Here is a 42,759-nt window from a genome sequence, read left to right as displayed (position 1 = left end):
TGCATGGGGATACCATGCTCCCTGGCGGTTGTCTCGATGATGCGGTTGAGCTGTTCGCTGGCAATCGCCCCCACCGACATGGTGAAGCCCTTGCCCATCTCCAACGGCTGCATGCGTCGGTCGCCGATACCGGGTGCGGCCACGTAGTCGTGATTGACGTCTACGCCGATGATGACGTCGGGCTCGAGCGCCCCTGCCAGCACGCGGCTGCCGAAGCGGCCGATCTCTTCATAGCTGGCGATGGCGAACAGCACGCGCACCTTCTCGGTACCGCCGGCCTCGGCGATCAGGCGTGCCACTTCAGCGGTGACGAAGCAGCCCAGGCCGTTGTCCAGATAGGCGCCATAGAAGGTATTGGGGCTGAAGCCGTGGCGAATGGGACGGTCGAAGACGATCGAGTCACCGGGGCGAACGCCCAGGTTGAGCACCTGCTGTTTCTTGTTCTCGCCGTGAATCTGCAGGTCGAGGTAGATCTGCTCTTTCTTGATGCCCTTGCGCCCTTCACGCTGGGCCGGGTCGGAGAAGTGAATGGCGCCAAGCGCCTCCACGGTACCGCCCTGGATGATGCGATAACGGCCAGGCTGCTCCGGATCCTCGCTGAACAGCTTGACCTCATGGCCGATCAACACATTGGGCAGGAAGGCGTCGGTATTGATCCAGATCTTGCCGTCGTCGCCGATGCTGCGCACCTGCATGCGGATCTTGTCGGCGTGGCCGATGATCATCACCTTGAACATGTCGTCACGACCGGGGTGGGTATCCCACACCACACCGGCGTGCCCTTTGTACTGGTGAAGATGCCACTCTTTCGGCGCGAAGCTCTCGAAGTGAGGCTTGAGCACGCCGTAGGTCATGGCACCTTCCAGACCCACCGGGCTGGGTGCATCGAGGATACGCTGCATCAAGCTGAATTGATCTTCGGGCATGGGCTCGCCCCAGGGCTTTACGCTTGTGCTCATGTGGCTTCCTTTCATGGCTAACGGGTTCATCTTCAGCGTAGTCTGCCAGAAGCGCCACGAATAAAAAGGCAAGGTCCGTGGACCTTGCCTCTCTTTATATTCCTACGGTAGCGCCAGGATCAGCGGTCGAACGATGCCGCCAACGGCTCAGTGACCCCAGGCATCGCCCAGTGTCATGTCATCGTCCACTTCACTGTAGCGGTCTTCGTCATACTCCTGGGCGGACTCCTCGAGCTGGTCCTCGTCGTAGGATTCACGAGTGACCAGTTGGTCGTCCCGTAACTCCATTTCCGCCAAGGGCAGAGTAATGTCGGTGCCGCCCATGCCCCACAGGCCACCCACGGTCACGACGACGTGCAGGTCGCCGGTATCGTTGTCGCGCACCACGTTCTGCACGTCTCCGATATCCTCGTCATCCATGTTGACCACGGTCATGCCTTCGATTTCGCTGACCTGCATGTCACGCAGCGAGGCATCCAGCTGATCGTCGGCCCCCATGGGATCGAGGTCGTCACCTTGGGCGGTATCGAGTTCTCCTTCACCGGTATCCATTTCGTCCGGCTCGTCCATATCCGGCTCGTCCATGTCCGGGCCATCGGCAAGACCATCGTCGTCATGGGTATCCACGGTGGTCTGCTCTTCACCCACCGCAGCCTCGCCGTTCAGGGCGTTCTCTTCATCCGCGTTGTCCTGGGCCAGGGCGCCGCCCGCCAGACCAGCGGAAATGGCACCGATTGCAATGGCCAGTAAGGTCCTTTTCATGACACTCCCTCCTAGAGTCGACACAGGTAACCACCCCTTGAACATAGACCGCTACCATGACTACGCAAAGATATCGTTGGAAAAGAATGGATACCAAAGGTTGCCGCTTCGTTTCGCTCAGCTTGCGAATAACGAATGGATGGTCAGCGCCGAAAAAAAGCAAGGCCGAAGCGGCCTTGCTTAGCTATTGCTGCCCTCTGTCGAGTGTCTTGACGAGGGTGGCGCTCAACGTCCCATGGCATCCGACAGCACGGTGTCGTCTTCCACTTCGCTGTAGCGGTCCTCATCGTAGTCGGTGGCCAGCTCGTCGAGTTCATCTTGGCCAATGATGTCCTGAAGCACCAGCTGATCGCCTTCGAGACGCATGTCGGCCAGCGGCAGGGTGACGTCGGAGCCGCCAAAGATCCAGAAGCCACCCACCGACACCACGGCATGCAGATCGCCGGCATCGTTGTGACGCAACACGTTCTCCACCTGCCCAAGTGTCTCGCCTTCGATATTGACGATAGTCATGCCTTCCACTTCACCGGCTTGCAGCGAGGCGATGGCGGGATCGAGATCGGCGTCCGTCGGGCCCATCTCTTCGAAGCCTGCTTCAGGCTCTTGCTGAGCGGCCTGGCCGGCCTGCGGTGTATGCTCGCCTTGAGGCGCCTGCTCGGCTTCTGCCGCGGCGGGCTCAGCGGTGGTGGCCTGGTCGCCGGGGTCGGCCTGCGTTTCGTCGTCCTCGACATTCAACTCGAGGTCGTCATCTTGATCGGTGGCGGCTTCGTCGCCGTTGGCGTCGTCCGCACCATCGATCTCCTGGCCGTTATCCTCGTCGGTGTCATCGTCACGCAGCTCCTCATAGTCCTCGGCATCGTCACCTTCGTCAGGGAGCTCGTCTTCGTCTACCGAGACATCGGCCTCGGTGTCGCCGGCATTCTGGTCGTCGTCAGCCTGGGAATCCTGGTAGTCACCCTGGGTCGCGTCGCTCTGCTCCTCGCCCACGGTGCCGTTTTCCTCAAGCTCGACATCGTTTTCCTGCGCCAATGCACCTCCGGCAAGACCGGCAGAAATGGCACCGATAGCGATCGCCAATAAAGTCCTTTTCATCACTCTTCTCCTAGGTGGGGCCCTGTACCGTCAAGATAGGCGGTAAGGACCGCACGGCTCCAGAAACGCAGCGAAACGAAACGTCAGTATTCGGCAACCTGCGTTGGGTTTAAGCAATTAGACGAGAGGAAATCGTCTCGTCTGCTCGGACTACTCCATGATCTCGAATCGATACCCACCTGCCGACTCCGTGCCGCTTCCCGCCGTGCCGCGCCAGACGATGCGATACTCGCCAGGTACCATGCGCCCTTCGGGAACGGCACTATGCTCCTCTTCCAAGGTGCCGATGGTGGTCTCCGCGAGTGGCACCATGCCTTCGGGACCCGACACCTCGAACAGGGTGAGGCGCAGCGGTGCATCCAGCCGAATGCCAAGCGTCTCGGGCGCCTGCTCGACATGACTGCCATCGGCGGGTGTGGATTCCACCATTTCGGCTTGTGCCCAGAGCGGTGATGCCAGCGCCAGCGCCGTCAGGGCGGCGAGGCAGCCGCCGGCAATGCGCACTGCCCGGGCGTTGGGCAAGCCGTTCATGTGTGGGGATGCACGTAGCCGCTCCATCCCTGGCCGGTGCCAAGGTGCGTTGCCACCCCAACCACTTCCGGCCGATGCGTCGAAGCGACATTTCGCCCCTGCTGAGTCCCCATGTGGGTCGCCACCATGCGCTGGGGCGCTTCCTGCCGAGCCGGGATGATCGACGGCATTCGGCCCTGGGCATGCTGCCGGGAGCCGGAACGCAGCTGGGACATGACCAGCCAGCCCAGGCCGACGCCGGTGACCAGCACCGGCAAGGGGTTTTCACGAATCGAACGGCTCAGATTGTCGATGAAGTTCGTACCGACTCCACCGCTCCTGGGCAGGTATTCCTTGACGCTTCGCTTCAGCTGAGCCGGCGATAGTCGGCTTTCCAGCTCATGCAGGGTCTCGTCGAGATGGGCACGGGAGTGGCGAATTTCGTCTTCCAACTCCTCGGCCCGGCGATGGTTACGCTTCATGTTGCCTCCTTGGCTTCACCGCGTTGAACTTCCCTTCTCCTCAAGCTGGTATCGAAGCGGGCCGACGTCAAGTCGTGCAGGCCTGCGCCAGAGTCGCCTCGATGGCGGCATCGCTGGTGGGACGCACCAGCCGGGCCACCTCCTCGCCCTCTTGCAGCACGATCAGCGTTGGCCACAGCTTGACACGAAAGAAGCGCCCCAATCGCCGACCCCGGCCATCCTCGATCTTCAAATGCCGAACGGTATGGCGCTGTGCCAGGACCCGTTCAAGGGCGGGCTGGACGACCTGACAGTATCCGCACCAAGGCGTGCCGAACTCGATCACGGTAAGGCCATCGAGCTGGCGCACTTGCTCGGGACTTGGCGCGTTGCCGCTGTACTCGCGCTGCATGGGCATGCTGCTCCTCCTTGGCTCGGCTCGATCCTCGCCGTGCCTTTGCCGGAATGCCTACCATAAGCCTAGAAGCCCAGTCGCGCTGCGCTCAATGTGCACTTCCTATCGAGATCCCTGCCCCTTTTCGCCGTTCTCGTTGCGTCGCAACCCCAGGTAGAGCCCGGCGCACATCAGCAGCAGGATCACTGCGAAAGGCAGCCCTGAAATGGTAGCGACCGCCTGCAGTGCCTCCAGGCCTCCGGCCGTCAACAGTACGGCGGCAACGACCCCTTCCATGGTGGCCCAGAACACCCGCGTGGCCTTGGGGGGATGGGGATCCCCGCCCGAAGTGATGATGTCGATGATCAGCGAGCCGGAGTCCGACGAGGTGATGAAGAAGATCGCCACCGTGGCAATCATCAGGGTCATGCTGGTCGTGACGACCCATTCGGGCATCTGGAAATGATCCAGGAACAGGAAGAAGGCCAGCTCCGGTTCGTCCTCGACGATGTCGACCAGTCCGGCCGCTTCGAACAGCTCTCTGTAGAGCGCCGACCCGCCCATGACAGTAAGCCACAGCACCGACGTGAGCGTGGGGACTAAGAGCACGCCGAGCAGGTATTGGCGCAGGGTGCGGCCACGTGAAACGCGGGCGATGAAAAGCCCGACGAAGGGTGACCAGGAGATCCACCAGGCGAAGTAGAACAGAGTCCAGTCGTTCTGCCAGCTCTCCTCGTCGGGGGAATTGAAGGCCTCGGTGAAGGTCCCGCGGCTGGGTATTTCATTGATGTAATTGCCCAGGCTCTGCAGCATCGAATTGAAGATGAACTGGGTCGGGCCGAACAGGAGCACATAGACCACCAGGGCAGCACCGATCAGCAGCGCCAGCTTCGACAGCCGCTGAATGCCCTTGGCCAGGCCGGAGAGCACCGAAACCAACGCCACTGCGGTAATGCCGGCAATCAGCGCGATTTGCACGCCGATATTGTCCGGTATGCCGTAGGCGTGCTCGAGCCCGGTATTGATCTGACGCACCCCCAGCCCCAGCGACACGGCAACACCGATAAGGGTGCCGGCCGCCGCCATGGCATCGATGCCGTTGCCGATCGGCCCCTCCACTCGCTTGCTGCCCAGCAGCGGCGTGAACGCCGAGCGAATGGTCAACGGCAGCCCTCGATTGAAGCAGAAGTAACACAGCGACAGCCCCACCAGGCCGTACATGGACCACCCATGCAGGCCCCAGTGGAAGTAGCTGTGTACCAGTGCGTCGCTTGCCGCCTGCTCGGTTTCGGCCTCACCGAAGGGTGGGTCGGCGAAAAACGAGACGGGTTCGGCCACGCCGTAAAACAGCAGGCCGACCCCGGTGCCCGCGGCGAACAGCATCGAGAACCAGCCCCAGGTCGAGAATTCAGGGCGCTCGTCCTCGCCTCCCAGCCTGACATCGCCGTAGCGGCTGAAAATGAGATAGATCGCCAGCACCAGAAAGGCGTTCATCGCCAGCAGATAGAACCAGCCGAGGTTATCCGCGATGGCTTCCTGTACCGCCTCGCCCCCTGCCTGTAGCCGTTCGGGCATGACGACACCGAAGACGACGAGAGTCAGAATGACAGTGGCCGAGGTAAGGAAGACGGCGCGATGGACGGGCACGCCAAAAAGATTATGCCGTGTGGTACTGCCGTAGCGGTCGGAATCGGAACGAGTCGGCATCTCCCTTGCCTCCTGAAGAGTGCGCATCAACGCGCGGGTAGGGCATCCTTGCATTACCCTGTGCTTGGCTTGGCTTTGCTATAAGTGAACGATAGCAGTCATGAGCAACAGGAATGTTGCGAAATGCAACCTGCGAGAGCTGACATGTCCAACCCCAACTCTCACCGTCCTAAGCATGGCGGTCGGTGGCCGAACTACATTGCCGGGTTCAGCGTGCTGTTGCTTCTACTAGCAGTATTGCTGATGGCCGGAGCCGGGCCGGCGTATCGGCTGAACCTGCTGCCGCTGGGCGGTGCCTTCGACATGCTGCGCCGTGGTGTATACGTGTCTGCCGGCGCTGCAAGCGCTGGCTTGCTGGCCTTGATCGCCGCCACCTTCTGCCGGCGCCTGAGGCCGGCGCTGATCGGTGGCTTGGTCGTGATGGCAACCGCGGCCATGCTCGCCGTCCCTTGGCTTCACTGGCAGCGCGCCCAGTCGGCGCCGCCGATTCACGACATCACCACCGATACCGAAAATCCGCCTGCCTTCGAGGCGCTTGCGGCGGCCCGAGAGGCGGCCCCCAATGCGGTGGAATACCCCGGTGGGGAAGTGGCGCAACAGCAGCGCGAGGCCTACCCCGACATCCAGCCGGTGATCGTCGATGCATCGCTCAATCTGGCCCGGGACGTTGCCGAAGCCGCCGCGCTGGACATGGGCTGGCAGATCGCCCACAACTCGCTGACCCACATCGAGGCAACCGATACCACCACCTGGTTCGGCTTCAAGGACGACATCGCCATCCGTCTGAGCCAGACCGACGAAGGCGTACGTATCGATGTACGCTCGGCTTCGAGGCTGGGGCGTAGCGATGTAGGCACCAATGCGGCACGCATTCGTGCCTACTTCGACGCCGTAGAGCGCCGCCTGGAGCGGACCTGAAAGCACCACCCCGCGATGAGGCCGGGGTGGCGTCTTGCTCTCAGCTCTCGGGCGGCAGCGCCTCAATGGTGCGCAACGCCGCATTGACGATGTCTTGTCGCTTGGGCAGGTCGCCCATGCGGTTGGGGGTATCCATGTTCAGGGCGAAGAACACCGGACCGCTAGGCCGTTCCACCCAACCTACCCACCAGCCAAGCTGGCCGCTCCAACCGGTTTTGCCGCGCAGGATCCAGTCGCTGCCGGCGGCCACGACCATCAGGTCCTTGACCAGGCGCTGATCGGCTTCGCCGAAGGGCAGCTCATTGCGGTAGAGCCGCTCGAGAAAGGCGATCTGTTCCTCGGCAGAGATCTCCAGCATGTCCTCCTCGAGCCAGAAGTTTTCGAGGTCGTCGCCGATGTCGGCATTGCCGTAGCCGACCGCCTCCAGGTAAGCAAGCTCTCTCTCTGCACCGAGTTCACGGGCGAACTGCTGGTAGAGCCATACCGCCGAGAGGCGCATGCCCGAACGCAAGTCCTGGTCCGCATTCCAGGCCGGAATGCTGCGCTCGACCCCATCCCAGGGAAAGACCTGGAATTCATCCTCTACGACATCGGCATCCAGGACGAAAAGGGTGTGGGGTATTTTGAAGGTCGAGGCCGGCACGAAGCGCTGGCGTGCACGCTCGCCGTCGTGCACCAGCGTCGTTGCAGCACCGTCGCGCTTGTCGACGACCAGCAGCGTGCCGCTGGCGTCGTTGACGCGAAAAATCTCGCTCCAATCGCTACGCGGCTGCCAGGCATCTGCCACGGCATTGACCGGCACCAGCGCAAGGAGCAGCGCACTTGCCATTATCGTTTTGAGGGCTTTTTTCTTGGTACTCATGATTCCATCGCTTGTCGTAGGGGTGGGAAGGACAAAGGACGACGCGTCGGGGTCAAGAATATCGGCACGTAAAAGACCTTCACAAACCATGATATCTTGCATGAGCCATGAATTGGATTAGGGCTTATGTCGAGACCTTACCTGCCGCTGAATGCGCTGCGTGCCTTCGAGGCGGCCGCACGCCACCTTAGTTTCACTCACGCTGCCGAGGAGCTGAACGTGACCCAGGCGGCGGTAAGTCATCAGGTCAAGCTGCTGGAAGAGCGCCTGGGAACGGCACTGTTCAAGCGCCTGCCCCGTGGGCTGATGATCACTGCCGAGGGCGAGGCGTTACTGCCGGTGATGCGAGACTCGTTCGACCGCATGGCAGACATGCTGGAGCGACTCGAGGGCGGCCGGGTACGCGACATTCTCAACGTGGGCGCGGTAGGCACCTTTGCGGTGGGCTGGCTGCTGCCTCGATTGGCGCGCTTTCAGGCCGACCATCCGCTTATCGAGATCCGGCTTTCCACACACAACAATCGTGTCGAAATGAGCAGTGAAGGGTTGGATTTCGCCATTCGCTTTGGCGAAGGCGCCTGGCACGGACTCGAGGCACAGCGGCTCTTCGATGCCCCGCTATCCCCGCTCTGCGTGCCGCGCATTGCACAAGCCATCTCGACACCGGCCGACCTGGCGCGGCAAATTCTGCTGCGCTCCTACCGTGAAAGTGAATGGAGCCACTGGTTCGCGGCGGCTGGCCTCACTCGCCCACCCGCGCGCACTCATGGCGTTACCTTCGATTCATCCCTGGCGATGATGGAGGCCGCAGTACAGGGCGTGGGAGTGGCGCTGGCCCCGCCGCGCATGTTCACGCGACAATTGAATAGCGGCCAGATCGTACAGCCTTTCGCTGTACATGCCGCCCTGGGTAGCTATTGGCTGACGCACCTCAAGTCGCGCAAGCCCAGCTCGGCCATGCAGACTTTCGCTCACTGGTTGCTCGAAGAGATACGCCTGGCTTACGGTAGCGAGGCCTAACCCAGCGACTCGACGAGCGTCGTCTCCATCGGCAGCGCATAGCACCACGCCTGTAGCGTGGCCTTATGCTAGCCTGTTGCTCTCCCCATATCACTCGATGAACGGACCCGCGATGCTGCGCATATCCAATAACGTGGAGCTGGCCGACCATGAGGTCGAGATCAGTCAGATACGTGCCCAGGGCGCAGGCGGCCAGAACGTCAACAAGGTGGCGTCGGCGGTACACCTGCGCTTCGACATTACCGCTTCGAGCCTGCCGCCCTTCTACAAGGAACGGCTGCTGGCGCTTTCCGACAGCCGTATCAGCAAGGAAGGCGTCGTGGTGATCAAGGCACAGAGTTTTCGCACCTTGGAACTGAACCGAGAGGATGCGCTGGAACGGCTCAAGGCGCTGATCCAGGAGGCAGTGAAAACTCGCAAGGCCCGCCGTCCCACCAAGCCTAGCAAGTCGGCACGCCGCAAGCGCACGGACCGCAAGACGCAGAAGGGGCAGACCAAGGCGCTGCGTGGCAAGGTAAAGCTGTAGCTGAGCAATGACTGCTAGGCTTAACGCCAACGTTACGCACCGCAAGCCAAGGAGTCCCCATGCCATCGAGAAGAGTCTCGCGCCCGCTGAGCCCAGGGCTGGAGCGGCTGCATCTGGTCTGGGACGTGCTGATCATCGTGCTGGTGGTGGCCAACCTGACGCTGCTGCTGATCGATGGCCTGTTTCTGCTCGACCCCCTGAACGATGCCTTCGCTGCCGTAGCCCCCGGCCTGCATCGTGCCTACGACACCCATGTGCATACCAATTTCGTTCAGATCGATCTGGTGTTCGTCGCCATCTTCGTGCTCGACGTGCTGTTCGGTTGGGCCGTTGCCATTGCGGAACGACGCTATCACCGCTGGTTCTTCTACCCCTTCGTGCACTGGTATGACGTGCTGGGCTGCATTCCGGTGGGCGGTTTTCGCCTGCTGCGCATTCTGCGTGTCATCTCGCTGCTGCACAGGCTGCAGCGCCTGGGCCTGATCGACGTGCGCGGCTGGCAGCTCTATGGCGTCTACACCAAGTATTACGACATCTTCTTCGAAGAGCTTTCCGATCGCGTGGCGATCCGCCTGCTGGGCAATATGCAGGAGCAGATTCGCTCCAGCGATTCGCTGTCGACACGGATCGTCGATCAGGTGGTGATGCCGCGCAAGCAGCAGCTGATCCATGAGCTTTCACGGCGACTCGAGGAGATGACGGGTAACGCCTACGCCCGCAACCGCCAGGCGACGATGTACTATGTCAGTTCACTGGTGGGCCGCACCGTGGCCGAGAGCCAGGAGATGAAGCGCCTGCGACGCCTGCCGATGGGTGACTCGCTCGCTCGCAGCATGGAGTCGAGCCTGCGTGACCTGGCCTGCCGCCTGGTGGACGAAGCGATGGCGGGGCTACGTTCACCGGAGTTCACCGCTTTGGTGGAGCGCCTGGCTGACAGCGGTTTCGACACCTGGCTGCAAGTCGACGAGCACACCGACCGGGTAACCGAACAGGTGATGGTCGACATGCTCGAACTGCTCAAGGAGCAGATTGCCGTCAAGCAGTGGCGGCGACGCTACGACTGATGCCGACTGGCCAGGATATGATGCAACCCGCCGCACTCCACCATCGGGTCGTCGCAGTTCACGACGATTTCCGAGCGCGCCAGAACATAGCTCTTGCCGGTGATGGTGTTCTCCACCACCTGGTGCTTGCCGCCGGCCTCACGCGCTTCGATGAACTGGCCGATGAAGCCGGTTTCACGCAGGGAAACGGTCTCCAACCGGTCGCCGGGCTTGATGGTGCCTTCATAGTGCATCAGCGCCAGGCGCGCCGAAGTCCCGGTACCCGTGGTGCTGCGGCAAATCACGCCAGGGTGGACGTAGGTCGTCGAACGCGAGCGATAGAAGTCGTCGGCAATCTGCTCCACCGGCCCCATGAAGTGCAGGAACGGTAGCGGCCCCACGTCGCCCAGGGTGTAATGGGAAAAGCCGCTGCGCGCCTGGATCGCTTCGACGATGCGATGCGCGCACTCGGCCAGCGCCCGCTCCTCCTCTCGCTTGAGCGAGAACCCCAGCGCCTCGGCATCCACCAGCGCGTAGAAGCCACCGCTATAGGCAATGCTGTAGGTCACGTCGCCGATACCCGGCACATGCAGGCTCGCTCGGTGTGTGTCGATATAGCTTGGCAGGCCTCCACAGGTGATCGCCTCGACCACGCCGTTCTCGACCCGCGCCTGGATATGCACCAGCCCGGCCGGGGATTCCAGCGTGAAGCGCTGGATACCTTCACGCTTGGGGATCAGCCCCGTCTCGAGCAGCGCCGTGGCCGTACAGATGGTGTTGGAGCCGGAATAGATCGGATAGCCCATCACCTCCATGATGATATAGCCCATCTGCGCCTGGGGATCGGTGGCCGGCACGATCAGGTCCACCGACATCTCGGGGATACCGTAGGGTTCGCCAAGCAGCAGCTTGCGCAGGCCGTCGGCATCGTTCTCCAGATACTCCATCTGCTGACGCACGGTGTCACCGGGCAGCGGATCGATGCCGCCGATCACGATGCGGCTGACATCGCCCCCGGCATGGGTGTCGAGCAGTTGAAGAGTGAGTTCGTGGCTCATGCGTCGTCCTTGTAAGCGGTGCCCTTGGAAACGTTACCCTCGAGCGCGAAGGGAGCGCCGTGTTCGGCCCATTGAGAATCGGGAACGACGACGATCTTGCCCAGGTAGTTGCTGCCGCGGTTGACGAAATAGCGCTCCGCCTCGTGCAGCTCCGAGAGTTTGAAAGCCGCGTGCAGCACCGGCTTGAGCTGGCCGCTGCGAATCCATTCGACGAGCTGTTCGGCCTCCTCGCGGGTGCCGTGGGAGACGCCGAAGATCTGCACCTGATAGAGATAGATGCGGGTCCACATGATTTCGCTGAGGTTGCCGCCGCTGGCCCCGGCGATGGAGAGCCGGGGGTAGGTGGTGCGCGCCTTCATGTCGCCGATCATGGTGTCGATGAACAGATCGGTCATCTCGCCGCCGACCAGATCCATGACGGCATCGATGGGCGCGCCGCCGGTGGCCTCCAGCACACGATCGACGAAAGTAGGCAGATCGCCGCGATCGATGACCGCTTCGGCGCCCAGCGCCAGCAGCGCATCGGCCTTGTCGGGCTGGCTTACCGCATAGGGGATGGCCCCGACGATGCGGCACATCTGAATCAGCGCGGCACCCACGCCACCGCTGGCGCCGCTGACCAGCACCCGCTCACCTGCGGCCACAGCGGCCGAGGTCATCATGTGGTAGCCGGTCTGGTAGGAGCACATGCCCATCGCCGCCAGCTCGGCATCGGCGAGTTCGGGATTGGCCACGTGGTGGAACTGGTCCGACGGCACGGCGATGTACTCGGCATAGCCGCCATCGGCGCCGTGCCCGTAGTAGTCGGGGGTCAGGTTGATGTCGCGTCGCTCGTCGGCGTAGAGATTGAAGTCGAGCAGGCCGCGTTCGCCGATACGCGAGGCATCGATGCCCTCGCCCACCGCCACCACGCGCCCGGCCACGTCCGCGCCCTGGATGCGCGGGAAGGTCAGGGTCGGCTCGCCACCCATGGCAAAGGAGGTCACCTCGCCCTTGTCCTTGGTGGGATAGAGCCCTTCTCGGGCCTTGCGGTCGGTGTTGTTCTTGGCAGTGGCGGTGACCTGTACCAAGACCTCACCCGGGCCGGGGCGAGGTGTAGCGACATCGCTTCGATACACCAGCTTGTCGATGTCCCCATGGCCGGTCAGAACCATGGCGTTCATGGTGGCCGGAATCGACGGCACGTTCTCGTTGGGCATGGCAGACCTCCTGCTGAGTCTTGAGTGGCAGCACTAACCACACTGGCCACCAAAAGGGGCAACGCTTTCCCGGCTCGAACGACTCAACCTTTCCAGACAACGAGATGCCGACAGGCCTGCGCTGATTGCGCCGGCCGGGCGTCGTCGTGAAACGGGGAAAACGATTGAGGTGCGACAGCCGGCAAGGCGTGTCGACATGGGCAAATTGAATCATGCCCTGCCCCCTTCTTCATACCGTCGAGCATATGGATTTCTTTCTGTTTTCGCGGCTAACGAGTGGGTGTTCTTTCTTGTCGAACCAGAAGCGCAGCGGAGCGACTCGGCCTGAGTTAAGGCGCAACGAAGGATAGCTCGCTATCCTGTTAAGCAGGAGAGAGCGAGGTGAAGGAGACACCGATGAAGTTTTGGTTGATCGTCAACAAGGCGGCGGGAGATGGCAGCCACAGCGAATCGTATTGGCGGGGCTATCTCCAGGCAGCTGGCATCCCGGAGCTGCATGTACGGGGGCTCAAAGAAACCGAATGGGAGCAGGAGGTGGCACCCGGAGATCGGGTTCTGGTCGCCGGTGGCGATGGCTCGGTGAACCGGGTCGCATCGGTGTGCGTGGAGCGTGAGGCCACCTTGGGCGTCTTGCCTTCCGGCACGGCGAACGATTTCGCTCGCAATCTGGGCTTGCCTGACGACCCCCTGGAGCTCTGTCGGCTCATGCGTTCGGGGCAGAGTGTCGCGGTGGATGTCGCCTGGCTCAATGGCACCATTTTTCTCAACGTCGCCCATATCGGACTCGGCACACTGCCGGCCAGGGAGGCTTCCCAGGAGCAAAAGCAGCGCTTGGGCCGGTTCAGCTATTTGCTGACATTGTTGCAGCGTATGCGCATGCAGCGGGGTATCCGTGGGCGCATCGAGTGCGATGACCAGATAGTCGAAGGGCCATGGCTGACCATTGCCATCGCGTCGGGGACCTATTTCGGCGGCGGCCACGAGATCGCCGAGGCAAGAATCGACGACGGTATGCTGAATGTGGTGGCGGTGAGGCATCACTCCTTGCTGCGTGTGCTGCTGGCCTTCATCTCCACCCGGCTACTGAGGCGTACGCCTCGACCCAACGATACCGTGGTGCACTTTCAATCCCCCCAGTGCCATATACAGCTGCGCCACGCCCATACGGTCACCGCCGATGGCGAAAACCTGGGCCGCATGGCCAACATCTCGGCCTTTACCCGACGCGGCGTCCTCAATGTGATAGGCAGTCGCCTGGTCCTGGGCAGGCCTGAAGCACCACAAGCCGTCCAATACAGCCCCAACGACACACCACCGCTGGAACGCCCCGGGCCTGGCGCGCAACCTTTTTGATGCTTCCGTGGCACAGAGTCGACCAGAGGGCATCCCATGTAATGCCCTCGGCTTCCTTGTGAGTTTCCTTGATGCCCCGACGGCGAGTGCTAGCTTGACTAACGAAGCCCGGCACATCGACACGCCATGAATAACAAGGGGGCCTGATGAACAGAACGGATTCCTACACTTGTCGCTGGCTTGGCGCCTTGTCATTCGCCCTGCTTTGCACTTCACCAAGCCTGGCGCAGGGCCAGACGAATGAGTCCGACCTGCCCCGCCTGGAAAAGGCGGAATGCCCCACCGAAGCGCTAACGGCGCTGGGAGCAAGCTGCCACACCTTTCACGCCCCCGAAAACTGGGAAGCACCAAACGGCAATACGGTGGCCATTCCCGTTGCCGTTCTGGCACCGCAAACCGGAGCAGAGCAAGCGGTAGAGAACGATACCCCACCCGTATTCTTCTTCCCTGGCGGGCCCGGCTACTCTTCTCTCGATAACCGCGATTATCTTGAACAACTGCAGAAGGACATCGGCAACCGGACTCTGGTGACCATGGATCACCGAGGTTTCACACATGCCGAACCGGCACTGGAGTGCCCGAAATATGCGGCGGTCTCGCCCTACCACAACATTCTCCATACCCCGGCCATTACCGCTTCACTGGAACCGATGCATCGGCTTGGCATCATCACCGCGGAGGTGGAGGCCTGCTACCGCAAATTGGTCGAGGAAGGAGTCGATGTCAGTCAGTACAACTCGCACTCCGTTTCTCGCGACGTGGACGAGATACGCCAACTGCTCGGCTACGAGCACATCGACGCCTTCGGCTCCTCCACCGGCAGCGGTACGGTAGCGTCCTTCATTCAGTACCACCCGGAGAGCATTCGCGCCGCCATCTTTGGCTGGCCCTGGTTCAACCACCTGCGCAACCGTCCGCCGGTCGACGAGCTCTACACTGCGAAGCAGACCTTCACCGACACGCTTGCGCTATGCGCCGCGGAAGACGAGGCGTGCCGTGAAATGCTGCCCCACTGGATGCAGGCCTTCGACCGGGCCCGACGCATGCTCGATGCCCGCCCCTATGTGGCTCATGTCGCCACGCCCTACGGCTCTGCCGAGACGCTCTATTTCGACGGCGCCGCCTTCATCGACACGCTCTATCTGATGCTGGCTGCCGATTACGCCGAGCTGCCCAGCCTGGTCGCCGGCATAGAGGTCGGCGATTACTCGCGGCTCGAGACCTTCTTCCGCCTCGACGATTACGATCCCGAGCCCGAGGCCTCCGCCTATGCGCTCGGTTATTTCCTTGCGCATGTGTGCAACGACATGGGCAGCAACCGCCCTAGTCGAGACGATTCCATCGCAGCCGTCCAGCGTGAACCGGCGGTACTCGGCTTCGAGCCGCCTTGGCTTTGTGCCTGGTGGGGCGAGGATGGAGACGTACCGGTCGAGCACAACGATCCACCCGTGAGTGAAACCCCGGCACTGGCGATACATGGGCAGATGGACCCCTGCTGCGGCACACGCTGGAGCCAGCATCTGCAGCTCACCATGCCCAACCTGTAGTACGTCGAAATGCAGGCGCTTGGGCATAACCCGGTCAATGAATGCCGCTCGACGATGATCCAGGCGTTTCTCGATGACCCCCACAGCCCTGTCGACTCCAGCTGCCGCGAGGAAATCGAGCGAGAGCCATGGGTGATCGAGCCCCCCGCCGTGGCCGAAGAGCACGGCTCATGAGCGAAGCGGCAACGCGTCGCGGCTGGATTCTGCTGCGCGGGCTGGTGCGTGAGGCGCGCCACTGGGACGGATTCACCGAACGGCTGGCCATGGCGTTACAACAGCCCGCGCGGGCCGTCGACTTGCCTGGGAACGGTGAGCACTGGCGCGATGCCAGTCCCACGAGCATCGATGCCATGGTCGATGCACTGCGTGATGAGCTGAACGAAGCGAGTATCCTTGGCCCGCATCGCGTGCTGGCCATCTCGCTGGGTGGCATGGTGGCCGTGCGCTGGGCGCAACGCTATCCGGCGGAAGTGAAAAGCTTGGTGCTGATCAATTCTAGCCTGCGTGGCGTTGCCCCCTTTTACCAACGCTTGCGCCCGCGTCAATACCCCCGATTACTGGCGGCCATGCTGCTACCGCTCAGCCATGAGCGGCGCGAGCGCTTGATTCTACGCATGACCACCCGCCAGCAGGACGATCCTGACGCGGTGGCGCAACGTTACGCCCAATGGCAACGCGACGCGCCGATGAGGAAGGCCAACATGGTGCGCCAGCTGCTGGCCGCCATGAGAGGGTTCGACCTGCCACAAGCGCTGCCCGGGTTGCCGGTGTTGGTGCTGGCCTCGAAAGCCGACCGGATGGTGTCCTGGAAGTGCTCAGAGCGCATAGCCCAACGCTGGCACTGGCCGCTGAGATGCCACGCCGATGGCGGCCACGACCTTACCCTGGACGACCCGGAGTGGGTCCTGGCAGCGATACGTCAGTGGCTCGCCGAGGCGGACCTCGCGGGTGAGCGCAGCAGCCAGGAGGCCAGAGCCACCAGTGGCAGACCAATCAGCGACCCCGGATGAGCCCCCAGCCCCAGGCTTATCGCCAGCGCCAGAAACAGCGCCAGCCCGCCCGTGACGATACGCCGGAGGTCGGTGGTAGCGGGCACATCCTGCTTGCGGAAACGCTCGAAGATCACGACGACTGCCAGAACCGGCACCATTATCAGGATGCATAGCCCTATCCACTCGAGGCGACCGATCCAGAACCCTGGTTCCCCCGGCACCCCCGCATCGATCGGCCACCCAAGGCGCTGCCCCAGCCAAGCCGCCGGCAGCTCGGCCAACTTGTGCCACAGGTACAGCTGGAGCCCGAACGCCCCGATCATGGCCATCCAGCGTCCCAGATGCTGGCGCTGAAGAAAACGGCGCAGGGGCTTCTCGAACAACACCACCAGCCCCACCTGAAACCACATGACACCTAACAGGGCCAGCGTCGGGGGAAGCAAGTTGGTATCGCCCCCGGGGTTGCCGTTGACCATCGAAGGCGGATAACCCAGGGCCACGGCAGCCAACAACCAGGTCAGCCCGAAGACCATCAGCACGGCTCCGGTACGTCGCCCAAAGAAGCGTCCGTTCCACCAAGCGATGCCGAGCTGCTGAGGCAGGAGCCAGAAGAAAATCGTGCTGATCCAGGCAAAGTAGTCGTGATCCGAGGTGACCAACCGGCCCAAGCTCGCCCACTCCTCCAGAGCGGTCGGCTGCGAACGCAACAAGTCCACCGCCGCAATGGCCACGATCAGCATCGTTGGCGCCCATAAGCCGAAGCGCCGGTCGGCCCAGACGCTGAGCGGCAGTACCAGTTGGACGCCAAGCAGGATCAGCAGAAACCACAGATGCACGGTGAGAGACTGGTTGAGCGGCCCCAGCACGCCGTCACGAGTGAAAAAGGAGATACCCACGAAACCTGCCAGCACGGCCAGGTAGGTCACGGTCGGCCGGGCCAGCCCCAAAGCGCGGCCCGCCCACCAGTGCGCATGCGGCTCGCCGGACCGATAGCGCTCCTCCACGCCTTCCGAGCTGACAGCGGCAGAGACGAAAATGAACAGCGGGACGACCTGAACGATCCAGGTGAAAAACCCCGCAGGTGGCCAGGCATCGAGAATGTGGCCGGTCTCTACCAGCATGCCCTCTTCGAGCCGTGGCAGCGTGGCAACCCAGTGCCCGAGCACTACGATCAACAGCGCGATGGCGCGCAGCGCATCGGGATAGGGATCGCGCGCGTCGCTCATGCACCCTCCTTCCCTGAATGGCTGACGAAACGCTCGCTTCCGGCCTTAGCCTAGTAAAGGCTGACAGAGGTGGCCAAATTAGAACGCTCTGCATTCGATAGAGCTGATGATCGTTGCTACGTTGGTGAGTCATGACATCGGTAAATGCCGTGACTAAGACAAAGGCATGGCATCGGCTAATGAAAAGGTGTGGCAATGCACGGACTCAGCTATCTTCGAGCGCCGCTCTACACCAGCCTGCGCAGGCTGGCTCTGCTGTCGGTTTTGAGCGGTGTGCTGGCACACTTGCCGACAAGCGCCCTGGCTCAGTCAGGCCAGGTTGGCCTGCCCCGCTTTCCCTCCGTCAGTCCCGACGGCTCCGAGCTCATCTTCAGCTGGCGCGGCGACCTGTGGCGCTCATCGATCGAGGGTGGCGAGGCGATACGCCTGACCCGCCACAATCTGGACGACCTCCATTCCAGCTGGAGCCCGGACGGCGAGTGGATCGTGTTCGCCTCGATGCGCGATGGCTATCTCAACCTATGGCGCATGCGACGCGACGGCAGCCAGCTGTCGCAGCTCACTCATGGCGACCAGCATCTGCGCAACCCATCCTACGGTCTCGATGAAGACGGCGAGCCGGTGATCACCTTCTCGGGCATGCTCGAAGCCGATGTCTATCGCGACCAGCGTCCGTATCTCCTGCCGCCGAATGGCGGTGAATATTCGCGCTTGCACGATGCCTTCGGCTCCGAACCGCAGCTCTCTCCGGACGGCCGGCACGTCGTGTTTACCCGAGGCGGGGCCTATCACGACTGGAATCGACGTCACTATCGCGGCCCGGATGCCATGAACATCTGGCTGCACGAGCTGGGCAGCGATGATTTCGAGCCACTGACCGAGCGCGACGGCGATGACGGCATGGCACGCTGGGTGGACGAAAACACGCTGCTGTTCATGTCCGACCGCGAGGACCAGACGGTCAACCTCTATCGCATGGAGCTCGACGCCGAGCGCACCATAGAACGACTCACCGATTTCACGGATCGTGATCTTCAGCATTTTGACGTATCCCACGATGGCAGTACCGCAGTGCTGCAGATCTGGGACACGCTGCTGGCTCTCGACCTGGAGCAGCCGGATGCCGAGCCCGAGCCTATCGTACTGCGTGCCCCGGACGACGATCGGGACGTCTACAGCCTGCGCCGCGTGGACCGCGACGTCAGCGAAGCGGCGCTGAGCCCGGACGGTCAGACCATGGCCTACATCGCCTATGGCCGTATCTACGTGCGCCATGTCGACGAGCAGAGTCCGACGCTGCTGGTAACGCCGGGCAGCCACGCCCGTCATCACAACCTCGCCTGGTCGCCGGATGGCATGTCGCTCTATTTCGTCAACGACGCCGACGGCACCGAATCGATCTACCAGGCGAACGTGACGCTGACCCGAGACGAAGTACGCCGCAGTCATGAACGTCAGCGCGCACGCGGACGTCCTTCGGCCCGGTATTGGGATGGCGATCCCACGGTTTCGCTCGCCGCTGCCGATGAGGAACCCGACCTGCCGGAGGAGCGCGAGCAGGAAAACGACTTCAACCCGGACCTGGCAGTGCGCGGTGAGGAACCCGAGGACCCTTTTGCCCCACAGGATCCCGGCTTCATTCTCGACCCGATCCTGATACCGCCACCCGGCACCCCCATCGACGTGCCGCCGGTGCAGGAACCGACGGTGGAAGTGGAGAGCATTCCGGAAGAGGAGCTGGAAGACGAACTGCCGGACGACCTGCCAGCGGAGCGCGACCCGACCCGCTGGCATGATGCCATCCAGTTCGAAGTGAGTCCGGTGGTGGCCCACGAAACTCACGACCGTGACGTCTCGCCTTCACCGGACGGTCGCTCGCTGGCATTTCGTCGCGGCCGAGGCGATTTGGTGATATACGACCTTACGAGCGGCGAGGAGCGTACCCTGGTCGAGGGCTGGGACAGCTTCATGCAGTGGCGCTGGTCGCCGGACAGCCGCTATATCGCCTATTCGCAGAACGACCTCGATTTCAGCGCCAATATCTTCGTGGTGCCGGCAGACGGCTCGGCCGAGCCGGTCAACATTACCCGCCACCCACGCAACGACCTCAATCCCCGCTGGTCGGCAGATAGCCGCAAGCTGACCTTTATTTCCAACCGCTCCGGTGAGAATTACGACCTCTACCGGGTCTACCTGGACCGGGAGATCGGGACCTATACCCCGCGTGAGATATCTCACTATTACCGCAGCGCGAGGGAAGAGGCACAGAGCCGTTCGCCGCTGCCGGTCACGAATGATCGTGATGCCGAGGAAACGACACAGGACGCGCCGGAGCTCGAACTGGAAGATGCCTGGCGGCGCATCGAGCGCGTAACCGCCTCGCCGGCCCACAACACCGCCAATGAGATGACCCCCGGCGGCGACCGCTACGTCTTCAACGCCGGCAGCGAAGGGCTGATTGCGATGAATTGGGACGGCAGCCAGCGAACGCGTATCGGGCCGCAGGCCAACGTACAGCAGCTCAACATTACCGGCGAGCAAGTCGTCTACATCACCAACGGCAGGGTGGCCGTGGCCAACCTCTCTGGCAACGGTTCTCCGCGCTACCTGGATATCTCGGACCGGCTGCGCATCGACCTGCGTCGGCAATCGCTGCAGAAGTTTCACGAGGCAGCTCGAATGATCGGTGAGAGCTTCTATCGCACCGACCTGAAGGGCCTGGACTGGCCCGAGGTGGTTTCGGACTATGCCGCCCTGGTGCAACGTGCACGGACCTCGAGCGAGTTCAGCGATATCGCCAACCGCTTGATGGGAGAGCTGGCGGCCTCGCACATGGGGGTTTCCAATCCGGGGCCCGTGTCGTCATTGCGTGAGCCTTCCGGTCGGCTGGGCATCGAGACACGAAGACTCATCTCGCAGCAGACCGGCCGTATCGGCTATCGCATCACCGATGTGCTGGCGGAGGGTCCCGCCAGCCGCGGCCCCATGCCGCTTGCGCCTGGCGATATCATCACTGAAATAGGGCTGATGCCCTTCGAAGAGGGCGACACCCTGCTGCAGCGACTGCGCGGTCTGGTGGACGAGGAAGTCATCATCACCTTCGACCGTCCTGGAGAGGGAGGCTACACCGAGTACCGCACCATGCTTCAGACGGTGGATCTGACGGAGTTGGCACGCCTGAAGTACGACGCCTTCCGCGAGGAGAGCCGCAGTCGCGTAGAGGAACTTTCCGACGGCCGGCTCGGCTACCTGCATATTCAGGCCATGAACCAGACCTCGCTGGAAGGTTTTCAGGGCGATCTGTATGCCGCCGCCATGGGCAAGGACGGCCTTATCATCGATGTGCGCAACAACGGTGGCGGCAACACTACCGACCGCATCCTCACTTCGATCATGGCCGGCGAGCACGCCTATACCATCCCGGCAGGCGCCGACCGTGACGAAACTGGACACTACCCGCAGGATCGTCTGGATGCACCACGCTACACGCTGCCGATCAACATGCTGGCCAATGAAAAGAGCTACTCGAATGCGGAGATTCTCGCCCATGCCTTCACTACGCTAGGGCGCGGCAGGCTGGTAGGCCAGCAGACTTACGGCGGGGTGATTTCCACCAATAGCCATACGCTGATCGACGGCGCTACCGTCCGTCGGCCCTTCCGCGGCTGGTATCTACCCGATGGCACCGACATGGAGCACAACGGCGCCATGCCGGATCTACTGGTGGAGCAAACGCCCGAAGATGAAGTGGCCGACCGCGACCGCCAACTCGAACAGGCCGTGGCCGACCTGCTCGAACGGATCGATGCAGAGGAGTGACGCCAACCGCCCCGGTGGCTCAGCCGCCGGGGCTTGGCTTATCCGTCGCCGAAGCCGTAATCCCGCTCCACCTTGGCGATACGAACCTTGTAGGCGGCATACCACTCGCTGCGGCCGAGACGCTGCGCCTCACGGTGCTCGACCTGCTGTTTCCAGCGCTTGATCGATTCCAGGTCCCGCCAGTAGGAAACCGTCAAGCCGATGGCGTCGCGCGCCGATTCCAAGCCGAGGAAACCCGGCTGCTGGGCGGCCAGTTCGGTCATGCTTTCGGCCATCAAACCATAGCCATTGTCGTCCTCGGTGCGAAGCGAGCTAAAGATGACCGCGTAGTAGGGCGGTTCGGGGGTAGTCGCGATGTAACTCATGAAACCTCACTCGACGTTCTTGTTGAGGAATGGTGGCGCCGCTCTAGTGGCGCTTCACCCGCCAGATGCGCCAGGCCAGAAAACCGATGATCAGCCCACCCAGCGGAGCAAGAACCGCCGCTGCCAAGTGAGGCTGTACCGCCATGCCAAGTGCGCCGAGGCTTTCGAGTCCCAGCTTGAACAGGCTGAAGATGTAATAGCTGATGACGATGATCGAGAGCCCCTCCACCGCCTTCTGAATTTTCAGTTGGCTGCTGGCCCGTTCGTTGAGGCTTTTGAGAATGCTCGAATTCTGCTCCTCGATCTCGACCTGGGCGCGGGTACGCAGCAGGTCGTTGAGCCGAGCGGTACTCTCCGCCAGGCGCTCCTGGCGCTGATGGATGGCGGCACAATAATGCACCGTTGGCCTGAAACGACGCAGAATGAAGGTACCGAGACGCGGGCAGTCGCCGACTCTTTCCTCCCGCAGCTCCTCGATACGTGAAAAGACGATACGGGCATAGGCATCCGTGGCACTGAAGCGTTGGCGCGAACGGCAGCCGCTGCGCTCCAGTCTGGCCGAAAGCCGCGACAAGGCCGTCAGCAAGGGTCGCGGATTGTCATCCTCCTGCTCGGCATTGCGATCGGACAGCTCCCCCAGCTCTAGCTCGTACGCCTGAAGCTCGAGTGCCAGCTCCTTGGCCAGCGGCAGTGAGAGCGAGGCCATCATGCGATAGGTCTCGATCTCGAGCAGACGGCGCACCATACGCCCCAGCCGAAAGGCATTGAGGCCGCTGTTGAGCAGCAAGAAACGATTGTCGCCGTTGGCGTCGAGGTGAAAGTCGCTCCAGACGGTGGCATCCGCACCACCCACCTGGGACCCGGCCGGGTCGATAAAGCCATAGGCCTCGGGGCTTCCCAGCCAGGTATCACTCCCTTCCACCCCTACCTGGGTGGCATTGATCAGGGTGCTACAGCAGGATTCCACCACTTCGTTCAGCCACTCTGGCGGCGCTGGCCATGACTCGCTCTCCTGCCTTTTCGGCACCATCACGGTCAGCGTGGAGAACTCGGTATGCCGCTCCCACTTGAAGACCGTCTGATCGATGGACGATATCTGTTGTACCAGCGCGGTATCGAAGGCCAGGCCGGTGGTCTGGCTCAGTTTCGCCAGCAAGTGCAAATGCTCCTCGGCATCGGCGAGAAAAGCGTAGTGATAGAGGTGGGCCGGCTCCGAGAAATAGATCGACGGGCGGGCGTGCAACTCATTATGCAGGGGTTCGCGCTGGGGGTGCATGCAAGGAGCCTGGCAGGGGGGCGAACCTTGAGACTAAAGTTAGTCAGACCCTTCGCCAACCCCATTTGTGAAGGCTACTGGGCATGACTGGAGAGCGCTTGAGGGTCGACCGCTGCCTTGCCCTCGGCTGCGGCATCCTCGGCCAGGGTTTCGAGAGGCACGGGATCCTGCAGGAAGCGACCCATCCAGGCCATGGCGGTGGGCAGGCTGGCTCGCCAGACGCGCCAGGTGTGTCCGCCATTGAGGACTTCCATGGCCACCAGATCAGGCTGATGCGGGGCCAGGGCTTGGCGCACGACTCGCGCATGATGCTCGGCATTGTAGGGATCGCGGTGCCCGGCGCTAAGGTATAGCGGCACGACTTCCTCGCGCTCCAAATAATTTTCGAGGTAGGCGGTGTAGTTGCTTTGCCGCCATAGCGACTCGTCGAAGCTCCCCGCCGCGTCGAGAAACGCGGGATGTCGCCGTGCCGTGGATCGCCGAGGCGGCAGCGGATGATAGCTGGCCGGACTCATCGCCGCTGCGGCAGCGAACAGCTCGGGGCGTTCGAGAGTGAAATTCAAGGCACCGAAGCCACCCGCGGAGAGCCCGGCAATCGCACGCCATTCCCGCTGTGGTACGACTTGCCAGGTTGCCTCGATGTAGGGCATGAGATCGTCGAGAAAGGCCGTGCGCGCCGCCTCATTGTGACCGTCGATCCACCAGCTCTCGCTGCCAGGCATGACGATCACCATCGGGGGAATGCGCCCTTCTCGAATCAACCAGTCGGCAGTCTCCTTGAGACCGCCGCTCTCGACCCAGTCGCGCTCGCTGCCGAAGGAGCCGTGCAGAAGATAAAGCACAGGGTAAGCTTGATAGGTTTCGTTATAACCGTCGGGCAGATACAGCGCATACGGATAATCCCGCCCCAGCACCTCGGAGGTGAAGCGATGAAAGGTGACCTCGCCGGCCTGAGCCTTGTGCTGCCCCCAGAGCAGGCTCATGCTCAACACGGCGATAACCAGAAACTTGATCATGGCACTCTTCTCCTTGTGCCGGCCTGCTGCCAAAATTGCTAGCCTGTTAATGGAATCTTTGTATCTCGTCATGGTCCGACATGGAGTCGACATATGTTGTTCCTTGCACCACGGAAGGCCAGACACTCATGAGGCAGATCGAAGAAATCTACTGGCTGCGATTCTACGGCTGCCTGGCAGTGTTCTTCTTTCACTTTCTCGACCGCATGAATGTGCACCTCGACAACGTCTACCTCGACCTTGCTCGCATTCCTACCGTGCTCGGCACGCCGATCTTCATCTTCATCTCGATCTTTCTGTTTTCGATGCGCTACGGCAACCGGCCCCCTTCGGGTTTCCTGCTCAAGCGGTTGCAGTACGTGATGGTGCCCTACTTCGTCTACGGGCTGATCTATTCGATGACGAAATACATCAACCTGCGCCGCGAGGGGGAGCCGGTCGGCCTGATCGAGAACCTGACCGAATATCTCGTCTTTGCCGGCTGGCACGGCTATTTCCTGATCATTGCCATGCAATTCTACGCCTTCTACTGGCTTTACTGCCGCTATCGGCTCGAGCGCTGGCTACCGCCTGGCCCATGGCTGGTGATCGGCAGCCTGATCGGTATCGCCTACTGGGGGCTGACCCGTTTCTTCGGCATCGAGCCGCCGGGCTACCTGCTATGGATCGCTCCTCTGGGCTGGATCTACCTGTTCTTCCTGGCCATGCTGGTGGTACGGCACTACCCTCAGCTCGCTCCCGGACGCAGGAGCGAGGTGCCCTGGCTCAAGTGGCTTTCGCGGCCCGAACTCCTTCTCGCCTACATTGCCATGATCGTTCTCTTCACTCTGCAAGGCTGGCTGGAGTACTCCTCCAAGGAGACCTGGGTCATTCCGCTGTTCATCCTGTGCACCCTTTTCGCCGTGACTCGTCTGAGGAATTTCCACGCCACGCCGTTGGTCAAGACCGTGAATCGCTACTCGTTCGGCATCTACCTGGCGCACCCCATGTTCTTCGCCATCGTCGATTTCGCCGGCGAGTTCGTGCATTTTCCCCTACCGGTCTATGCGCTGTTGCTGATTGTAGTGGGCATGGCCGGCTCGATAGCGTTGAACCGGGTTGCCAATGACATACCCTGGGGCGGCATGCTGTTCGGCAAGACGCTCCATGTGCCACGGGAGCAGCAGACGCTCACGACCCAAGTACGCTAGGCTAAGGCTGAATGCACCGTCAGGCGCATCAAAGACATCCTATGACTGGACATCAAGGAAATTCGCATGAGTGAGCCACTTTCGCTCGTAATCGTACCGGTGGACGGCTCGCCTACGGCGGATGCCGCGACGCGTCACGCCTCACTGCTCGCCCATTTGCTTCAGGCCCGTTTGCAGTTGGTACATGTCATGCCGCTCAACCCGGCCGAGCTCAGCGACGTGCCCGCCAATCGACGTGACGAAGTGGACCGCGACCGCTCGCAGCGGCTGGAGGCGGTGAAGGTGGCGTTCTCACACGCCAGGCGGGTCGTCCCCGAGGCACTGGAGGTATCGCTGGAAGAGGTGACGCTCGAAGAGGACGGCTTCGTACGACATCCCGCGCGAACCATCGTCGAATATGCGAACAAGCGAAAAGGCTGCCTGCTGGTCATCGGCGCACGCCACCTGAGCGATTTCAGCAAGTTCATGGAAGGCAGTATCAGCGACGAGGTGGTCCACAAGGCCACTTGTCCGGTCACTATCGTTCACCCCGAGGCTGGCGATGCAAGTGGCGAGCGCATCGGCCGGGTGCTCATGCCGGTCGACGGCTCGCCGCACAGCGACCATGCCGCCACGCTGGCAGGTGAGCTGGCCCGACGTGCCGCGGCACCTGTGGACCTGCTGTTCTGTCGCCCAAAGGGCACGCCGCCCCCTGAAGCGGGCGAACAGGACGAAGCCGAGCGCATTTTTCAACGGGCACGCCAAAGCCTGGGAGAGATACCGGCGGGCATCGCCACGCACATCCTCGAAGGAGATCGCTATGCAGAATCGATCACCGAATTTGCCCATGCACTCAGCGACTCGCCCGTTATCGTCATGGGGCGGCGGGGGCTGGGAACCTGGCGCGAGAAGCTGGTTGGAAGCGTGAGCCACCGCGTCATCGACCTGGCACACTGCCCGGTGACCGTCACGGTGTAACCCGCTGCAGGCAACTGTTTTTTGGCGCTTGCGTCCTCAGGCGCCCTGCCCGCTCTCGTAGGCCGCCTTGAGCCGGTAGAACTCGGCAACGATCGCATCCATGGCGGCCGGGTCGTACTCGCTGAGCCCGCTGACGACCAGCTTCTTCGAGCCGCTGCCCACTACCTCGCCGCGATCGGTGATCCGAAACTCGAGCTTGACGTCGCCGCGCTTCCCAACCACTTCCAGGCTCGACTCGACCAGCTCCAACGAGGGCCCCGTCAGGTCCAAGCGCTCGAGCGAGAACCCCATGCTGTCGTAAATCACCAGCGGACGCTTCGGGTTGAACATGACACCCTGCTCTTCAAGCAGTGGCTTGAGGACATGCGGAAAGTTCTTGCCGGAAAAGGCCACGTAGCAGCGAGTGAAAGCCTCTACCACGGTGGCGTCATGGTTTGTCTCTCCGGAGCGCTCAACTTCCAGATACTGCTTGCCCTCGTCGTCCTTGACTTCGACCTGACCTGGCGCACGTTCCTCCAGGCTCAGCAAAGTGCCATCGCCCACCATGCTGCGAAAGCGGAAGTCCATCTGCGATGAGAGCCCGAACCGACGCAATACCAAAGCGAACAGCAGATCCCCAGGAACGCAGAAGCGCCTGGCATCGGCATCATGAATCGGATTGAAGTCGCCGGCGATGCGCTTGGCAAAATCGCTGGCCTGCTGTGCCGAAATGCTGACTCGCGAACCCACTTGGGTATGGTAAGAATCGAGAAACATGAGAGTTCTGGCCTGTCCTTGGTTGTAATGCCTCAAGGTTGAGATGATGCCATACTTTTTCCTCAGCGAGGCCACTTCCGGCCCGTCCGGGCACAATCGCAGAGGGCCGAGGACAGGGCAAGCCAGGCTCCAACCGGCCGCTTCGCTTCACAAACCCATCGTGTCCCATAAGCCGTTGAATCTCTGTTACTGTGCCAAAAAGGCGCCAATGGCATGATGCTGTCAGACGGCTGACGCAGCCTGCAGCCGTATTGCCTATATTGAGCAACGACGCCAAGCGATAATGTAAGCTACATAATCAACGGGGAGCATGACTTGCCGGGCCGGCACCACCGCTTGGCAAGGGATCGGGGGATTTCAATATCGATACGCTCATGAAGACCTGGCTGACCATCACTAACAATGGGCCAGGCATGAGGGCCGTGTTGTCAGATGGTACCGAGTCGCAGCCAAGCGCATCTCTCGCCATGACGCATCACCAGGGCTTCAGAGTAGGTGGCGCGTGGCTGGGGTGATTCGCTTGCTGCTGTTGCCCTTGGTGCTGGCATTAATGCCTCTTTCGCTTTACGCCGAAGAGCGACGCATCGTGCTCATCGCTAACCACCAGGTCGTCAACACGTCGCTAACCCAGGATACCACCCGGGCCATCTTCGCCATGCGCCAGCGCAACTGGCCGGATGGCCAGGCCGTGCGCGTGTTCGTACTGCCCAACCGCCACCCCGTGCACGCACGCTTTGCCAAGGAGCTGCTTGCCGTGTACCCGCATCAGCTTCAGTTGGCTTGGGACCGTATGGTCTTTTCGGGTACGGGCCAAGCACCAAGCCAGGTCAACAGTCAATCCGAGATGCTGGAACGCGTCGCCACCACACCTGGCGCTCTTGGGTATCTGGAAAGGGAGTATCTGGATGATAGAGTCCAAGTCATTTACATGGATTAGCCGTCGCTCAGGCGCGCTGCTGCTGATGCTGGCGGCGGGCTGGACACCGGCCGCCATGGCTGAAGGCGTCATGGACACCCTTCAGCTGCACGGCTTTCTCAGCCAGGCGGTCGTCATCACCGATCACAACGATTTTTTCGGCCCCAGCAGCAGCGGTGGCAGTCTCAAGTACACCGAAATCGGCGCCAACGCTTCACTCCGGCCCCATCGCGACGTGCTGCTGGCGGCCCAGGTGCTCAGTCGTCGTGCCGGCGGCGAAGGCAGTGACGCCCGGCCGGCTCTCGATTACGGCGTGATCGATTACCAGCCCTTGTCCAATCAGCAGCGAACTCTGGGGGTGCAGGTAGGACGGTTCAAGAATCCTCTCGGTTTTTACAATCAGACCCGAGATGTCGCCTTCACGCGGCCCAGCATCTTGCTACCTCAATCGATCTATTTCGATCGCACTCGCTCGCTCGGCCTTGCTGCGGATGGCATGACCGTGTACCACGAGGAGCGCTTGCCAACCGGGGTGATACGCACCCAGATAGGCGTAGGAGATATACAGGCTGGGGACGACTTGAGACGAACCATGCGGCTCGAAAATACTCCTGGTTCGCTTGAGCCACGACGCTCGGCTATCGGCCAAATACGCTATGAGCATGATGGTGGACGGGTCGTGGCAGCTCTCAGCGCTGCAAATGCTCGCGCTCGCTTCGTCTCCGACACACCGCAGGTCAGCAATGGTACCTTCGACTTCAAGCCTTGGATTTTTTCGCTCCAGTACAACGCCGAGCATTGGAGCCTGACCGGGGAGTATGCACTCAGGCAATCCACCCTTGCAGGCTTCGCCAACCCCTTCCTCAATATCGATGTCACTGGGGAAAGTTGGTACGTACAGTATACGAGGCGCTTTCTCGATAACTGGCAGTGGCTGGTGCGGTTCGACAGCCTGGTGAGCAATAGAGACGATCGCTCCGGGCGTGCATTTGAAGCCATGGGCGGTGGACCGGCACATACCCAGTATGCAGACGACATAACCTTGGGCTTGCAATGGAATGTGACCCCGCGAGTCCTGCTTGCAGCCGAATATCACCACATCGATGGAACCGCCTGGTTACCTCTTCAGGATGAACCCGACCCCAGCGAGACGCGGCGACGCTGGAACATGCTGCTGTTTCAACTCTCACTGCGCTTCTGAGTTGCGTCAACGCAACGTTTCACCGTCAAGCCTGGGACAGCCAGCATGATCTCTTCTTCCTCCCAAGAGCCACAGCTCCGCCTCAGCCTGACCTGGCGGGTACTTGCACTGAGCAGCCTGCTGCTGTTGGTGCTCGCGGGCCTGTTCACCTGGCTCGGTCATGCCAACCTGACCCGCCAGTTCGAGGAGAGCCGCAGCGCGAGCAACGAACGGGAAGCGCGCGAGATTCAACTTGCCCTGCAGCGATCCGAAGTGAGCCTACTGCAGATCGCCGCCCTGGCAGCCGCCTCTCCCGATCTGGGGCCGGCCCTGGCAGCGAGCGATCAGGCTGCATTGATCGACTCTCTTTCCTCCCAATGGCCCACGCTGCAGCTCGAAGCCGGCGTCGACGAGATCCTCATTTTCGATGATATGGGACGCCAACTGGCCGATTGGGGCGAGGGCCAGGTCGACAAGCAGCGCCCTGTTCAGGACTGGGTCGAACAGGTGATGGAAACCGAGTTCCCCCTCTCTGCGCTGCGCTGCGCCAACGACTGCCGGCAGTATGCAGCCGTTCCCATTCTGGTCGCCGGAGAGAGTGTCGGCATGGTGATACTGTCGCGCTCTCTGGCCGACGTGACGCGCCAAGCCCAGCAGGTTTCGGGAAGCGATGTGGCCCTGTTGATCACCGGCTCGCTCGAAACGGAAATCGTGCCCGAGCGACACATGACGGGCTGGAACGGCCAACTGGTGGCCCTGACCAACCCGGAAAGCTATCTTCCCCTGCTGCATCAGGCCTCGCAGAAGGTCATGCTCAGCGACATCCTCGAAACACCGCTGCGGCTGCATCGCCAAGGGCGCGATTACGAGCTCTCCGCCGTGCGCATGGAAGCCGATCAAAACCGACGCAGCAGCGGTTTCTTTCTTCTCGCCGCCGATATCACCCAGCAGATTTCCGCCATCCAGAGCAATACCCGCAACCTCCTGCTGGTCGGGATCGGCGGCTGGTTGGCCGCCGAGCTTCTGTTGCTGGTCATTCTGCTGCGCCCCATGGCCCGGCTGCGACGCCTGGCCGGGGTGCTGCCGGCCCTGGCTCATGGGGGCTTCGCCGAAACCCGGCGGGCCATTCCCCCCCCGAGCACTCACCTGCAGGACGAAATCGACGTGCTCGAGGGGACGACCCTAGCCCTGTCCGACCAGTTGGAAGCTCTCGGACAGGAGGTCACCGCACGCGGGCAACAGCTGGCCGAGCGGGTCGACGAGCTGGCCCGCGAGCGCGATTTCGTTGGCAGCCTGCTGGATACGGCACGCGTATTCATCGTCACTCAGGACGACCAGGAGAGGATTACGCTGGTCAATGAACATGCTCTTTCCACGCTTTCCATGCAGGAGGAGCGCCTGCTGGGCCGGCAGTTCGACGATGTCTTCATGCCCCGCCTGAGCGATGCTCCCAGCGAGGCGGCATCCCAGGAGGAACGCAGCCTGGTGACGGCAGATGGCCGCCAACGGACCATCGCCTGGTATCACGCTCCGCTAACGTTACATGGCGACGACCGTGCGGCACGCATTTCGGTCGGGCTCGATATCACCGAGCGCAAGCTGGCCGAGGCTCGACTTACCTGGCTGGCCGAGCGTGACCCGCTGACCGAACTCTACAACCGCCGCTACTTCCAGGAAGCGCTGGGCAACGTGATGCGCCGGGGCCGCGCCGGAGCCGTACTGCTGCTGGACCTGGACCACTTCAAGGACGTCAACGAACTCAGCGGACACCACACCGGTGACCGCCTTTTACGCATGGTGGCCGACACGCTGTTCCAGGAGTTCGGCCACTGCGGCATCATTGCACGTTTGGGCGGCGATGAATTTGCGCTGTTGTTGGAAGGCGCCGATACCCGAAGAGCCATCAGTATCGCCAAGCAGATCACGCCGCTGCTGGACGGCACCGGCCTGGATGCCGGTGGGCAACGTCACCGGGCCACGGCCAGCCTCGGCATCGCCCTGTTCCCGATCCATGGTGATAACCCCGCTGACCTGATGGCCAACGCCGACCTTGCCATGTACAAGGCCAAGGAGAGCAGCTCGCAGCGCTGGCATCTTCTCTCTACGCTGGAGCGCGCCAAGGATGAGCTGCAAGAGCGCGTTTACTGGGTGGAGCGGATACGCCAGGCGATAGAGGAAGAGGGATTCGAGCTGATGGTGCAGCCGATCATGCGCTTGATTGACGGCGACGTACGCCACTATGAAGTTCTATTGCGTATGCGCGGGCCCAAAGGTGCACTCATCTCCCCTGCCCATTTCATTGGCGTGGCCGAGCGCAGCGGTCAAATCGTGCAGATAGATCGCTGGGTGCTACGACACAGTCTGCGCGCCTTGAGCCAGGTGCAGGAGCAAGGCATCAGCCTCTCCGTCAATTTGTCCGGTCAGACGCTGCACGACCAAGGGCTCAAGCAATTTCTCATGGATGAACTGGCCGCGTGCGGCGCCGACCCCCGCCACCTGATTCTGGAGATTACGGAAACCGCCGCGGTCACCGACTTCTCAAGTGCTCGAGGCGTGCTCCAAGCCCTACGTGACCTGGGCTGTCGCACCGCTCTGGATGATTTCGGAGTCGGCTTCAGCAGTTTCCACTACCTCGGCGAGCTACCCGTCGACTTCATCAAGATCGACGGCGCTTTCATTCGCACCTTGATCACCAGCCAGGATAGCCAAGTCATCGTCAAGGCCATCGCCGACATCGCCGCAGGCTTCGGTAAACGAGCCATTGCCGAGTTCGTCGATCAGGAGGCTCTGATTCCACTACTGACCTCCTACGGCATCGAGTATGGTCAAGGCTATCATCTGGGTAAGCCTGCGCTTCTCAATGATACCTTCGAAGCTTTTCTCAAAAGCTGAGTGTAAGCAACCATTTATCTTCAATGGTTTACTATGACAAGGTCAATGCAAGGAGTGCAAAATGGAACGCAGCAGGCCCCTCGATCAAGGAACGAGCAACCGTAGTGAGCTCTTTCAACAATTGGATGAAGATTTTGTCTTCAAGCTAGCCTCTAGCGAAAAAGACAGACAACGCGTCTATCGATTGCGATACAAGGTCTACTGTCAAGAAATCGGTTATACCCCGCCCTACAATGATAACTCCGCCCTGGAGTTGGACATCTACGACGAAAATGCACTTCACTGTATGTTGGAGCACAGGAAATCCGGCATCGTGGCAGGCTGTTTCCGGCTAGTCCTGCCTGCACCTGAAGCCATGAACTCGGCGATCAGGCTCCCGCTTCAAGAGTACGGTGGCAGGAGTCTGACGCATACGACGCTGCACCCCGACCTGCTCCCCTTTAATGAAATCTGCGAGATCTCACGCTTCGCCACAGCAAGGGAATTTCGCAATCGGCCCATCAATCATGAGACGCTGGACGAAGGCAGCATCACATACGAATTCTCACCCGAGGAGCGACGCGTCTTTCCATTACTTACGATCGTGCTTTTCCTGGCCACCCATGCACTAGTCGATTTGGTTGAGCGCCGACATATTTTTGCCATGATGTCATCGCGTCTGCCAAGGCTACTGGCCATGTCGGGGTTTCGCTTCACGCGGATCGGAGAAGCGATCGAACTCCATGGCAAGCGAAATGCCTTCTATATCGACAATCACGAAGCCCAGCGGGACATGAATCGTGAGCTGGTGGAACCCTATCTGAGGGTGCGAAAACAACTCGCCCCTCAGCTGTCGCGGGCGCTTAGCGACCGGTCCCTGATTAACCTGGTGCAACCGTCCTGAGGGCCAGGGCAGTCAGCCCCGGTCCTGGCCACGCGTAGAGCGCTGCTGCCTGGGCGAAATCATGCGCACCCTGACCTTGGTGCGTGACTTGGGTTCCGGTGCCGGCTGGCCTTGGGATGTGGCTGCCTCCTGCTCTTCGGCAGTGGGTTGATAGGGTGGACGAATAACGACCCAGGCGAAGACCGGCAGCGCAAGCTGCCAGCGAATGGCGGCCAGACGCAGGCCGAGCGTCACCGCCAGCGCCAGCCCGATGGCGATACCGGCCGGCGTGCCCAGCTCCCCCAGCCCGACATAGGTAATGCCACCGGCGATGGAGGCCGTAGCGTACACTTCCTGACGCAGCACCATCGGCACACGGCGCGCCAGTACGTCGCGCACCATACCGCCGGCCACCCCCGTCAACAGCCCCATCAGCACCGCCACCACGCCGGGCGCCTCGAGCTGCAGCGCCTTGTGGGCACCGATCACCGTGAACAGTGCAAGGCCGAAGGCATCGGCCACCGGCAGAAAGACCCGCGAGAGACGATGGATATAGTGGAAGCCGATGATGGAAAGACCCACGGTAGCCAGTATCACCCATAGGTAAGTCGGGTCGGCGACCCAGAATACCGGGCGTACGCCGAGCACCAAATCACGCAAGGTGCCACCGCCGATGCCCGTGACGGCCGCCAGTACCAACATGCCGAACGGGTCCATGCGTGAGCGACAGGCAATGACGACGCCCGAAAGCGCAAAGACGACCACGCCCGCCATGTCCAGCCAATAGATCAGCCCTGTCATGTCAGCCCCACGCTATTGATAAGTCACCACGAGAAAGCTCACCAGCTCGCCTTCACCGCAGTTCTCGATGGTGTGCTCCACGTCGGCGTTGTAGTGGGCCGAATCGCCCGGGCTCAGCTCACAGCGGTTCTCCCCTGCCAGGATGCGCGCCTGCCCTTGGGTCACGGTCAGCAACTCGCGGGTTCCTTCAAAGTGGGCGGCACTGTGCAAACGAGCCCCAGGAGCCAGACGCACTTCGTAGAACTCCACGTTCTTCTCCATGTGCAGCGGCGAGAGCGTGCGTATGCGGCAATCGCGGTCGTCGCGGAAGAGCTGGCTGGCATCATCGCTGCGAACCACCTCGATACGCGAGGCCGTCCACGGTTGATCCACCAGATCCCCGATGTTCATGCCGAACGCCTGGGCGATACGCAGGGTCACCGCCAGGGTCGGGTTGGCCTTGCCCCGTTCGATCTGGCTGAGCATCGAACGGCTGACTCCCGAGGCCGCCGCCAACTGCTCCAAAGTGAGGCCGCGACGTTTGCGCAGCTCGATAACGCGGCTGGAAAGGCTGCCGGCTTCCGTCTGAGCTTCGCTCATGATCCTGTCATCCACCTACACTTCTCCTCTACGGGCAGCCGCACCGGGAACAGACCGGATCGGGATAGGTCGCTTGGATTCAGGCAATTTCCACAATAAAGGAATAATTTCTTGCATGAGGGAAATATTCTGCAATACTGGAATCAATTCCTCTATCGTAAACCTTGCTCACCCTGACCGCCACCCAATGACAAAGACAGGAAGGTAGCCCGATGAAAGCACTGATCAAGAAGGAGGCATCACCCGGCCTCTGGCTGGATGAGGTGCCTGACCCACAGGTCGGCATCAACGACGTGCTGATCAAGGTGAAACGCACTGCCATTTGCGGCACCGACGTGCATATCTACAAGTGGGACAGCTGGGCCCAGAAGACCATCCCGGTGCCCATGGTCGTTGGTCATGAGTTCGTCGGTGAGATCGTCGAAGTGGGCTCCAACGTCAATGACTTCCATCCGGGCCAGATCGTCTCCGGCGAGGGTCACGTGGTGTGCGGCCGCTGCAGGAACTGTCTGGCCGGGCGCCGCCACCTGTGCGCCCATACCAGCGGCGTGGGGGTCAATCGCCCTGGAGCCTTTGCCGAATATGTTGCCCTGCCCATGTCCAACGTGTGGGAGCACAAGCCGGGCATCGATCTCGACGTTGCCGCCATTTTCGATCCTCTGGGCAATGCCGTGCACACCGCGCTGCAGTTCGACCTGCTCGGCGAGGACGTACTGATCACCGGCGCCGGGCCGATCGGTGCTATGGCCGCCGCCGTGTGCCGCCACGCCGGGGCACGCCACGTGGTGGTGACGGACCTCAACCCGGGTCGCCTGGAGCTGGCCAAGCGCCTGGGCGCCACGCGTACCGTAGACGTACGTCACGAGACGCTACCCGACGTTCAGCGCGAGCTGGGGCTGACCGAAGGCTTCGACGTGGGTCTGGAGATGTCCGGCAGCCCCGCTGCCTTCCGCGACATGCTGGCCAACATGTGCCACGGCGGCAAGGTTTCGATGCTCGGCATCCCCACCGAGGAGATCGCCATCGACTGGAATACGGTGATCTTCAACATGCTGACGCTGAAGGGAATCTATGGCCGCGAGATGTACGAGACCTGGTACAAGATGTCGGTGATGATCGAATCCGGTCTCGACATCTCGCCAGTCATCACCCATCGCCTGCCCTACACCGAATTCCAGCAGGGTTTCGATGCCATGCTGAGCGGTGAAGCGAGCAAGGTCATCCTCAACTGGGAGTCATGACATGTACGGAGCCTTCAAAGAGCATCTGAGCGGCGAGCTGGACGCCATTCGTCAGGCGGGGCTGTACAAACACGAGCGCCAGTTGACCACACCCCAGGGTGCGCACGTCGGCATCAGCGCCGGCCAGGAGGTGCTCAACCTGTGCGCCAACAACTACCTGGGGCTGGCCCAGCATCCCGAGGTCAATGCGGCAGCGAAGGAAGGCCTGGAAGAGTGGGGCTACGGCTTGGCCTCGGTGCGCTTCATCTGCGGCACCCAGAGTTTGCACAAGCAGCTCGAGCAGCGCCTGACCGACTTTCTCGGCACGGAGGACACCATCCTCTACCCCTCCTGCTTCGACGCCAACGGCGGACTGTTCGAGACCCTTCTCGGCGCCGAGGATGCAGTGATCTCCGACGAGCTCAACCATGCCAGCATCATCGACGGTGTACGGCTCTGCAAGGCACGGCGCTACCGCTATCGCAACAACGACATGGCCGATCTCGAGGAGCAGCTGAAAGCCGCCGACCGCGACGGTGCGCGCTTCAAGCTGATCACTACCGATGGCGTGTTCTCCATGGACGGCTACATCGCTCGGCTCGACGAGATCTGCAACCTGGCCGAGCGCTATGACGCCCTGGTGCACTTCGACGACTGCCATGCCACGGGCTTTCTCGGCGAGGGCGGCCGCGGTACCCACGAGTATCGCGGCTGCATGGATCGTATCGACATCACGACCGGCACACTGGGCAAGGCGCTGGGCGGCGCCAGCGGCGGCTACACCAGCGGCAAGCGCGAAGTCATAGAGCTGCTGCGCCAGCGCTCTCGGCCCTATCTGTTCTCGAACACCGTGGCACCGCCGGTGGTTGCCGGCGCGCTGAAGGCCATCGAGCTTGCCGCCGAGTCCCGCGAGCTGCGCGACCGGCTAAAGGAGAACACGGCCTTCTTCCGCGAAGGGCTCGAGCGACTCGGCTTCGAGCTGCTGCCAGGCGAGCACCCCATCGTGCCGGTGATGCTGCACGACGCGGGGCTTGCTGCCCGCTTCGCCGATGAAATGCTCAAGGAGGGCATCTACGTGATCGCCTTCTCCTACCCGGTGGTACCCCAGGGCAAGGCGCGCATTCGTACCCAGATGTCCGCCGCCCTGAGCCGCGACGACCTGGAGTTCGCCCTGGCCGCCTTCGGGCGAGTCAAGGAACGCCTGGGGCTATAGCCTTCGAACGAATATCCCTTCCGAACCCGGCCGGGACGTTGCCCGGCCGGCCCGAAAGCTTCCTACCACCTTGGTCGTAGATTCACCAAAAGTCGGGAAACTCCCGGCATACTGCCGAACTGAAACGTTAAAGTTCAGCGACGGTGACCATGACTCTGATCTCGGAAAAACTCCGCTCGCCTGCACTGCCTGACACCGTGGTTGCCCGCGAAAGGCTGAACGATTGCTTCGCACTCAGCGACCGGGTGCGTTTGCTGATGGTCCAGGCGCCTCCGGGCTACGGCAAGAGTACCCTGCTGGCCGAGCGTCTGACCCAGTTGGAACAGCCCTCGGCCTGGCTGTGCCTGGATACCCGAGACGACGAGCCGGAGCGCTTCGCCATCTACTTTCGCCAAGCGTTGGTCAATCTGTGCCGTGAACTCGGTCTGACGCTCGAACTACCGCTAGCCGGCAGCCTGCCCGAAGCCTTCGAGATCTGGCTTGCCCTGCTCCCAGCCCATGCCGCTCCGGGTCGGCTTGTCCTCGATGACGTCCAGCACCTGAACCATCCGCTGATTCTGGAAAGTCTGCGTCACTGGCTTTGCCATCAGCCCCCCTGGTTGACGTTGACCCTCGCTTCGCGCACCCGCCCCGACCTGGGCCTGCCGGAGCTGCGCCTGCGAGGCGAGCTGGAGGAGATCGGCCTGGCGGAGCTGGCTTTCGACAACGAAGAGGCGCAGACACTGTGCGCCGAGCAACTCAGCCTGCCGCCGACCCGGGTCAGCCTGGAGCGTGCCCTGCGCCGCACTGAGGGGTGGCCGTTGGCTCTCGCCTGGCTGATCGAGCGCACCACGACCCTGGCCTCCTTCGATACGCTGCTGGAGCGACTCGATGGCAATCACCCGGACTTCGTCGCCTGGTTCGACGAGTTGCTGGAGCGCTGCGTCGACGAACAGGACCGTCAACTGCTGCTGCAGCTCGGGGTGCTGGAGCGCTTCTCGCCCGCTCTGGTCGCCAGGCTGCTGGAAGGCGAGCGGCTTTCTCAGCGGCTTGAGGCACTGGAAAGGAAGGGCCTGTTTCTGGAGCGAGTGGAGCCTCATAGCCAATGGTTTCGCTTCCACCGGCTGTTCGCCGGCTACCTGCACCATCGTCGTCATGAGCTGAGCCTGACCACCCAGCACGAGCTGCATCAACGCGCCAGCAATGCCTGGCTGCGCCTGGGCAATCCAGCCCTGGCGCTGGGCCAGGCCATCGAGGCCGAAGCGCCCGAGCCGCTGGCCGAACTGCTCGAACGTGAGGGGCCGGACCTGCTGGCCAACGGCCACTTCTCGCTGCTGGCACGCGGACTTACCGCGCTTGGCGATACCCGTCTGGTCGATTCTCCGCGGCTCACCTTGCTGCACGGCTGGGCCTCACATGCCCAATACCATTTCGATCGTACCCGACAGGCCATCGGCTGGATCGAAGCACAGCTCGAGCTCCCCGACTGGGCGGAGCTGGGCGCAGAGTTTGCCACCCTGCGGGCGCAGCTGGCGATCAACCAGGGCGATGCCGAACAGGCCGCACCGCTGGCTGAGCAGGCATTGACCCTACCGCCCCGCTATCTGGCCACCACGCCGCTTACCGCCGCTGCGATTCTGGCCGAAGCACGCTTCGTGCAAGGCAGCCTTGAAGAGTCGCTGCAACGAGTCCATGGCGTGGAGCAGGAGGCCAGCCGTCTCGGCGATGCGCAGACGCTGCTATGGGCGCTGTGCCATCAATCCGAGACGCTGGTGGCTCAGGGTCGCCTGCAGGCCGCCTTCGACGTTCAGGAGCGAGCCCTCGCCCACGTCGAGCGCGCCGGGCTGGATCGCCTGCCGGTATGTGAGTTCCTCTACCGCATTCGCAGCCAGGTGCTGTGGGAGTGGCAGCGCCTGGAGGAGTCGGAACAGGCGGCGCTGAAGGGCATCGAGGTGCTCGACACCCAAGGCGAACGCTGGACACTGCAGTGCCACATCGGCCTGGCCAAGGTGGCGCTTTCACGGGGCGATCAGGCCCAATGCGCCGATCATATCCGGCGCCTGCGCAAGATCCTGGTTCAGGGTGACTATCATATCGACTGGCAGGCCAACGCCCATGCCGTTCAGCTCGCCTGGTGGCAGGCCAACGGCGACCTCGATGCCGTATCCCGCTGGTTACAGGAAGCGCCACCCGGCGAGCCCACGCGGGCCAGCAACCACTTCGCCCAATGCAATCTACGCAACCACGCGCGCGCCATGATCCTGCTGGGCCGCTACGACGACGCCGAGGCGCTGCTCGTCGAACTGGAGCGTCAAACCGAGCGCCTGGGTCTGATCACCGACGCCAATCGCAACCGGATCTGTCTGGCCGGGCTGCACTGGCAGCGCGGTAGACAGGCAACGGCAATGGCGCATCTGAGTCAGGCACTGGCATTGGCCACTCGCACGGTGCTGAGCGGCAGTTTCCTGCGCCTGGGTCGAGCACTGCCGGAAATGCTCGAATGCCTGCTGGCGGAACAGGAGATGGAGCCTCTGGCCCGGGGCCACGCCGAAAGGCTACTCGAGCTCGCCCGCCGTCAGCGTGAATTCGGCCGCGCCGTGCGCCTGATGCTCGACGATTCGGTCATCGATGACATCGTCTCGCGCCCCGATGTGCCGGAGCTGATACGCACCTCACCGCTGACCCGTCGAGAATGGCAGATTCTCGGCTTGATTCATGCCGGGCTCTCCAACGAGCAGATCTCCGAGCAGCTCTCGGTCGCCCCCACCACGGTCAAGACGCATATTCGCAGCCTCTACCAAAAGCAGAACATACGTCGCCGTGAAGAAGCCATCGCCCTGGCCGGCCAGTTGCTGTCGCGTATCCAGGGCGAGTAGAGCCTGCGGACGGACTCCGCCCCCTCTCTACGCCTCCAGTAGAGCAGGGCGTAGAGGATTCCTCTTGCTGCCCATGCCGTCACCATCGTCATTACGTTTCGTATTGGCACGATGGGAGGGTCAAGTATGAACTCACAGCAAATAGTGGGCAGGCAGGGGCAGGAGTGGTGGCGCGGCGCGGTGATCTACCAGATCTATCCTCGCAGCTTCATGGATAGCAACGGCGACGGCATCGGCGATCTGCAGGGCATCATCGACAAGCTCGACTACATCGCTTCGTTGAATGTCGACGCCATCTGGATCTCACCGTTCTTCACTTCACCGATGAAGGACTTCGGCTACGACGTGGCCGACTATCGCAACGTCGACCCCATGTTCGGCACCCTGGAAGACTTCGACCGCCTGGTGGAGGCCGCTCACGCCCACGGGCTGAAGGTCACCATCGACCAGGTGCTCTCGCACACGTCCGACCTTCACCCTTGGTTCGCCGAGAGCCGGGGCAGCCGCGACAATCCCAAGGCCGACTGGTACGTGTGGGCCGATGCCAAGGCCGACGGCTCGCCCCCCACCAACTGGCAGTCGGTGTTCGGCGGCAGCGCCTGGCAGTGGGACACCCGGCGCTGCCAGTACTACCTGCATAACTTCCTGACCAGCCAGCCGGATCTCAATTTCCGCAACCCGGAGGTGGTCGAGGCCATTCTCGAAGAAGTGCGCTTCTGGCTCGACCGCGGTGTCGACGGTTTTCGCCTGGATGCAGTCAATTTCTGCACGCATGGAGCGCTCGTGGACAACCCGCCCCGCAGCGGCTCCGCCGAAGGCTTTCTTGGGGTCCGTGCGGACAATCCCTACGGCTACCAGTTACACCTGCACGACAAGACCCAGCCGGAGAATCTCACCTTGCTGGAGAAGCTCCGTGCACTGCTCGACGAGTATCCCGGCACCACCAGCGTCGGCGAAGTCGGCGACGACGACTCGCTCAATGTGATGGCGACCTACACCCAAGGCGGCAAGCGTCTGCACATGGCCTACTCCTTCGACCTGCTGGGCGAGCGCCACGATCCCGAATTCCTGTATCAGACCATGACTGCCATGGAGGAGCGCATCGGCGACGGCTGGCCATGCTGGGCGTTGGGCAACCATGACGTACCGCGTCTGGCGACACGCTGGAACGCCCAGGACGACCCGGCCAGGCTGCGCCTTTATCTCGCTTTCCTGCTGACCCAGCGCGGCAGCGTCTGCCTGTATCAGGGCGAGGAGCTGGGCCTGCCTGAAGCCGAGCTAACCCTGGAGCAGCTCGTCGACCCGGCCGGCATCACCTTCTGGCCGGCCTACAAGGGGCGCGACGGCTGCCGTACGCCGCAACCCTGGTGCACCGATACGCGTCACGGCGATTTTTCCCGAGGCGAGCCCTGGCTACCGGTGCCCGACGCGCACCTGGGGCTGGCCATGCGGAGCCAGGACAAAGCCCCCGACTCCCTGCTCAATGCCTATCGCGCCCTCCTCGCCTTCCGACGCGAGCACGTGGCATTGAAGAAAGGCGAAGTACGCTACCACCCGGTGCGCGACGAGGTGCTGTGCCTGGAGCGCTACCATCCCTCCCGGCAGCCCAGCGATCGCCTGCTGGTGGCGCTGAACTTCAGCGATGAACCGCGTACTCTGCGTGCGCCCCGGGAAGCACGCCCGCTCGACGACGCACCGGCACTGGTCAACGGTACCTGGAGCGAGGGTAAGGTGCAGCTGCCGCCCTGCGGCATCGCCATCGCCCGCTGCCCGGCGGGGGAGGAGATCGCATGGGACGTCTGACACTTGCCGGCATAGGCAAGGACTACGCCGGGGTCGAGGTCTCACGCGACATCGATTTGACCATCGAGGATGGTGAGTTCGTCGTCTTCGTCGGCCCCTCCGGCTGCGGCAAGTCCACCCTGCTGCGCATGATCGCAGGGCTCGAGGAGATCAGTCGCGGCGAGATGTGTCTGGACGGGAAGCGGGTCAACGAAGTACCGCCCCAGGAGCGCGACATCGGCATGGTGTTCCAGTCCTACGCGCTCTACCCGCACATGACGGTGGCCGAGAACATGGCCTTCGGTCTCAAGCTGGCGCGTACCGACAAAGCCGAGATACGCCGCCGCGTGACACACGCGGCCGAGATGCTGCACCTGGGCGAGCTGCTCGAACGCAAGCCCAAGGAGCTCTCCGGCGGCCAGCGCCAGCGAGTGGCCATCGGCCGCACCCTGGTCAAGGAACCTGCGGTGTTCCTGTTCGACGAACCGCTCTCCAACCTCGATGCCGCCCTGAGGGTCGACATGCGCGTGCAGATCGCCGAGCTACACCGTCGCCTCGGGGCCACCATGATCTACGTCACCCACGATCAGGTGGAAGCCATGACGCTGGCCGACCGTATCGTGCTGCTGGCCGGTGGACGCATTGCCCAGGTCGGTGCACCGCTGTCGCTCTATCACTACCCCGCCACGTTAGAGGTGGCGCGCTTCATCGGCTCGCCGCGCATCAACGTCGTGCCGGTCGAGGTGCTCGATCCCGGCCGGCAGCGCACCTCGGTGCGCCTGCCCAACGGCGAGACGCTGGCCGTGGCGGCCGACGGCGCTCGACTCCGTGCCGGCGACAAGGCCACACTGGCAGTGCGCGCCGAGGACTTCGTCGCAACGAAATCTGCCGATGCCCGCCTTGCGGCACGCCTGATGGTGGCTGAAAGGCTTGGCTACGAGACGCTTGCCCATCTGCGCGTAGAGGGCGTCAGCGAGACCCTGACGCAGCGACTCGACGGCCTCACCCACCTTGAGGATGGCCAGCCCGTGGAGCTTGGGCTTTCCGGCGAGCGCTGCCACCTGTTCGCTGCCGACGGCATGGCCTGTCCGCGGCAGGTGCAGATTGCTGGCATCAGCCAGTGAGTCCAGGCAATAAATTGCCCGGCGGGCAACTTATTGCCCGCTTCAGGCAACGGATTGCCTGAATTTACTTAGCCTCTTCAACTCGCCGCATAGTTACTTCTTGTTTTTACTTAATTAGCTCGAAGCTGGCACAGCGCCTGCTGTAACTCGGCCATGTACGCCTCCAGGAGGGAGCATGGCCTCAGAAACCGGACTTCACTTCACCCTGACCTTGGCCGATATCGACGGCCTGGCCGTCATCGAGTTCACCCATCGGGAACGACTCTCCGCCCCCTTCGAGCTCTCGGTGCGCTTCGCCAGCCGCGACGGCAGCCTCTCCGCCACCGA

At 62.2% G+C, this 42,759-nt stretch carries 36 protein-coding genes; 19 read left to right on the top strand and 17 right to left on the bottom strand.

Annotated elements, in window-relative coordinates; genetic code table 11:
• The 7 genes from AC2VNO_RS19455 to AC2VNO_RS19425 form a co-directional block, all read right to left on the bottom strand.
• On the bottom strand, positions 1-959 hold a 959-nt coding region (locus AC2VNO_RS19455; RefSeq protein WP_486935676.1), incomplete at its 3' end, for a M28 family peptidase.
• Between the two features lie 147 nt (positions 960-1,106).
• The gene (locus AC2VNO_RS19450) at positions 1,107-1,721 is read right to left on the bottom strand and encodes a PRC-barrel domain-containing protein (RefSeq protein WP_486935675.1); all 615 of its coding nucleotides are present in this window, start codon (positions 1,719-1,721) and stop codon (positions 1,107-1,109) included.
• A 225-nt stretch (positions 1,722-1,946) separates the two neighbouring features.
• Positions 1,947-2,813, bottom strand: a complete 867-nt coding sequence (locus AC2VNO_RS19445; protein ID WP_486935674.1) for a PRC-barrel domain-containing protein — start codon at positions 2,811-2,813, stop codon at positions 1,947-1,949.
• 150 nt (positions 2,814-2,963) lie between these two features.
• Positions 2,964-3,344 carry a copper resistance CopC family protein gene (locus tag AC2VNO_RS19440; RefSeq protein WP_486935673.1) on the bottom strand — a complete coding sequence of 127 codons (381 nt, stop codon included), beginning with the start codon at positions 3,342-3,344 and terminating at the stop codon, positions 2,964-2,966.
• The gene (locus AC2VNO_RS19435; RefSeq protein WP_486935672.1) at positions 3,341-3,805 is read right to left on the bottom strand and encodes a DUF3618 domain-containing protein; all 465 of its coding nucleotides are present in this window, start codon (positions 3,803-3,805) and stop codon (positions 3,341-3,343) included. Before AC2VNO_RS19435 ends, AC2VNO_RS19440 begins: the two co-directional genes overlap by 4 nt.
• Before the next feature lie 67 nt (positions 3,806-3,872).
• Entirely contained in the window at positions 3,873-4,202 is a 330-nt protein-coding gene (locus tag AC2VNO_RS19430; RefSeq protein ID WP_486935671.1) for a thioredoxin family protein, read from the bottom strand.
• 99 nt (positions 4,203-4,301) lie between these two features.
• Positions 4,302-5,885, bottom strand: a complete 1,584-nt coding sequence (locus AC2VNO_RS19425; RefSeq protein WP_486935670.1) for a BCCT family transporter — start codon at positions 5,883-5,885, stop codon at positions 4,302-4,304.
• Between the two features lie 144 nt (positions 5,886-6,029).
• On the opposite strand from AC2VNO_RS19425, the gene AC2VNO_RS19420 reads away from it, so the two are divergent.
• A complete protein-coding gene (locus AC2VNO_RS19420; protein WP_486935669.1) occupies positions 6,030-6,803 on the top strand; it encodes a DUF1499 domain-containing protein in 774 nt (257 codons plus the stop codon).
• A gap of 40 nt (positions 6,804-6,843) precedes the next feature.
• Here the strand turns inward: AC2VNO_RS19420 and blaOXA are convergent, their stop codons facing one another.
• Complete coding sequence (blaOXA, locus tag AC2VNO_RS19415; protein ID WP_486935678.1) at positions 6,844-7,632, bottom strand: class D beta-lactamase; 789 nt, start codon at positions 7,630-7,632, stop codon at positions 6,844-6,846.
• Between the two features lie 159 nt (positions 7,633-7,791).
• On the opposite strand from blaOXA, the gene AC2VNO_RS19410 reads away from it, so the two are divergent.
• The 3 genes from AC2VNO_RS19410 to AC2VNO_RS19400 all read left to right on the top strand — a co-directional run bounded on the left by AC2VNO_RS19410 (position 7,792) and on the right by AC2VNO_RS19400 (position 10,275).
• Positions 7,792-8,685, top strand: coding sequence for a LysR family transcriptional regulator (locus AC2VNO_RS19410; RefSeq protein WP_486935668.1), 894 nt, complete (start codon positions 7,792-7,794; stop codon positions 8,683-8,685).
• 112 nt (positions 8,686-8,797) lie between these two features.
• The gene (gene arfB / locus AC2VNO_RS19405) at positions 8,798-9,211 is read left to right on the top strand and encodes an alternative ribosome rescue aminoacyl-tRNA hydrolase ArfB (protein WP_486935667.1); all 414 of its coding nucleotides are present in this window, start codon (positions 8,798-8,800) and stop codon (positions 9,209-9,211) included.
• 59 nt (positions 9,212-9,270) lie between these two features.
• A complete protein-coding gene (locus AC2VNO_RS19400) occupies positions 9,271-10,275 on the top strand; it encodes an ion transporter (protein WP_486935666.1) in 1,005 nt (334 codons plus the stop codon).
• Here AC2VNO_RS19400 and AC2VNO_RS19395 read toward each other — a convergent pair.
• Together AC2VNO_RS19395 and AC2VNO_RS19390 are read right to left on the bottom strand one after the other, a co-directional pair.
• Positions 10,266-11,312: a proline racemase family protein gene (locus AC2VNO_RS19395; protein ID WP_486935665.1), complete on the bottom strand. Its 1,047-nt coding sequence runs from the start codon at positions 11,310-11,312 to the stop codon at positions 10,266-10,268. The two genes, AC2VNO_RS19400 and AC2VNO_RS19395, sit on opposite strands and share 10 nt — an antisense overlap.
• Positions 11,309-12,511: an alcohol dehydrogenase catalytic domain-containing protein gene (locus tag AC2VNO_RS19390; protein WP_486935664.1), complete on the bottom strand. Its 1,203-nt coding sequence runs from the start codon at positions 12,509-12,511 to the stop codon at positions 11,309-11,311. Before AC2VNO_RS19390 ends, AC2VNO_RS19395 begins: the two co-directional genes overlap by 4 nt.
• Before the next feature lie 396 nt (positions 12,512-12,907).
• Between AC2VNO_RS19390 and AC2VNO_RS19385 the strand changes: the two genes are divergently transcribed.
• From AC2VNO_RS19385 to AC2VNO_RS19375, 3 genes are all read left to right on the top strand, one after another.
• A complete protein-coding gene (locus AC2VNO_RS19385) occupies positions 12,908-13,864 on the top strand; it encodes a diacylglycerol/lipid kinase family protein (RefSeq protein ID WP_486935663.1) in 957 nt (318 codons plus the stop codon).
• A 146-nt stretch (positions 13,865-14,010) separates the two neighbouring features.
• On the top strand, positions 14,011-15,411 hold the full coding sequence (locus tag AC2VNO_RS19380; protein ID WP_486935662.1) for an alpha/beta fold hydrolase: 1,401 nt from the start codon (positions 14,011-14,013) through the stop codon (positions 15,409-15,411).
• 170 nt (positions 15,412-15,581) lie between these two features.
• Positions 15,582-16,421, top strand: coding sequence for an alpha/beta fold hydrolase (locus AC2VNO_RS19375; protein ID WP_486935661.1), 840 nt, complete (start codon positions 15,582-15,584; stop codon positions 16,419-16,421).
• Here AC2VNO_RS19375 and AC2VNO_RS19370 read toward each other — a convergent pair.
• Positions 16,331-17,629 carry an acyltransferase family protein gene (locus AC2VNO_RS19370; protein WP_486935660.1) on the bottom strand — a complete coding sequence of 433 codons (1,299 nt, stop codon included), beginning with the start codon at positions 17,627-17,629 and terminating at the stop codon, positions 16,331-16,333. The genes AC2VNO_RS19375 and AC2VNO_RS19370 overlap by 91 nt on opposite strands.
• Before the next feature lie 195 nt (positions 17,630-17,824).
• On the opposite strand from AC2VNO_RS19370, the gene AC2VNO_RS19365 reads away from it, so the two are divergent.
• Positions 17,825-21,448: a S41 family peptidase gene (locus tag AC2VNO_RS19365; RefSeq protein WP_486935659.1), complete on the top strand. Its 3,624-nt coding sequence runs from the start codon at positions 17,825-17,827 to the stop codon at positions 21,446-21,448.
• Between the two features lie 38 nt (positions 21,449-21,486).
• On the opposite strand, the gene AC2VNO_RS19360 is transcribed toward AC2VNO_RS19365, so the two are convergent.
• The 3 genes from AC2VNO_RS19360 to AC2VNO_RS19350 all read right to left on the bottom strand — a co-directional run bounded on the left by AC2VNO_RS19360 (position 21,487) and on the right by AC2VNO_RS19350 (position 24,105).
• The gene (locus AC2VNO_RS19360) at positions 21,487-21,813 is read right to left on the bottom strand and encodes an antibiotic biosynthesis monooxygenase family protein (protein ID WP_486935658.1); all 327 of its coding nucleotides are present in this window, start codon (positions 21,811-21,813) and stop codon (positions 21,487-21,489) included.
• Between the two features lie 43 nt (positions 21,814-21,856).
• Positions 21,857-23,089 carry a DUF3422 domain-containing protein gene (locus tag AC2VNO_RS19355; protein ID WP_486935657.1) on the bottom strand — a complete coding sequence of 411 codons (1,233 nt, stop codon included), beginning with the start codon at positions 23,087-23,089 and terminating at the stop codon, positions 21,857-21,859.
• A gap of 74 nt (positions 23,090-23,163) precedes the next feature.
• Positions 23,164-24,105, bottom strand: a complete 942-nt coding sequence (locus AC2VNO_RS19350) for an alpha/beta hydrolase (RefSeq protein WP_486935656.1) — start codon at positions 24,103-24,105, stop codon at positions 23,164-23,166.
• A 128-nt stretch (positions 24,106-24,233) separates the two neighbouring features.
• On the opposite strand from AC2VNO_RS19350, the gene AC2VNO_RS19345 reads away from it, so the two are divergent.
• Both AC2VNO_RS19345 and AC2VNO_RS19340 read left to right on the top strand, forming a co-directional pair.
• Entirely contained in the window at positions 24,234-25,295 is a 1,062-nt protein-coding gene (locus AC2VNO_RS19345) for an acyltransferase family protein (RefSeq protein ID WP_486935655.1), read from the top strand.
• Between the two features lie 66 nt (positions 25,296-25,361).
• A complete protein-coding gene (locus AC2VNO_RS19340) occupies positions 25,362-26,252 on the top strand; it encodes a universal stress protein (protein WP_486935654.1) in 891 nt (296 codons plus the stop codon).
• 36 nt (positions 26,253-26,288) lie between these two features.
• On the opposite strand, the gene AC2VNO_RS19335 is transcribed toward AC2VNO_RS19340, so the two are convergent.
• A complete protein-coding gene (locus AC2VNO_RS19335) occupies positions 26,289-27,008 on the bottom strand; it encodes a DUF3581 domain-containing protein (protein ID WP_486935653.1) in 720 nt (239 codons plus the stop codon).
• 550 nt (positions 27,009-27,558) lie between these two features.
• Between AC2VNO_RS19335 and AC2VNO_RS19330 the strand changes: the two genes are divergently transcribed.
• From AC2VNO_RS19330 to AC2VNO_RS19315, 4 genes are all read left to right on the top strand, one after another.
• A complete protein-coding gene (locus AC2VNO_RS19330) occupies positions 27,559-27,945 on the top strand; it encodes a hypothetical protein (RefSeq protein ID WP_486935652.1) in 387 nt (128 codons plus the stop codon).
• Between the two features lie 25 nt (positions 27,946-27,970).
• Positions 27,971-29,125, top strand: coding sequence for a hypothetical protein (locus AC2VNO_RS19325; protein WP_486935677.1), 1,155 nt, complete (start codon positions 27,971-27,973; stop codon positions 29,123-29,125).
• 45 nt (positions 29,126-29,170) lie between these two features.
• Positions 29,171-31,996 (top strand): bifunctional diguanylate cyclase/phosphodiesterase, encoded by a 2,826-nt coding sequence (locus tag AC2VNO_RS19320; RefSeq protein WP_486935651.1) that lies wholly within the window; start codon positions 29,171-29,173, stop codon positions 31,994-31,996.
• A gap of 61 nt (positions 31,997-32,057) precedes the next feature.
• Positions 32,058-32,879: a PEP-CTERM/exosortase system-associated acyltransferase gene (locus tag AC2VNO_RS19315; RefSeq protein WP_486935650.1), complete on the top strand. Its 822-nt coding sequence runs from the start codon at positions 32,058-32,060 to the stop codon at positions 32,877-32,879.
• 12 nt (positions 32,880-32,891) lie between these two features.
• Here the strand turns inward: AC2VNO_RS19315 and AC2VNO_RS19310 are convergent, their stop codons facing one another.
• A complete protein-coding gene (locus AC2VNO_RS19310) occupies positions 32,892-33,659 on the bottom strand; it encodes a trimeric intracellular cation channel family protein (protein ID WP_486935649.1) in 768 nt (255 codons plus the stop codon).
• Positions 33,660-33,671: 12 nt separating this feature from the next.
• The gene (locus AC2VNO_RS19305) at positions 33,672-34,253 is read right to left on the bottom strand and encodes a helix-turn-helix domain-containing protein (RefSeq protein WP_486935648.1); all 582 of its coding nucleotides are present in this window, start codon (positions 34,251-34,253) and stop codon (positions 33,672-33,674) included.
• Positions 34,254-34,450: 197 nt separating this feature from the next.
• On the opposite strand from AC2VNO_RS19305, the gene tdh reads away from it, so the two are divergent.
• The 5 genes from tdh (at position 34,451) to ugpC (ending at position 42,432) form a co-directional block, all read left to right on the top strand.
• Complete coding sequence (tdh, locus tag AC2VNO_RS19300) at positions 34,451-35,479, top strand: L-threonine 3-dehydrogenase (protein ID WP_486935647.1); 1,029 nt, start codon at positions 34,451-34,453, stop codon at positions 35,477-35,479.
• A gap of 1 nt (position 35,480) precedes the next feature.
• Positions 35,481-36,671, top strand: coding sequence for a glycine C-acetyltransferase (kbl, locus tag AC2VNO_RS19295; protein WP_486935646.1), 1,191 nt, complete (start codon positions 35,481-35,483; stop codon positions 36,669-36,671).
• 149 nt (positions 36,672-36,820) lie between these two features.
• Positions 36,821-39,526: an HTH-type transcriptional regulator MalT gene (malT, locus tag AC2VNO_RS19290; protein ID WP_486935645.1), complete on the top strand. Its 2,706-nt coding sequence runs from the start codon at positions 36,821-36,823 to the stop codon at positions 39,524-39,526.
• 126 nt (positions 39,527-39,652) lie between these two features.
• A complete protein-coding gene (locus AC2VNO_RS19285; RefSeq protein WP_486935644.1) occupies positions 39,653-41,329 on the top strand; it encodes an alpha-amylase family glycosyl hydrolase in 1,677 nt (558 codons plus the stop codon).
• A complete protein-coding gene (gene ugpC / locus AC2VNO_RS19280) occupies positions 41,317-42,432 on the top strand; it encodes a sn-glycerol-3-phosphate ABC transporter ATP-binding protein UgpC (RefSeq protein ID WP_486935643.1) in 1,116 nt (371 codons plus the stop codon). The genes AC2VNO_RS19285 and ugpC overlap by 13 nt, the downstream gene beginning before the upstream one ends.
• Positions 42,433-42,759: the final 327 nt, after the last annotated feature.

Source organism: Halomonas sp. TH-94 (genome assembly GCF_057473365.1).
The sequence above is the reverse complement of the archived record's forward strand: the minus strand, read 5'-3'. Positions and strand labels throughout refer to the sequence as shown.

Bases quoted from the DNA above. Each gene is read 5' to 3' on its own strand.
- AC2VNO_RS19450 (WP_486935675.1), bottom strand. From the start codon at position 1,721: ATGAAAAGGACCTTACTGGCCATTGCAATCGGTGCCATTTCCGCTGGT.
- AC2VNO_RS19445 (WP_486935674.1), bottom strand. From the start codon at position 2,813: ATGAAAAGGACTTTATTGGCGATCGCTATCGGTGCCATTTCTGCCGGT.
- AC2VNO_RS19440 (WP_486935673.1), bottom strand. From the start codon at position 3,344: ATGAACGGCTTGCCCAACGCCCGGGCAGTGCGCATTGCCGGCGGCTGC.
- AC2VNO_RS19435 (WP_486935672.1), bottom strand. From the start codon at position 3,805: ATGAAGCGTAACCATCGCCGGGCCGAGGAGTTGGAAGACGAAATTCGC.
- AC2VNO_RS19430 (WP_486935671.1), bottom strand. From the start codon at position 4,202: ATGCCCATGCAGCGCGAGTACAGCGGCAACGCGCCAAGTCCCGAGCAA.
- AC2VNO_RS19425 (WP_486935670.1), bottom strand. From the start codon at position 5,885: ATGCCGACTCGTTCCGATTCCGACCGCTACGGCAGTACCACACGGCAT.
- AC2VNO_RS19420 (WP_486935669.1), top strand. From the start codon at position 6,030: ATGTCCAACCCCAACTCTCACCGTCCTAAGCATGGCGGTCGGTGGCCG.
- blaOXA (WP_486935678.1), bottom strand. From the start codon at position 7,632: ATGGCAAGTGCGCTGCTCCTTGCGCTGGTGCCGGTCAATGCCGTGGCA.
- AC2VNO_RS19410 (WP_486935668.1), top strand. From the start codon at position 7,792: ATGTCGAGACCTTACCTGCCGCTGAATGCGCTGCGTGCCTTCGAGGCG.
- arfB (WP_486935667.1), top strand. From the start codon at position 8,798: ATGCTGCGCATATCCAATAACGTGGAGCTGGCCGACCATGAGGTCGAG.
- AC2VNO_RS19400 (WP_486935666.1), top strand. From the start codon at position 9,271: ATGCCATCGAGAAGAGTCTCGCGCCCGCTGAGCCCAGGGCTGGAGCGG.
- AC2VNO_RS19395 (WP_486935665.1), bottom strand. From the start codon at position 11,312: ATGAGCCACGAACTCACTCTTCAACTGCTCGACACCCATGCCGGGGGC.
- AC2VNO_RS19390 (WP_486935664.1), bottom strand. From the start codon at position 12,511: ATGCCCAACGAGAACGTGCCGTCGATTCCGGCCACCATGAACGCCATG.
- AC2VNO_RS19385 (WP_486935663.1), top strand. From the start codon at position 12,908: ATGAAGTTTTGGTTGATCGTCAACAAGGCGGCGGGAGATGGCAGCCAC.
- AC2VNO_RS19380 (WP_486935662.1), top strand. From the start codon at position 14,011: ATGAACAGAACGGATTCCTACACTTGTCGCTGGCTTGGCGCCTTGTCA.
- AC2VNO_RS19375 (WP_486935661.1), top strand. From the start codon at position 15,582: ATGAGCGAAGCGGCAACGCGTCGCGGCTGGATTCTGCTGCGCGGGCTG.
- AC2VNO_RS19370 (WP_486935660.1), bottom strand. From the start codon at position 17,629: ATGAGCGACGCGCGCGATCCCTATCCCGATGCGCTGCGCGCCATCGCG.
- AC2VNO_RS19365 (WP_486935659.1), top strand. From the start codon at position 17,825: ATGCACGGACTCAGCTATCTTCGAGCGCCGCTCTACACCAGCCTGCGC.
- AC2VNO_RS19360 (WP_486935658.1), bottom strand. From the start codon at position 21,813: ATGAGTTACATCGCGACTACCCCCGAACCGCCCTACTACGCGGTCATC.
- AC2VNO_RS19355 (WP_486935657.1), bottom strand. From the start codon at position 23,089: ATGCACCCCCAGCGCGAACCCCTGCATAATGAGTTGCACGCCCGCCCG.
- AC2VNO_RS19350 (WP_486935656.1), bottom strand. From the start codon at position 24,105: ATGATCAAGTTTCTGGTTATCGCCGTGTTGAGCATGAGCCTGCTCTGG.
- AC2VNO_RS19345 (WP_486935655.1), top strand. From the start codon at position 24,234: ATGAGGCAGATCGAAGAAATCTACTGGCTGCGATTCTACGGCTGCCTG.
- AC2VNO_RS19340 (WP_486935654.1), top strand. From the start codon at position 25,362: ATGAGTGAGCCACTTTCGCTCGTAATCGTACCGGTGGACGGCTCGCCT.
- AC2VNO_RS19335 (WP_486935653.1), bottom strand. From the start codon at position 27,008: ATGTTTCTCGATTCTTACCATACCCAAGTGGGTTCGCGAGTCAGCATT.
- AC2VNO_RS19330 (WP_486935652.1), top strand. From the start codon at position 27,559: ATGCCTCTTTCGCTTTACGCCGAAGAGCGACGCATCGTGCTCATCGCT.
- AC2VNO_RS19325 (WP_486935677.1), top strand. From the start codon at position 27,971: ATGCTGGCGGCGGGCTGGACACCGGCCGCCATGGCTGAAGGCGTCATG.
- AC2VNO_RS19320 (WP_486935651.1), top strand. From the start codon at position 29,171: ATGATCTCTTCTTCCTCCCAAGAGCCACAGCTCCGCCTCAGCCTGACC.
- AC2VNO_RS19315 (WP_486935650.1), top strand. From the start codon at position 32,058: ATGGAACGCAGCAGGCCCCTCGATCAAGGAACGAGCAACCGTAGTGAG.
- AC2VNO_RS19310 (WP_486935649.1), bottom strand. From the start codon at position 33,659: ATGACAGGGCTGATCTATTGGCTGGACATGGCGGGCGTGGTCGTCTTT.
- tdh (WP_486935647.1), top strand. From the start codon at position 34,451: ATGAAAGCACTGATCAAGAAGGAGGCATCACCCGGCCTCTGGCTGGAT.
- kbl (WP_486935646.1), top strand. From the start codon at position 35,481: ATGTACGGAGCCTTCAAAGAGCATCTGAGCGGCGAGCTGGACGCCATT.
- malT (WP_486935645.1), top strand. From the start codon at position 36,821: ATGACTCTGATCTCGGAAAAACTCCGCTCGCCTGCACTGCCTGACACC.
- AC2VNO_RS19285 (WP_486935644.1), top strand. From the start codon at position 39,653: ATGAACTCACAGCAAATAGTGGGCAGGCAGGGGCAGGAGTGGTGGCGC.
- ugpC (WP_486935643.1), top strand. From the start codon at position 41,317: ATGGGACGTCTGACACTTGCCGGCATAGGCAAGGACTACGCCGGGGTC.